Annotated in this window: 55 protein-coding genes (2 of these 55 cut by a window edge); 33 read left to right on the top strand and 22 right to left on the bottom strand. The window is 63.6% G+C overall.

The window, feature by feature from the left end:
* Positions 1-776 carry the 5' portion of a low temperature requirement protein A gene (locus AB0H22_RS07490; RefSeq protein ID WP_358145764.1) on the bottom strand. It extends 370 nt beyond the left edge of the window, so only the first 776 of its 1,146 coding nucleotides appear in the window; it begins with the start codon at positions 774-776; the stop codon falls past the left edge of the window.
* Positions 777-928: 152 nt separating this feature from the next.
* Here AB0H22_RS07490 and AB0H22_RS07485 point away from each other — a divergent pair, with 152 nt between their 5' ends.
* From AB0H22_RS07485 to AB0H22_RS07475, 3 genes are read left to right on the top strand one after another with little or no spacing between them, the layout of a single operon-like run.
* Positions 929-1,624 (top strand): TetR/AcrR family transcriptional regulator, encoded by a 696-nt coding sequence (locus AB0H22_RS07485; protein WP_358145762.1) that lies wholly within the window; start codon positions 929-931, stop codon positions 1,622-1,624.
* Positions 1,625-1,631: 7 nt separating this feature from the next.
* Positions 1,632-2,534 (top strand): alpha/beta hydrolase, encoded by a 903-nt coding sequence (locus tag AB0H22_RS07480; RefSeq protein ID WP_358145760.1) that lies wholly within the window; start codon positions 1,632-1,634, stop codon positions 2,532-2,534.
* A gap of 4 nt (positions 2,535-2,538) precedes the next feature.
* Complete coding sequence (locus AB0H22_RS07475) at positions 2,539-3,060, top strand: SRPBCC family protein (RefSeq protein ID WP_358145758.1); 522 nt, start codon at positions 2,539-2,541, stop codon at positions 3,058-3,060.
* On the opposite strand, the gene AB0H22_RS07470 is transcribed toward AB0H22_RS07475, so the two are convergent.
* On the bottom strand, positions 3,040-3,705 hold the full coding sequence (locus tag AB0H22_RS07470; protein ID WP_180749336.1) for a GntR family transcriptional regulator: 666 nt from the start codon (positions 3,703-3,705) through the stop codon (positions 3,040-3,042). The two genes, AB0H22_RS07475 and AB0H22_RS07470, sit on opposite strands and share 21 nt — an antisense overlap.
* A 104-nt stretch (positions 3,706-3,809) precedes the next feature.
* Between AB0H22_RS07470 and AB0H22_RS07465 the strand changes: the two genes are divergently transcribed.
* The 8 genes from AB0H22_RS07465 (at position 3,810) to AB0H22_RS07430 (ending at position 13,650) form a co-directional block, all read left to right on the top strand.
* Complete coding sequence (locus AB0H22_RS07465; RefSeq protein ID WP_358146146.1) at positions 3,810-4,616, top strand: enoyl-CoA hydratase; 807 nt, start codon at positions 3,810-3,812, stop codon at positions 4,614-4,616.
* Between the two features lie 11 nt (positions 4,617-4,627).
* On the top strand, positions 4,628-6,220 hold the full coding sequence (gene fadD5 / locus AB0H22_RS07460; RefSeq protein ID WP_358145756.1) for a fatty-acid--CoA ligase FadD5: 1,593 nt from the start codon (positions 4,628-4,630) through the stop codon (positions 6,218-6,220).
* A gap of 239 nt (positions 6,221-6,459) precedes the next feature.
* Positions 6,460-7,986, top strand: coding sequence for an MlaD family protein (locus tag AB0H22_RS07455; RefSeq protein ID WP_180749333.1), 1,527 nt, complete (start codon positions 6,460-6,462; stop codon positions 7,984-7,986).
* The gene (locus AB0H22_RS07450; protein ID WP_180749332.1) at positions 7,983-9,038 is read left to right on the top strand and encodes an MCE family protein; all 1,056 of its coding nucleotides are present in this window, start codon (positions 7,983-7,985) and stop codon (positions 9,036-9,038) included. Before AB0H22_RS07455 ends, AB0H22_RS07450 begins: the two co-directional genes overlap by 4 nt.
* A complete protein-coding gene (locus AB0H22_RS07445) occupies positions 9,031-10,077 on the top strand; it encodes an MlaD family protein (protein WP_358145754.1) in 1,047 nt (348 codons plus the stop codon). The genes AB0H22_RS07450 and AB0H22_RS07445 overlap by 8 nt, the downstream gene beginning before the upstream one ends.
* Positions 10,078-10,079: 2 nt before the next feature.
* Entirely contained in the window at positions 10,080-11,195 is a 1,116-nt protein-coding gene (locus tag AB0H22_RS07440) for an MCE family protein (RefSeq protein WP_358145752.1), read from the top strand.
* Positions 11,192-12,400: an MlaD family protein gene (locus tag AB0H22_RS07435; RefSeq protein WP_180749329.1), complete on the top strand. Its 1,209-nt coding sequence runs from the start codon at positions 11,192-11,194 to the stop codon at positions 12,398-12,400. The genes AB0H22_RS07440 and AB0H22_RS07435 overlap by 4 nt, the downstream gene beginning before the upstream one ends.
* Positions 12,397-13,650, top strand: a complete 1,254-nt coding sequence (locus AB0H22_RS07430; RefSeq protein ID WP_358145750.1) for an MlaD family protein — start codon at positions 12,397-12,399, stop codon at positions 13,648-13,650. Before AB0H22_RS07435 ends, AB0H22_RS07430 begins: the two co-directional genes overlap by 4 nt.
* Before the next feature lie 5 nt (positions 13,651-13,655).
* Here AB0H22_RS07430 and AB0H22_RS07425 read toward each other — a convergent pair whose 3' ends face one another.
* The 4 genes from AB0H22_RS07425 to AB0H22_RS07410 all read right to left on the bottom strand — a co-directional run bounded on the left by AB0H22_RS07425 (position 13,656) and on the right by AB0H22_RS07410 (position 18,598).
* Positions 13,656-14,768, bottom strand: coding sequence for a phosphodiester glycosidase family protein (locus AB0H22_RS07425; RefSeq protein ID WP_180749327.1), 1,113 nt, complete (start codon positions 14,766-14,768; stop codon positions 13,656-13,658).
* 113 nt (positions 14,769-14,881) lie between these two features.
* On the bottom strand, positions 14,882-15,628 hold the full coding sequence (locus tag AB0H22_RS07420; RefSeq protein WP_180749326.1) for a pirin-like bicupin family protein: 747 nt from the start codon (positions 15,626-15,628) through the stop codon (positions 14,882-14,884).
* 78 nt (positions 15,629-15,706) lie between these two features.
* Positions 15,707-16,831, bottom strand: coding sequence for an NDMA-dependent alcohol dehydrogenase (locus AB0H22_RS07415; RefSeq protein ID WP_180749325.1), 1,125 nt, complete (start codon positions 16,829-16,831; stop codon positions 15,707-15,709).
* Between the two features lie 198 nt (positions 16,832-17,029).
* Positions 17,030-18,598, bottom strand: a complete 1,569-nt coding sequence (locus AB0H22_RS07410) for a long-chain fatty acid--CoA ligase (RefSeq protein WP_358145747.1) — start codon at positions 18,596-18,598, stop codon at positions 17,030-17,032.
* Positions 18,599-18,712: 114 nt separating this feature from the next.
* Here AB0H22_RS07410 and AB0H22_RS07405 point away from each other — a divergent pair, with 114 nt between their 5' ends.
* From AB0H22_RS07405 to AB0H22_RS07380, 6 genes are all read left to right on the top strand, one after another.
* Positions 18,713-19,396, top strand: a complete 684-nt coding sequence (locus tag AB0H22_RS07405; RefSeq protein ID WP_180749323.1) for a DUF3137 domain-containing protein — start codon at positions 18,713-18,715, stop codon at positions 19,394-19,396.
* A 121-nt stretch (positions 19,397-19,517) separates the two neighbouring features.
* On the top strand, positions 19,518-20,189 hold the full coding sequence (locus AB0H22_RS07400; protein ID WP_180749322.1) for a hypothetical protein: 672 nt from the start codon (positions 19,518-19,520) through the stop codon (positions 20,187-20,189).
* Positions 20,186-20,800 (top strand): LemA family protein, encoded by a 615-nt coding sequence (locus AB0H22_RS07395; RefSeq protein ID WP_180749321.1) that lies wholly within the window; start codon positions 20,186-20,188, stop codon positions 20,798-20,800. The genes AB0H22_RS07400 and AB0H22_RS07395 overlap by 4 nt, the downstream gene beginning before the upstream one ends.
* A complete protein-coding gene (locus tag AB0H22_RS07390; protein ID WP_358145744.1) occupies positions 20,801-21,496 on the top strand; it encodes a DUF3137 domain-containing protein in 696 nt (231 codons plus the stop codon).
* Between the two features lie 70 nt (positions 21,497-21,566).
* Positions 21,567-21,968: a glyoxalase gene (locus tag AB0H22_RS07385; RefSeq protein ID WP_358145742.1), complete on the top strand. Its 402-nt coding sequence runs from the start codon at positions 21,567-21,569 to the stop codon at positions 21,966-21,968.
* Between the two features lie 72 nt (positions 21,969-22,040).
* A complete protein-coding gene (locus tag AB0H22_RS07380; RefSeq protein WP_358145740.1) occupies positions 22,041-23,525 on the top strand; it encodes a M1 family metallopeptidase in 1,485 nt (494 codons plus the stop codon).
* Here AB0H22_RS07380 and AB0H22_RS07375 read toward each other — a convergent pair whose 3' ends face one another.
* Together AB0H22_RS07375 and AB0H22_RS07370 are read right to left on the bottom strand one after the other, a co-directional pair.
* A complete protein-coding gene (locus AB0H22_RS07375) occupies positions 23,526-24,491 on the bottom strand; it encodes a sigma-70 family RNA polymerase sigma factor (protein WP_180749317.1) in 966 nt (321 codons plus the stop codon).
* A gap of 33 nt (positions 24,492-24,524) precedes the next feature.
* Complete coding sequence (locus AB0H22_RS07370) at positions 24,525-26,204, bottom strand: DUF3556 domain-containing protein (protein WP_358145738.1); 1,680 nt, start codon at positions 26,202-26,204, stop codon at positions 24,525-24,527.
* Positions 26,205-26,331: 127 nt separating this feature from the next.
* Here AB0H22_RS07370 and AB0H22_RS07365 point away from each other — a divergent pair, with 127 nt between their 5' ends.
* From AB0H22_RS07365 to AB0H22_RS07355, 3 genes are all read left to right on the top strand, one after another.
* The gene (locus AB0H22_RS07365; protein WP_358146144.1) at positions 26,332-27,150 is read left to right on the top strand and encodes a lysophospholipase; all 819 of its coding nucleotides are present in this window, start codon (positions 26,332-26,334) and stop codon (positions 27,148-27,150) included.
* 192 nt (positions 27,151-27,342) lie between these two features.
* Positions 27,343-28,095, top strand: a complete 753-nt coding sequence (locus tag AB0H22_RS07360) for a DUF2786 domain-containing protein (protein ID WP_180749315.1) — start codon at positions 27,343-27,345, stop codon at positions 28,093-28,095.
* The gene (locus tag AB0H22_RS07355; RefSeq protein ID WP_358146142.1) at positions 28,092-28,592 is read left to right on the top strand and encodes a TIGR04338 family metallohydrolase; all 501 of its coding nucleotides are present in this window, start codon (positions 28,092-28,094) and stop codon (positions 28,590-28,592) included. Before AB0H22_RS07360 ends, AB0H22_RS07355 begins: the two co-directional genes overlap by 4 nt.
* On the opposite strand, the gene AB0H22_RS07350 is transcribed toward AB0H22_RS07355, so the two are convergent.
* Entirely contained in the window at positions 28,589-29,233 is a 645-nt protein-coding gene (locus AB0H22_RS07350) for an O-methyltransferase (protein WP_180749314.1), read from the bottom strand. The genes AB0H22_RS07355 and AB0H22_RS07350 overlap by 4 nt on opposite strands.
* Positions 29,234-29,335: 102 nt before the next feature.
* Between AB0H22_RS07350 and AB0H22_RS07345 the strand changes: the two genes are divergently transcribed.
* Positions 29,336-29,779: a hypothetical protein gene (locus AB0H22_RS07345; RefSeq protein ID WP_180749313.1), complete on the top strand. Its 444-nt coding sequence runs from the start codon at positions 29,336-29,338 to the stop codon at positions 29,777-29,779.
* Between the two features lie 4 nt (positions 29,780-29,783).
* Here AB0H22_RS07345 and AB0H22_RS07340 read toward each other — a convergent pair whose 3' ends face one another.
* A complete protein-coding gene (locus AB0H22_RS07340) occupies positions 29,784-31,490 on the bottom strand; it encodes an aldehyde dehydrogenase family protein (RefSeq protein WP_358145735.1) in 1,707 nt (568 codons plus the stop codon).
* A 205-nt stretch (positions 31,491-31,695) separates the two neighbouring features.
* Between AB0H22_RS07340 and AB0H22_RS07335 the strand changes: the two genes are divergently transcribed.
* Entirely contained in the window at positions 31,696-32,391 is a 696-nt protein-coding gene (locus AB0H22_RS07335; RefSeq protein ID WP_358145733.1) for a TetR/AcrR family transcriptional regulator, read from the top strand.
* Here AB0H22_RS07335 and ilvD read toward each other — a convergent pair.
* Positions 32,388-34,091 carry a dihydroxy-acid dehydratase gene (ilvD, locus tag AB0H22_RS07330; RefSeq protein WP_358145731.1) on the bottom strand — a complete coding sequence of 568 codons (1,704 nt, stop codon included), beginning with the start codon at positions 34,089-34,091 and terminating at the stop codon, positions 32,388-32,390. The two genes, AB0H22_RS07335 and ilvD, sit on opposite strands and share 4 nt — an antisense overlap.
* Before the next feature lie 110 nt (positions 34,092-34,201).
* On the opposite strand from ilvD, the gene AB0H22_RS07325 reads away from it, so the two are divergent.
* From AB0H22_RS07325 to AB0H22_RS07315, 3 genes are all read left to right on the top strand, one after another.
* Positions 34,202-35,587, top strand: a complete 1,386-nt coding sequence (locus AB0H22_RS07325; RefSeq protein WP_180749789.1) for a wax ester/triacylglycerol synthase family O-acyltransferase — start codon at positions 34,202-34,204, stop codon at positions 35,585-35,587.
* Positions 35,588-35,661: 74 nt separating this feature from the next.
* Positions 35,662-36,285 carry a DUF305 domain-containing protein gene (locus tag AB0H22_RS07320; protein ID WP_180749309.1) on the top strand — a complete coding sequence of 208 codons (624 nt, stop codon included), beginning with the start codon at positions 35,662-35,664 and terminating at the stop codon, positions 36,283-36,285.
* A gap of 5 nt (positions 36,286-36,290) precedes the next feature.
* Positions 36,291-36,593 (top strand): metal-sensitive transcriptional regulator, encoded by a 303-nt coding sequence (locus AB0H22_RS07315; RefSeq protein WP_180749308.1) that lies wholly within the window; start codon positions 36,291-36,293, stop codon positions 36,591-36,593.
* Between the two features lie 37 nt (positions 36,594-36,630).
* Here the strand turns inward: AB0H22_RS07315 and AB0H22_RS07310 are convergent, their stop codons facing one another.
* Positions 36,631-37,233, bottom strand: coding sequence for a TetR family transcriptional regulator (locus AB0H22_RS07310; RefSeq protein WP_180749307.1), 603 nt, complete (start codon positions 37,231-37,233; stop codon positions 36,631-36,633).
* Between the two features lie 100 nt (positions 37,234-37,333).
* On the opposite strand from AB0H22_RS07310, the gene AB0H22_RS07305 reads away from it, so the two are divergent.
* From AB0H22_RS07305 to AB0H22_RS07290, 4 genes are all read left to right on the top strand, one after another.
* Positions 37,334-38,911: a carboxyl transferase domain-containing protein gene (locus tag AB0H22_RS07305; RefSeq protein ID WP_180749306.1), complete on the top strand. Its 1,578-nt coding sequence runs from the start codon at positions 37,334-37,336 to the stop codon at positions 38,909-38,911.
* Positions 38,912-38,915: 4 nt separating this feature from the next.
* On the top strand, positions 38,916-40,877 hold the full coding sequence (locus AB0H22_RS07300) for a biotin carboxylase N-terminal domain-containing protein (protein ID WP_358145728.1): 1,962 nt from the start codon (positions 38,916-38,918) through the stop codon (positions 40,875-40,877).
* Entirely contained in the window at positions 40,874-42,034 is a 1,161-nt protein-coding gene (locus tag AB0H22_RS07295; protein WP_180749304.1) for an acyl-CoA dehydrogenase family protein, read from the top strand. The genes AB0H22_RS07300 and AB0H22_RS07295 overlap by 4 nt, the downstream gene beginning before the upstream one ends.
* 224 nt (positions 42,035-42,258) lie before the next feature.
* Positions 42,259-43,263 carry a L,D-transpeptidase family protein gene (locus tag AB0H22_RS07290; RefSeq protein ID WP_358145726.1) on the top strand — a complete coding sequence of 335 codons (1,005 nt, stop codon included), beginning with the start codon at positions 42,259-42,261 and terminating at the stop codon, positions 43,261-43,263.
* A gap of 58 nt (positions 43,264-43,321) precedes the next feature.
* Here AB0H22_RS07290 and AB0H22_RS07285 read toward each other — a convergent pair whose 3' ends face one another.
* On the bottom strand, positions 43,322-45,337 hold the full coding sequence (locus AB0H22_RS07285) for a M13 family metallopeptidase (RefSeq protein WP_358145724.1): 2,016 nt from the start codon (positions 45,335-45,337) through the stop codon (positions 43,322-43,324).
* A gap of 111 nt (positions 45,338-45,448) precedes the next feature.
* On the opposite strand from AB0H22_RS07285, the gene AB0H22_RS07280 reads away from it, so the two are divergent.
* Together AB0H22_RS07280 and AB0H22_RS07275 are read left to right on the top strand one after the other, a co-directional pair.
* Positions 45,449-45,928, top strand: a complete 480-nt coding sequence (locus tag AB0H22_RS07280; RefSeq protein WP_358146139.1) for a hypothetical protein — start codon at positions 45,449-45,451, stop codon at positions 45,926-45,928.
* A gap of 47 nt (positions 45,929-45,975) precedes the next feature.
* Positions 45,976-46,650: a hypothetical protein gene (locus AB0H22_RS07275; protein WP_358146137.1), complete on the top strand. Its 675-nt coding sequence runs from the start codon at positions 45,976-45,978 to the stop codon at positions 46,648-46,650.
* On the opposite strand, the gene AB0H22_RS07270 is transcribed toward AB0H22_RS07275, so the two are convergent.
* A complete protein-coding gene (locus tag AB0H22_RS07270) occupies positions 46,647-47,066 on the bottom strand; it encodes a CoA-binding protein (protein ID WP_180749301.1) in 420 nt (139 codons plus the stop codon). The two genes, AB0H22_RS07275 and AB0H22_RS07270, sit on opposite strands and share 4 nt — an antisense overlap.
* Before the next feature lie 79 nt (positions 47,067-47,145).
* Here AB0H22_RS07270 and AB0H22_RS07265 point away from each other — a divergent pair, with 79 nt between their 5' ends.
* Entirely contained in the window at positions 47,146-48,381 is a 1,236-nt protein-coding gene (locus AB0H22_RS07265; protein ID WP_358145722.1) for a GNAT family N-acetyltransferase, read from the top strand.
* Here AB0H22_RS07265 and AB0H22_RS07260 read toward each other — a convergent pair whose 3' ends face one another.
* From AB0H22_RS07260 to AB0H22_RS07250, 3 genes are all read right to left on the bottom strand, one after another.
* Positions 48,382-48,819, bottom strand: coding sequence for a CD225/dispanin family protein (locus AB0H22_RS07260; protein WP_180749299.1), 438 nt, complete (start codon positions 48,817-48,819; stop codon positions 48,382-48,384).
* Positions 48,820-48,931: 112 nt separating this feature from the next.
* On the bottom strand, positions 48,932-49,453 hold the full coding sequence (locus tag AB0H22_RS07255; protein ID WP_358145720.1) for a helix-turn-helix transcriptional regulator: 522 nt from the start codon (positions 49,451-49,453) through the stop codon (positions 48,932-48,934).
* Positions 49,450-52,230 carry an MMPL family transporter gene (locus AB0H22_RS07250; RefSeq protein WP_358146135.1) on the bottom strand — a complete coding sequence of 927 codons (2,781 nt, stop codon included), beginning with the start codon at positions 52,228-52,230 and terminating at the stop codon, positions 49,450-49,452. Before AB0H22_RS07250 ends, AB0H22_RS07255 begins: the two co-directional genes overlap by 4 nt.
* A 354-nt stretch (positions 52,231-52,584) precedes the next feature.
* Here AB0H22_RS07250 and AB0H22_RS07245 point away from each other — a divergent pair, with 354 nt between their 5' ends.
* The gene (locus AB0H22_RS07245; protein WP_180749297.1) at positions 52,585-53,325 is read left to right on the top strand and encodes a hemophore-related protein; all 741 of its coding nucleotides are present in this window, start codon (positions 52,585-52,587) and stop codon (positions 53,323-53,325) included.
* A 73-nt stretch (positions 53,326-53,398) separates the two neighbouring features.
* Here AB0H22_RS07245 and AB0H22_RS07240 read toward each other — a convergent pair whose 3' ends face one another.
* The 5 genes from AB0H22_RS07240 to AB0H22_RS07220 all read right to left on the bottom strand — a co-directional run.
* Positions 53,399-53,524 (bottom strand): hypothetical protein, encoded by a 126-nt coding sequence (locus AB0H22_RS07240; protein ID WP_255485624.1) that lies wholly within the window; start codon positions 53,522-53,524, stop codon positions 53,399-53,401.
* A 66-nt stretch (positions 53,525-53,590) separates the two neighbouring features.
* Positions 53,591-54,004, bottom strand: coding sequence for a DUF3054 domain-containing protein (locus AB0H22_RS07235; protein WP_180749296.1), 414 nt, complete (start codon positions 54,002-54,004; stop codon positions 53,591-53,593).
* Between the two features lie 30 nt (positions 54,005-54,034).
* On the bottom strand, positions 54,035-54,574 hold the full coding sequence (locus AB0H22_RS07230; RefSeq protein ID WP_180749295.1) for a YceI family protein: 540 nt from the start codon (positions 54,572-54,574) through the stop codon (positions 54,035-54,037).
* A gap of 55 nt (positions 54,575-54,629) precedes the next feature.
* On the bottom strand, positions 54,630-55,841 hold the full coding sequence (locus AB0H22_RS07225) for a YbhN family protein (protein ID WP_358145717.1): 1,212 nt from the start codon (positions 55,839-55,841) through the stop codon (positions 54,630-54,632).
* Positions 55,842-55,868: 27 nt separating this feature from the next.
* A protein-coding gene (locus tag AB0H22_RS07220; RefSeq protein WP_180749293.1) for an adenylate/guanylate cyclase domain-containing protein crosses the window boundary here: on the bottom strand, positions 55,869-57,390 show its 3' portion. It continues 2 nt past the right edge of the window; only the last 1,522 of its 1,524 coding nucleotides appear in the window; the start codon is cut by the window's right edge — 1 of its three bases falls inside, at position 57,390; it ends in the stop codon at positions 55,869-55,871.

Genomic DNA, 57,390 nt, shown 5'->3' with positions numbered 1-57,390 from the left:
TGGTCGAAGTAGATCCACCACACCGCGGCGACGATGACCAAGGCCGATGCCGCGATACCGATCATGGTGCCGGTGTGGTCCGCTTCCTCGGCGCCGCCGATGATCGAGTTCGCGGAGGCCAGGATGGATTCGCCGAGCACGATGAGGGTGAACAGGCCATAGCGTTCGGCGATGTGCTGGGGATGCCATGAGGTGGTGCTGGCGCGCTCGGCGAACACGGGCACCGACAGGTCGGCCAGCGCGATCACCACGAACAGCGGCACGCGCAGATGTTCCGGTGCGAACAGTCCCCAGCACACCCATGCGGCTTGTACGGCGGTGATGCCCGCCACGTAGCGCAGGCAGGTGGCGCGCATAGTGGGATCGCTGATGGCCGCGCGCACCCATTGACTGCCCGCGGCGATACGCATGAGCACGTACCCGCCGATGGCGATACCGAAGTCGGACCCGGTCATCGCCCGCTCGACACCGGCCGCGACGGTGAGCGCCCCGGCCATCTGGACGAATACGGTGACCCGATACAGCCAGTCGTCCGTATCGAAGGCACTGGCGAACCAGGTGAAGTTCATCCACGCCCACCAGATCGCGAAGAAGCCGATCGCGTACCCGGCGAGCCCCTCGGCGAAATGACCCTCGGCCCAGAAGTGGTGCAGGGTTCCGGAGGCGCGCGACACCGCGACCACGAAGACAAGGTCGAAAAGCAGTTCTAGCGGGGTGGACGCGCGATGCGGTTGTGCTGGATCGCGTGCCACCATGGCCCGCAGGCCACTGGTCATGTGGTTACCTACTTGGGGTCGGTAGAGCGGCGGACGTGGGCAGCTTAACGTGCAGATGGCGGCGGAGCCGGCGAACATGACGCCCCACTAATCCAACCAGTTGATCGGGATTTCGTCCGCGCACGGAAACCCTGCGCATATAGTGAGGCACCATGCAACCGGTGCCCGAGGCTACAAAGGCAGGCAGCTCATCGCAGCGCCGTGCCGGCCGTCGCGAGGAATTGGTGGCTGTGGCGTCCAAGTTGTTCGCCGCCCGCGGCTATCACGGCACCCGGATGGACGATATCGCGGACGTTGCGGGCCTGAACAAGGCCACGGTGTACCACTACTTCGCGTCCAAGGCATTGATCCTGTACGAGATCTACTTCAAGGCGGCCGAGGAGACTCTCGCCTGCCTGCAGGACGACTCGAGGTGGACGGCACGTGAGTCGCTGTACCAATGCACCAGCCGGATGCTCGCGCTCATCTTCTCGAATCGTGAACAGGGCGCGGTGTACTTCCAGGAGAACCCGTTCCTTTCGGAGTGGCTGTCGCCCGAACAGGTCGCCGAGATCCGTAAGCGCGAAGACATGGTGCAGGAACGGGTTCAGAACATCATCGAGCGAGGCATCTCCAGTCGTGAGTTCGTCGAGTGCGACTCGCATGTCATGGCACTCGGTTACATCGGAATGGTCCTGGGCTCCTACCGCTGGCTCAATCCGAGCGGCCGCCGCAGCGCCCAGGAGATTGCCGTGGAGTTCAGCACCACGCTGTTGCGGGGGCTGATTCGGGACGAGGCAACGCGGATCAACGATCCGCTTGGTGTGGCGACGGCGGCGTCGGCGCCCTCGTCAGACGGCATCCGGTAGACGGCGAGTGGTCGCCGATCCCACACTGGCCCTGGACCTGCCCAACGTCAGATTGCGGGCATTGACCTGGGGTCCGCAGGACGGTCCGCTGGCGATCTGCGGACACGGATTTCCGGACTCGGCTCACACCTGGCGTCTCCTCGGCCCCAAGCTGGCCGCCGACGGATGGCGTGTGGTGGCGCCCTTCACCCGTGGTTACGCGCCCAGTGAAATACCGGCGGACGCCGAGTATGGGCTGGGCGCACTGATGCAGGATGTTCTCGACATCCACACGGTGCTGGGTGGCGACGAGCGCGCGGTGTACATCGGTCACGACTGGGGCGCACTGGTCGGCAACGCCCTCGCCCGCAGCGGTTCGTCGCCGTTCGCTCGTATCGTCACGATGGCCGTGCCGCCATTCGAAGTTCTCGGGTCCGGAGTGTTGTCGAAACCGGCCGTTGTGCTCAAACAACTGGCATTCAGTTGGTACACCATCTTCCACCAGCTGCCGGTGCTGCCGGAGTTGCTGTTGCCGTGGCTCATTCGGTTGTACTGGCGCCGCTGGTCGCCGGGATACGACGCACGCGCCGACCTGCTGCACACGGGTGAATCGATGTTGCAGCCAGGCAGTCGGCGAGCTGTTCTTGGCTATTACCGCGCCAATATTCGACGAGCGCCGCTCCCGTCGCGCAAGTACTGGAAGACGCAACGGTCGCTGCTCGACGGTGCGCGGACCTCCGTGCTCTATCTGCACGGCCGTACCGACGGCTGCATGAGCGTGGGATTGGTCGAGTCGGCGCGCCGGGATCTGCCCGATCGCAGCGTTGAAATCATTGATGGCGGCGGACATTTCGTGCATCTCGAACGCCCCGACGAGGTGTATGCGCTCGTATCCGAATTCTTGGGTGCCGCATCACCGAAGGTAGAGTGAGCCAATGCCAGTCGTTAGTCAGACCGTCGAGGTGGTCGCGCCGTCTCAGGTGATCGTTTCCATCGTCACCAACTACGAGGCCTACCCGGAGTGGAACAAGGAGATCACCAGCGTCGATATCCTGGAGCGCCTTCCGGACGGCCGCCCCCGCATCGTGCGCCTCAAGGTGGAGACCAGCGGTATGTCGTCGACCAATGTGGCCGAGATCGCCTACCTCAACGCCGCCCAGGTGGCGACGCGGCTGCTGGAGAGCGACATCTTCGAGAAGCAGGAGCAGACGTTCTCGATCGTCCCAATGGGGCCCACCTGCCTGCTAACGGTCGATATGGATGTCGAAACCAAGCTGCCGATCCCCAAGCCGATGGTGAAGAAGCTCGCCAACCAGGTCCTCGAACATCTGGCCGAGGGGCTGAAAACCCGAGCCGAGCAAATCGCGTCGGGAGCCATCGCGCCGCCGGTGCCGGCACCGGCAGCGCCCGTCAGCCCCGGTTACGCACCGCCGCCCCTACCTCCCGGCACGGTCTAGGTATTCGATCAATCGGCGTGCGCCGTCGATGAACTGAACCTCGGTTTGCGCAGTCACCTCGGCGGTGTCTCCCGCGCGTAGTGCCGCGATGAGCTTGTCGTGTGTCTCCACCGCGTACCGCGCCCACGCGGGATCGGAAGCGAACAGCGGGTGCGGGGTGTATCGCGTCGCCTGCAGCAAGAACCACGCCAGTTTGGGACGGTCCGCCACATGATTGAGAAATCGGTGGAACTCGAACTCCGAGAATGAAATTGATTCGGGCGAATCGGCATTCCGGAGTGCGTCGTTGAGATCGGCCAGGGTGTCGATCTGCTCCGGGGTGATGCACTCGGCGGCCGTCTTTGCAAGCTCCACCGCAAGATGCGCCTGCAACGCGAAGATGTCCTTGATATCGGCCCGACTCATCGAGGCAACCGCATAGCCGCGATGCGGGACGGCGCTCACCAGTCCTTCACCGCGCAATGTCAGCAACGCCTCGCGTACGGGTGTGACGCTGACACCCAACTGGGCGGCCGTCTCGTCCATCCGGATGTACTCACCGGCACGCAGTTCGCCGGTCATGATCGATGCACGGAGCCGGCTGGCAACTTCCTCGGATAACTGCGGCCTACGGATCTCACGGGTCTGCGTCCGGGGAGAGTTCATCCGATCTGCCTCCTTTTCCGTTGTTGGTGACGCGCTTGCATCTAAAGTCATATCAAATATATTTGACCGGACGCGACGAAGCGACAACCCCAGGAGGCATTGAGTTGAGTCCCCATGAATCTGTCGGCGCACCCGATGTAACCGTCGACGGCGGCATCATGCGGATCACGTTCACCAGGCCTGATCGGATGAATGCACTCAACGCCGCGGCCACCGCCGGCCTCGTGGAAGCCTTGGAGTCCGTCCCCGGACGTGAGGACGTCCGTGTCGTCGTCATCAGCGGCGGCGCCCCCGGGAGTGCCTTCACGGCGGGGGCCGATGTCACCGAGTTGGCGGCGGGATCCGGAGACCTCACGCCGCTACAAGCCGCCGAACTGACCATGGACAACGCCGAGCGATTGGTGCGTGCGGTCCTGAACTGCCCGGTACCCACCGTCGCAGAGGTCACGGGCGCGGCTGCTGGTATCGGCGCCTCGGTGGGCCTGGCGTGCGACCTGGTCTACGCCGCCGACACAGCCTTCTTCCTGCTGGCCTTCGCCAACATCGGGCTCATGCCCGATGGCGGATCGAGCGTGTTGGTCTCGGCCTCCGTTGGCCGCGTGAAGGCCAATGCGATGGCGCTGCTGGCCCAGCCCCTCAACGCCACGGAAGCTTTCACGGCGGGGCTGGTCAACGAAGTGCTGCCCGGAGACCAGTTGCGTGATCGCGTCGACAAGTCGGCGCGAAGGCTTGCCCATGGTTCCCGTCGGGCGATGCAGCTGACCAAGGAAGCCATGAACTCGGTGTCGCTCAAGCTGTTCGACGAGGCCATCGCCCGTGAACGCGAGGGGCAGATCGAGCTGTTGACCTCACCCGACGCGCAAGAAGGCTTCGCCGCCTTTCTCGAGGGCCGTCGCCCCAACTTCAGTTAGTAGGAGAGTCAGTGACCGACACGATCGACGTGACCGCCCAGTCCACCAGTCTCGACCAGCCTTACCGCGCACGGCGCCAGAACTGGTGTAACCAGCTGGCCCGGCATGCGCTCATGCAACCCAATGCCACTGCTATCCGGTATCTCGGGCGCAATATCTCGTGGGCTGAGCTCAATCAGCGTGTGCAATCGCTCGCCGACGCGCTGGCCCGGCGCGGCGTCGGGTTCGGGGACCGTGTCCTGATCCTCATGCTCAACCGTCCCGAGTATGTCGAATCATGGCTGGCCATCAACGAACTCGGCGCCATCGCGATCCCGGTGAACTTCCGTATGACTCCGTCAGAGGTCGCGTTCCTGGTCGAGAACAGCGGGGCCAAGGTGGCCATCACCGAGACGGTGCTGGCGCCGGTGGCGGCCGCGGTCCGCCAGCAGGTGCCCGCCTTGGAGACGGTGATCGTTGCCGGCTCGGAGACCGAGGACGGTGCTCTTGGATACGAAGAGGTCATCGCCGAAGAAGGCGAGGCACATGCTGAGGTGGATCTGCCCGGTGATACCCCCGCGCTCATCATGTACACCTCCGGGACGACGGGTCGTCCCAAGGGGGCCGTACTGACGCACCTCAATCTGTCGGGCCAGGCGATGACCTACCTGTTGAGCACCGCCGTCGACCTGAACTCGGATGTGGGCTTCATCGGCGTCCCCATGTTCCATATCGCGGGTGTGGGGAACATGATCACCGGGTTGCTGCTTGGGTTGCCCACGGTCATTCACCCGCTCGGTGCGTTTGATCCCGGAGCTTTGTTGGACGTCTTGGAGTCCGAGGGTGTCACGGGGATCTTCCTGGTTCCGGCACAGTGGCAGGCGGTGTGTGCGGCACAGCGAGCAAACCCACGCAAGGTCAAGCTCAAGACGCTCTCCTGGGGTGCGGCCCCGGCCAGTGATGTGTTGCTGCGGACGATGTCCGAGGCATTCCCCGACGCGAGGATCCTGGCCGCGTTCGGGCAGACCGAGATGTCGCCGGTCACCTGCATGCTCATGGGGGAGGACGCAATCAGGAAGATGGGTTCCGTCGGCCGGGTGATCCCCACGGTATCCGCGCGGGTCGTCGACGAGAACATGAACGATGTGCCGGTCGGTGAGGTCGGGGAGATCGTCTACCGGGCGCCCACCCTGATGCAGGGCTACTGGAATAACGCCGAGGCCACCGCCGACGCCTTCACGGGTGGTTGGTTCCACTCGGGCGACCTGGTCCGCCAGGACTCGGACGGTTTCGTGTGGGTCGTGGACCGCAAGAAGGACATGATCATCTCCGGCGGAGAGAACATCTACTGCGCGGAGGTAGAGAACGCGCTCGCCGAGCATGAGCAGATCACTGAGGTGGCGGTGATCGGCAGGCCACATGAGAAGTGGGGCGAGGTGCCGGTCGCCGTGGCGGCCATCCGCGGGGAGGCGCTCACGATCGGTGATCTCGATGGTTTTCTCACCGAACGGCTGGCCCGGTACAAGCACCCCAAGGACCTCGTGGTCGTGGATGCGTTACCGCGTAATCCGTCGGGCAAGGTCCTGAAGACCGAGCTGCGACAGCAGTTCGGATCCGGGACGTAGCGGGAACCAGTCGGCCACAGCAAATATGAATCCAGATTCAGATAATTTTGGCGAAGCTTCGTACGTAGAACTGTACGGAGTGTACATTCCTGTAATCGCCGTCACATCGGGGGGACTGGCGTGACCGGACTCATTGATACTGCGTGTCGCGTTAGCTGACGAAAGGGACCAGGTGGTGCTTCGGATCTTGCTGTGGCGCTGCGCCGATGCGCGTCCAGGTGATATCGAAGGAGGTCGGTGTGCCGAACTCCTTTGAATCCGATGGTCGGGGTCCGTCGGATCGACAGCTCCTCATGTGTGGCGTGGTGATGGCCGTCGTTGCAACCCTGGTAGCCGGGGCGCTGGTGATCAAGTCGACCGGACGGTTCAACGACTATGTCCGCGTGATCGCCGAGCTGACAAACGTGGGTGACGGCCTGCCGGCGAAGTCGGATGTCAAATTCCAAGGAGTGCTCGTCGGCTCGGTGACCGATGTGACCCCGTCACAGCGCGGCAAGCCCAATGTTGTTCATATCGATCTGAAACCTGATCTGGCACCCACGGTCCCGCGAACGGTCACCGCACGAGTGGTCCCCAGCAATGTGTTCGCGGTGTCCTCGGTGGAGCTGGTCGATCATGGCCCCGGTGCCGCGATCACCAACGGGTCGACCATCGGTGAAGAGACCGAGATGCCGACGGTGCTCTTCCAGACGACCATCAGCAAGCTGCGTGACATCCTTTTGGCCAACGGGCGAGGCCGCGATGACGATTCGGTGGGTATCTTCGCCGTGATCGCGGCGGCGACGGAAGGGCGTCGCGCCACCCTGCTGGGCGCGGCCGGGCAGCTGTCCCGGCTCGTCGATCAGCTCAATGACATCGTCGCCACCGACACCGGCCCGTCGACTCTTTCGGCGCTTCTTAACGCGACGAAAGGCTTGCAGTCCACGGCCCCGGAGCTCGTGGACGCGCTGCATCAGGCAGTCAAGCCAATGCAAACCCTGGCCGAAAGGCGCGAGCAGTTACAGACCCTGCTCAATGCGGGATTGCATACAACGGGCATCGTCCGGCAATCACTGGATAATCAGACCGACCGGATGATCGACATCACGACAAAGCTGACTCCGGTCATCGGCGTGCTCGCTCAGAACTCCGTGCACTTCTTGCCGATCGCAGCTCGGCTGAAGGTGTTCTCCGACAAGTTCTTCAGTGAGGTCTGGGATCCGGAAAAGGACGTAGTCAACATCCGGGGAAATCTGTCATTTACGCCGTCGACGATGTACACCCGCGCCGATTGCCCACGATACGGGGAGCTGAAGGGTCCGAGCTGCTTCACCGCACCCGAGCTGGTGGTGCGCCCCGATCTCCCCGAAGTACTGCTTCCGCAGAACTACAAGCCACCGCCCGATCTTGCTCCGCCGCCGGGAACCGAGGTCGGGCCGGACGGGAATTTGATCGTCACCGGGCCACCGCTGCACAATCCGTCCCCGAACTTGCAGGACCCCAATCCCCCACTGCCGTGGTGGCAGCCCAATCCGTCGCCGCGTATCCCCGGCACCGCTGACCCTGATGACGCTCTGCCGCCACCGCCCGGAGGTGCTCCGGCCGCCACCGCGCCGGCCTCCTTCGGTGGGACCGTCGGACCCGTTGGTAGCGCGATGGAACGCCAACAGCTAGGCCTGATCACCGGGGGTGAGGCTTCCGCGTCCACCCAACTGCTGCTGGGTCCGGTCGCGCGCGGAACCAAACCTATTGTCGCCCAGCAGACCTCCGCAGGGGGGACGCGATGAAGTTCCGTGGACCACTCATTGGGTTATCGATGTTCATGGTGATCGCGGTGGCGATGACCTGGCTGGTGTACGCGACCCTGCGGCGTGATGTCGCGGGGGCGACCAACAACTACGCCGCGATGTTCACGGACGCCACCGGGTTGCGCGACGGGGACGATGTGCGCATCGCGGGCGTGCGCATCGGCCGCATCGAATCGGTCGCGATCGACGGCGATCTGGCCAAGGTAGAGTTCCGGGTACAGACCGAGCAACCGTTGTACGGCAACACGATTGCATCGATCACGTACCAAAACATCGTCGGACAGCGCTACCTGGGTCTATCGCTGGGTAAGACCGGTAGTACCGATCGGCTCAAGCCGGGGAGCGTGATTCCCGTGGAGCAGACAGAGCCGTCCTTCGATATCGGCATGCTGCTGCACGGGTTTGAGCCCCTCTTCAGCGTGCTCGACCCGACTCAGGTCGACAACCTCACCGATGGTGTCGTCAAGTCCCTGCAGGGGGATACCGGTTCGATCGTCGGACTGGTCGACCAGACATCGCAACTCACCGAGACCTTCGCGGGCCGCGACAAGGTTCTCGATGATGTGATCACAAATCTCAACGGTCTGACGAAAACCCTGGCTGGACAGAATAAAAACCTGGATAGCGTGTTGACGCATACGCGTGAGATGGTGACGATCCTGGATAACCGCCGCGCCGGGTTGGTGGATTCGATCGGCTCGACGGGTTTCGCAGTGCGCCGGTTGTCGAAAATCTCGGACACGGTGTATCCGCAGCTCAACGAAATGCTGTACCGGGAACCGGGATTCGTCAGTCACCTGAACGCCATCGAACCGCAGCTTGCCTTCACCGGGGCTAATCTTCCGTTGCTCCTCAAGGGTGTGGCAAGGACCACCCAAGAGGGTGCCTTCATCAACGGATATGTGTGCGATCTCAACATCACCGGATTCTTCCCCGGACTCAACGACGTCGTTCCGATCATCGTGAACGCCGCCACACCGGGAAACAAGGCTCAATACACTCCGAAATGCAGGAACCTGGCAGATGGATAAACGCACAGTGTGGCAACGCATTTCGCGACGCCCTGTTGAGACGTATAACAAGATCTGGTTGGGCGCAATAGCGCTCGCGGTGATCGGCTCCCTGGTGGGGGCGATGCTGCTGGTGAAGGCGGTTGGTATCGGTTACAGCCACTACACCGCGGAGTTCTTGCAGGCGGCGTCGCTGCAACCAGGGGCCAATGTGTCGTATGCGGGGGTTCCGGTGGGGAACGTCACGAGTGTCGAGCTGGCAGGCGACCATATCGAAGTCGGCATGCGGGTCCGTGATGATGTCACACTGCGCAAGGACGCCAGGGCCTCGATCAAGATCACCACGATACTTGGCAATCAATACGTCGAACTACGCAACGGCGGCGATGGGAAGCTGTCCAACCGTCGAATCGATCTCGCGCACACCGAGGTTCCCTATGACCTGCAGGCCACTCTCGAAGACGCCACCTCCACCTTCGAGCAGGTCGACGCCGACAAGATCGCAGAGTCGGTCGGGATTCTGGGCAAACAGCTCGAGGGACTGCCTGCGGTCCTGCCTAAGGCGATGGAGAACATTCAGACGCTGTCCTCGGTGATATCGCATCGCCGCGATCAGATCGGCACGCTGCTGGCCAGTACCGAGTTGGTGTCGGGCACTCTGTACCGGCAACAGGGCGATATCGGCAAACTGATCATTCAGGGCCGAGATCTGCTCGGCGAGTTCGTTTCCCGGCAGGCGAGTTTCCACTCCATGATGCGCGCGCTGACCGAGCTGACGAACTTCCTGAGCAAGATTGTGGTCAAGGACAGGCGCGCGGTCGATGCGCTCATCGCCGATGTGAAGACCTTCAGCAATTTGATCGGTGGCCATGATGACTTGTTCCGAAGCATCCTGCAGGTGACGGCGGTCGCGGCCCGAAACTTCACCAATCTCACGGGTTACGGAAACTCGCTCGAGCTGAGCGCGCCCGGTGGTCTCGCGGTGGATTCGTGGATGTGCGCGATCAGTGGAAGGGCCAAGCAGTTCAACATGATCCCGTACTTCAAGGATTGCCAATGAACATGACGAAACACCGGATCTTCTGGATCGCGGGAGCGTTGGCGGCGGTGGTGGCCGTCACGATTGGCGTGGTTGGCTGGACCTATCTGCGCGAGCGTCACGAGAGGCTCACCATCACTGCGCAATTCGAATCGGTCTCCGGCCTCTACCCTGACAACAAGGTATCCGTGCTGGGCATGCCGATTGGCAAGGTCACGAAGATCACCTCGCGTGGCACCTATATGGAGGTTGAGTTCACGGTCGATTCGAAGGTCAAGGTGCCTGCCGACGCCAAAGCCGTCACGGTGTCCACCTCGATTCTCACCGACCGTCACATCGAACTGACACCGGTGTATCGCGGTGGACCGACGCTCAAGAACGGGGACGTTATCGGATTGGACCGCACGAAGACGCCCGTGGAGTTCGACAGAGTGCTGGCCATGATCGACAGGCTCTCGAAGGCGATGAAGGGCGACGGCAAGGGCGGCGGGCCGCTGGCCGATGTCGTGAACAACAGCGCCAATGCGCTGTCCGGAAACGGTGAGTTGATGAGGGCATCTCTGGACGAGTTGTCCAAGGCGCTTCGTCTGAGTGCTGACGGCGGTGCGATGACTCGTGATCAGCTGACTAAGATCATCACCCGCCTCAGTTCGCTCTTCGATGCCTCGGCACGTAACGACCAGAACATCCGGGACTTCTCCTCCCAGGTGCGGCAGCTGTCCCAGGTGCTCGACGACGAGCAGCTGGGTTCCGGAACTACCGGAAAGCAGCTGAATAGCATTCTGCTGCAGGCAGGTTCGCTCCTGGAACAGAACCGCGATGCCATCAAGGATTCGGTGGGCAATTCCAACCAGATTGCCCAGGCGGTATACGACAACCGGCGAGAGTTATCGGAAGGGTTCGATCTGCTTCCGCTGATGGCGGATAACGTCTACAACATCATCGACCCGATCAACAACGTGGTGCGTGCCCATGTGCCGGTGGACAGGTTGTTGTTCGACACTCAGGCCGCCAAGGAGATCTGCAATCTCATGGGTCTGCGCCAACTGGGATGCAGCACAGGCACCTTGCAGGACTACGGGCCCGATTTCGGATTGACGTATGTGCTCGACGGTCTCGCGGCGATGGGGCAGAAATGATCGAGATACGGAGATTCGTAGGGTCCGCGGTGGCCGTCGCCGTGCTGCTGACGAGCGGCTGCAGCACCAACGGCCTTGCCAGCCTTCCGCTTCCGGCGCCGGGGATGTCAGGTGGTTCCTATGGCCTGACGGCACTGTTCACCAACATCTTGAACCTGCCGTCCCGCGCCAAGGTGAAATTGGGTGGCGCCGATATCGGCGAAGTCGACTCCATGAGCACCACCAACTACACCGCCGTGGTGACGATGCGGATCCGTTCGGATGTGGAGATTCCGAAGGGGACCACGGTGGAGCTGCGCACCGCGACCCCGCTGGGTGACGTCTTCGTCGCGCTGAAGCCGCCGCGGCCGGCCAATCCCGACGCACCGCTCTTGCGTGATGGAGACACCTTTGGTCTCGAATCGACCACCGCCGCCGCGACGGTAGAGGCGGTGCTGAGTTCGGCGGCGATCATTGTCAACGGCGGTGCGGTACGTAACCTCACCGGCACGGTCAATGGTCTCGGCCGAGCGACTGGGCCCAACGGTGAGGCGTTCGGAGATCTGATCGGAAAGTCGAATCGGCTGCTGGGCACGCTCAATGCGCGTTCCGGTCAGCTGGATTCCGCGCTGCGGGACACCGCACAGCTTGCCGCTGAGATGAATACGCGGCACGAGGCGCTCTCGGAGCTGTTGGTCGCTGCAGCGCCAGCCACGGACACCCTGTCTGCCAATGCAACTCATATCGCCGATCTGGCCGATCAGGTGGGTGCGGTGACCAAGCAGCTCTCCAAGTTCCCCTCGATCGCGGGTACCGACACCAGCGGCCGTAGCGTCATCGCCGATATGAACACGCTGTCGCGCTCGTTCAACGACATTTCGGTGAGTCCCGACACGAGTCTTGCCGCGCTCAATCAGCTGATGCCCCCGATCGTCAAGATCATGGCCGGTTCGGCGTTCGCCGCTCGGGTTTCGATCGACAAGCTTGTACTTGGCTCTATCCCTGATATCGGCTTCAAGGGCGACCCGGGCCTGCACGGGCCCAAGCGATATGACTGGGCCAAACTCGTCGGCTCCTTCAAGTACACCCTGTGGCGCCTGCAGGAACGTGTCGTAGGGCAGGGGCCGGATGTTTCCACAATTCCGGTGCGCCCCAGCCCAACCGAGCCGGGTGTGATTGAGCCGATACCGGGTGCGGCTCCCGTCCAACCGGGGCCGCCGCGATGATCAATTCACTGGCGAACGCGGTTGTGGGTACGGTGCGAGCAGCGCACCGGAAACGCATGTGGTTGTCCTTTTTCGCGCTCGCCGCGACCTTGCTGGTGGCGTGCGGGTACCTCATGGTGGGTGCGCTGCGAGCCAGGACATTCACGTCGACCTACGAGGTGTCGCTTGAGCTACCCGAATCCGGTGGGTTGATTCCCAACCAGGATGTGGCACTGCGTGGTTTACGGATTGGCCGGGTGGACACGGTGACTCCATCGCCCCGCGGGCCGGTTGCAGTGATGCACATCGAATCCGCGGTGAAGATTCCGGTGGGATCTCCGGTGCGGGTGTCCGGGCTCTCAGCTGGAGGGGAGCAGTATGTCGACTTCGCGCCGGTGACGACCACCGGCCCTTACCTGGGTAATGGCAGTGTGATTGCCCGGGGTCAGGCGACGGTTCCCGTGTCACTTTCCAAAATGCTCGCCAACGCCGATGGCACGCTCGCTCAGGTGGATACAGCGAAATTGGAAACCATCAAACGGGAACTCCATCTCTCGCGCGAGGCGCCGCGCAAGATGACGGACATCATCGACGGCGGCGTGTTCCTCTTGTCCACACTCGATTCCGTATTGCCGGAGACGGTCAGCACCCTGAAGCACAGCCGGGTGACGTTGTCCTCTATCGCAGAGATGAACAAGGGTCTCGCCACCACCACCCCGGGTCTGAACAGGTCCCTGAACGGCGTGGCCCGCATGGACGGCGGATTCCGCACGCTGATCGATAGGGTTCCCGGGCCGTTGGCCACTACCGACGCTGTGTTCGCCGACAACTCCGACACCATGGCGCAGCTGCTGGGGAACCTCACCACGGTGGCACAGTTGTCCTATGTGCGCGTGCCGGCGCTCAATGCGCTCTTCCCCGCGTATCGCGGATCGGTGATCGAGGCGGTGGGCAACACCTTTTACGATCACGGCGTGTGGGCCACCGCCGATATATATCCCCGCTACACCTGTGACTACGGATATCCGCGTACCGCGGTGTCGGCCGCCGATTACCCGGAGCCGTTCTTGTATGCGGGCTACTGCCGAGATGACGACCCAGCGGTGCTGGTGCGCGGTGCGAAGAATGCCCCGCGGCCGGCTGATGACGATACCGCCGGCCCACCGAAGGGTGCCGACCTCGGCAAGTTGGCCGATCCGACTCCTAAGGGCCGCTTCACCATTCCCACACCATATGGCGGCCCGACCCTTCCGATTGCGCCTCCGAAATAGCGGGTCTAGCTGAATCCCAGCCAGCTGGGCAGTGCCCGACCGACGCCTCCCGCGGCATCGCACAGGGTGTAGGTGCTATCGCAATTACCCTTGGGGGAGCCGTATCCCGCCCACATGCCGCCGGCGTCCCGGCGCAGCACGATGGCTGAGGAGCCGCCACCGTCGAGTGCGATGGCCTTGTCGACACCCAGCCCGCGGTAAAGGTCCTGGAGGTTATCGGGTGTGTAACTTCCGCCCTGGAAGACCATGAGCTCATCGGTCGCGGACTTGTATCCGACCGCGGTGCGGGCGGCGGCGGGGCCGGGATCGTTCAGCTGTTCGGTGAATCCTGGAAGCAACAACTTGAGCCCGCTGACCGCGACGAACTGAACTCCCTTGTCCATCAGGCCTTCTAGCGGTCCGGTGGCGTACCCGTAGTCCTTCGGCCCGGCCGAGGCGATGACCTCAGGGGGTGAGCCGGGAGAAAAGACCATGGTGGCCAATGCGGTCCAGATTTCGTCACCGCCCGAGAGTGCCTGCTTTCCGGCGTAGACCCGGGTCCCGGTGATTTGCTTGTTGAAGTCGGCGCTGCCGTTGGCGGTATCGACGTAGGCACCGAGTGGTGAACTACACCCGGTGCTCTTCCAGTTGCCGCCCTTTTGACCACGGACGTCGAAGAAGTTGGCGTTGATGATGAAGGTGGGCTTACCCATGGTCATCCAGGCCGCCATCGGCTTGTACGTCTCGGACGCCTGCCACAGACCCTCAGCAGTACGTGCGCGTGCGTCGCGTTCACACCGGGACTGGTATCCGGAGTGGTTATCCACCAAGAGGTTTGCGCGCAGCCGCGATGATGCGCTCTTGATGACCATGAGGTGGCCGCCGTTATCTAGCGTGTATTCGTTACCGGCGGCGCTGCGGAACGGCGCTGGGTTGCCGCCCCCGAAGTTGTAGACCAGGAAGGTGCCCTTGGTGTTGGCGATGGCAGCCAACACCGCATCGTGGGCGGCCTCGGCTCGCGCGGTGTTGTGCGTGGTCGGAATGGGCAGTGCCGCTACCAGGAGCATGCCGAACGTGATGCTTATCAGGCGACGTCCGCGAGAGTGTCGCCGAAGACGCGAAAAACGTGAAATGCCCACGGCGGTCCCTCCTGTGGTGATCTTGAATAGTTAACGATAATCACAGCAGCAACACAGTCAACTTTGGTAACAAGTGGGGATCGATCGGACATCGGCAGAGTTGCGACGGCTCGCTAGCCGCCTAAGCGGGCGTGCATCTCCCACACGAGGATCTCCGCGTCGATCGTCGCGGTGACACGCACAGCGCCGGTGTCGGTGAGCCGCACGGCATCTCCCTCGGCGAGCTCTCCGGCTGTCTCGAGGGTCACGGCGCCGCGCGCGACAAAGAGATGTACGAACAGCGCCGTCGGAAGCTCCACGCTGGCACCGGCAGGAATGCGCGCAGCGTGCAGTGCCGCGTTCCTCTGGGCAATGGTGATCGCCGTCTGATCCCGGTGCCGCGGCATTCCGGACGCCACGGTCACCAGCCCGCCGCGCAGCAGCTGGTCATCGATCTCCAGCTGCTGGTATCCGGGATCGACTCCCGATTCGTCGGGTGTGACCCACATCTGGATGAACCGCACCGGATCCGAGTGACGCTCGCCTGACAGCCGCCAGGAGTCGTTCTTTTCCGAGTGCAGGATTCCTGTACCGGACGACATCCGTTGGGCCAGACCGGGATAGATCACGCCCGAGTTGCCCTCGGAGTCCTGATGCACCAGCGAGCCCTGCAGCACCCAGGTGACGATCTCCATATCGCGATGCGGATGCGTTTCGAAGCCGGCGCCGGGCAGGACGATGTCGTCGTTGTTGACCAACAACAGCCCGTGGTGGGTGTTGTGCGGGTCGTAATGCTCGCCGAACGAGAAGGAATGCTTGGAGTCCAGCCAGGAGATCTTGGTAGCGAGCCGATCACTCGCGCGTCGGACGTCGATACCCATGCCCCCAGTATGCCGAGCATGCGCAAACGCGCCGAAATCCGGCGAAATTGCGCATGCTCGCGAAGGAAGTGGAGGGGCTTACCAGTCGGCTTCGGTGTACTTGATGACGCCGCGGATGTTCTTGCCGTCCAGCATGTCCTGGTAGCCGTCGTTGATCTGCTCCAGGCTGTAGGTGCTGGTGACCATCTCGTCGATCTTCAGCAGGCCCTGCTTGTACAGGCCGACCAGCCGCGGGGTCTCGGTGTGCGTGGTGCCGCCACCAAAGATGTTGCCCTTCAAGGTCTTCTGCAACATGGTGAAGAGGAACAGGTTGAACTTCACGTCGACGTCAACCATGGCGCCCATGCCGGTAACCACACAGGTACCGGTCTTGGCGGTGAGGATCATGGCCTCTTCGATGTATTCGCCCTTCATCTCGCCGACCGTGATGATGGTCTTCTGCGCCATGATTCCCCAGGTCACGTCCATGACCGGCATGATGGCCTCGGCCATCGAGGCGTAGGCGTGGGTGGCGCCGAACTTGAGGGCCTGTTCACGCTTCCACGGCACCGGGTCGATGGCGATGACGTAGCGGGCTCCGGAGACCACTGCGCCCTGCAGCGCGCTCATACCGATACCGCCGACACCCACGATGATGACGTCCTCGCCGGGCTTGACCTCGGCGATGTTGGTGGCAGAGCCGAAGCCCGTGGGCACGGCGCAACCGAGCAGGGCGGCCGCCTCGAACGGTACTGCCGAGTCGATCTTCACCACGGAGTCCTCGTGCACCACGGCGTAGGGGGAGAAGGTACCGAGCAGGTTCATCGCGGAGACGGGTGTGTTGCCCGCGTGGATGCGATTGGTGCCATCGGCTATCGCCTTGCCGCCCAACAGGATCGCGCCGCGGTCGCAGAGCGAGCGGTAGCCGCGCATACATGGCGGACACTTACCGCAGGCGGGGATGAACGCGAAGATGACGTGGTCGCCCTCTTCCACGCTGGTAACGCCCTTGCCGACCTTGGTGACGATGCCGGCACCCTCGTGACCGGGCAGTACCGGCAGCTCCATCGGGGTGGCACCGGTCAGCACGTGGTAATCGGAGTGGCACATGCCCGCGGCATGCAGCTGGACCTGGACCTCGCCCTCGGCCGGGTCGCCGAGCGTGATCTCCTCGACAACGATCGGCTTGTTGAGCTCGCGGATCAGCGCGCCTTTTGTCTTCATTGACTGTGTCTTCCTTGTCTTGCCGTGCCGTCTTGCCTATGTGGTGCCCGAGTGAAGCAGGTCACTCCCCCGGACGAGGATAGCGGCTTTGCGTGAAAAGTGAAACGCGTTCTAAAAGGACGTGGTCAGCGACCCAACAGTGGCCCTGACGACTACCTATGCACGGTTATGAGGTCTTGTGCAAGAAGAGCTCAGGGGTTAGGAGACACCTGCGTCGTGGGTGTCCCAGTACTTCTGGCGGAGCATGCGCTTGAGGATCTTCCCGGCTCCGGACAGTGGGAGCTCGTCGACGAATTCGAAGCTGCGCGGCACCTTGTAGTTGGCGATGTGCTCGCGGCAGTGTTCCGTCAAGTCCTCTGATAGATCTTTGCCGCCGCACTCGGATTCCGCCTGTCTGACGACGACTGCGTGTACGCGTTCACCCCACCGCTCGTCGGGGATGCCGATCACCGCGCAGGCCGCGACCGCCGGATGTTTGGCCAGGGCGTTCTCCACCTCGGCCGAGTAGACGTTCTCGCCGCCGGTCACCACCATGTCCTTGATGCGATCGACGATGTAGACATAGCCGCGGTTATCCATCCGCCCGGCGTCGCCGGTGTGCATCCACCCGTTCCGGATGGCGGCCGCCGATTCTTCGGGGAGCTCCCAATAGCCCAGCATGACGTTGTCTCCCCTGACAATCACCTCGCCGATCTCGCCGCGAGGCAGTTCCTTGTCGGTGTCGCTGCTGGAGTCGACGATCATCACCTCGCAGTGCGGGGCAGCGCGTCCCGCCGAACGCAGCAGCGCTGGGTCGTCGTGGTCTTCGGGAAGCAGCAGCGTCGCAACGGGAGACACCTCGGTCATGCCGTAGGCCTGGGTGAATCGCGCGTTGGGGAAGACGCGTTGGGCGCGTTGCAATACGGCCTCGGAGATGACGGAGGCGCCGTAGGTGATGTTGTGGATGCCGGAGAGGTCGAGCCGAGCGGCTCCCGGATGATCGACCAGCATCTGAATCATGGTGGGCACCAACAGCATGTCCTCCACATCGTGTTCGACGATCGCGTCCAGCACCCCCTGCGGGGTGAACGACGGGAGGATCACGTGCGTGACATTCGATAGGTTCCCCGCAAGCACCGACGTGAAGTCGGCCATGTGGAACATCGGTGCCGAGTGCAGCAGCCGGCCGCCGCGGGTCACGAAGTTTCCGGTGGAAAGCGACCCCATCGCCGAAGCGAGCACATTGTTGTGAGAGAGCATGACGCCCTTGGGGTTTCCGGTGGTGCCCCCGGTGTAGAAGACGCCCAGCAGGCTGTCGCCTCCGGTGCGCGTGTCCTCGACGGGATCGTGTGCGTCGAGGAGGTCTTCGTATCCGATCATGTCCTCGGGTGTCGGTCCGTCACCGCAGTAAATGACGGTGACCAGGCATGGACATGCGGCACGCAACGGTGCGGCGGCGGCCTTGAACGCATCGTCTACGAGCAGCACGCGGGTGTCGGACTCCCGTAGTGAGTAGCCGATCTCGGCGAGGCTCCAGCGGATGTTGACGGCATTCAGTGCGGCACCCAACCACGGCACGGCGGTGAGGTATTCGACGTAGCGGTCGGAGTTAAGTGACAGCATGCCCACTCGGTCACCCGGCTGAACACCCATATCTCGAAGCGTCGAGGCCAACCGGCCGACACGATCGGCGAACTGTTCCACAGTGCGTTCCCGGCCCCGGTGAATCGTGATGGGACGGTGTGGGTCCTGCTGCAGTGCGCGATGCAGCCACTGGGTTATGTGCATACCCCGATCCTGCCGTCGTGCCACCCTTCCGGGGCGGGATTCGTCGAGCTAACGGGCAATATGCGTTGTCCCGGTACGATATGTGCACGGGCAACTGAGGGTGAGGGGGAGTCGATGTCTCAGGGTCTGCCGGTAGTGGTGGGGATCGTCGTCATCGCGTTGGTGTTCGCGGCGATCTACTTCATCTCCGACCGAATGCGCAAGAAGCGGATCGCGAGGCTTGAGTCGTACGCTGAGGCTCACGGCTGGATGTACGCAGCCGATGACTCGAGTCTGTTGGGACTATCCGATGGCGCGCCGTTTGGTCGGGGTGATCGCCGCACTGCTCAGGACGCATTCAATGGCACCATCGATGGGCACGAGTTCGCGTCTTTCCAATACTCGTACCAGGAGACGAGCGGCTCCGGCGACGATCGGACGACCACGACGTATGAGTTCATGGTGACGTGCATTGTTACACCGCCATCGTCCTACCGCCTGGAGATCGGTCCCGAAGGCATGCTCTCCGGATTCTTTGGTGCCCTGGGGTTTTCCGATCTGGAGCTCGAGTCCGACGAGTTCAACAAGAAATTCAAGATCAAGGCCAGCCCAGAGCGGTTTGCGTACGACGTGCTCAATCCGCGCACCATGGAACGGATGCTTGCCGACCAAAGGTATTCGCAGCCATTGCGATTCGAGAACGGTCGGCTGTTGACGTGGCGGACGGGGAGGCTAGATGAGTTGAAGATCTCCGGCGACGTGAAGTATCTGATCGACACCCTCGAACCGGTCCCCACGTACGCCTGGGAACAGCGGTAGGAACGCCACAAACGGGCCGGCAGCCGACTGGTATTGTTTTGCTAAACCGGCGGTTGGGTGCGTCGGGTGGCAAGTCGGGGGTCATATGTTCAATAGCAGCGCCATAGCCACTGTGCTCGTAGTGGCCGGTGTCGCCGTGGTGGCGGTCGTGGGATTGTCGGTTTACAGGTACCGGCGGCGTATTGCCGATAAGAAACTCGCTGAGGAACTTGCACAGTTCGCAGCAGCTCAAGGCTGGAACTACGGCAACACATCCGATCCGCTTTTGGCAAAACTCTCCTCCAGCCCCCCCTTCGGCCTGGGAGATAACCGCAGGGTCAAGGGCGTGTACCGCGGCAAGATCGGCGCTTGCGATTTCGTGTCGTTCGGGTACGCCTACGAAATAAGCCGGGACACCGGCACATTCGACATGACGACAACGTACGACTACATGGTTACGTACATCGCGACGCCGGCATCTGACTATCGGCTGGAGATTACGTCTGGCAAAACACTTTTGGATGCACTGGGTGCCAATGACTTTCATCTTGAATCCGTCGAATTCAACCAGCGCTTCCGTATCGAATGCGAGCCGGAACGATTCGCTTACGATGTGCTGAATCCGCTGACCATGCAGCGGATGCTGGCCGACCCGCGATCCGCGTGGCCGCTGCGGTTTGAGCACTCCAAGCTGATGACCTGGCAGTACGGCGAACTTGATGCGCGGCGCATCCCAGGTGCTGTTCAGTATCTGATCGACACCCTCGAACCGGTCCCCACGTACGCCTGGCAACAACATGAGGAGAAAGAATGAGCGCAGTGCTGATAGTGATCATCATCGTCGTGGCGGTTGTGGCCCTGATAATCGGACTATGGCTCTTGACGACGTACAACGGCTTCGTCAGGATCCGCAATCTGGTGCAGGAGGCGTGGAAGCAGATTGACGTCGAGCTACAACGGCGGCATGACCTCATCCCTAATCTCGTCGAAACAGCCAGCGCTGCAGCACAGTTCGAACGTGACACACTGCAACAGGTGACGGCGGCGCGCAACCTCGCTCGCGAAGTCTCCGCGACGCATCAGGGCGTCGCTGCCCAGGCGCAGGCCGAGCAGCAGCTTTCCGGGGCATTGGGGAAGTTCTTCGCTATCGCAGAGAGCTACCCACAACTGCAGTCGGTTCAGAACTTCGTCGGGCTGCAGACCGAGCTGGCCAACACAGAAGACCGTATCGCCGCAGGACGGCGTTTCTATAACGGCAATGTGCGCGCACTGAATACCAAGGTGCAAACGGTGCCGTCTAACTTTGTCGCGGGATGGTTCGGTTTCACCGCAGCCGAGTACTTCGAGCTCGAGGACCCAGAGGCACGGAAGGTGCCCAATATCCGGGGAGCCTTCGACCGGCTGAATCCGCCTCCGCAGCAGTAGATGAGCGTGCTGCTGGGCCTGCTGAGCATCGGCGCGGTCGGCGTCTGTTTCGGCGGACTGGCGATGCTGGGCGTGTGGATGTTCAAGACAGCTCAGCGGAACCGCCAACGGCGCTCGGCCTGGCTGTGGTCCTTCGCATCCGGTCGCGGCTGGAGTTTCGTTGAGTCGGAACCCGGTCTGGTGCGGCTCTCCGTGTGCGCACCATTTGGTGTGGGACACAGTCGATCTGCGACCGACGTGATCCGGGGAGTGCTCGACGAGGTGCCGTTCGTGTCGTTCACCTACATCTATCGCACGGGCAACTCATCGGACAACACCGAGGCGACCCACTCCACCATGGTGACCTGCGTACGGACCCCGCCGTCGGCGAACATGCTGCTGGTCACACCGGAAGGCGTGCTGTCGGGTCTGAGGGACACGATGGGGCTCGGAGACCTCAAGCTGGAATCGGAGGACTTCAATCGGCGTTTTCACGTCCGCACCAACAACGCCCGCTTCGCCTATGACGTACTGAGCCCCAGCGCGATGCACCGCATGCTTACCGATCGACGGTTCCAGCTGCCGATGCGGTTCGAGAACTCCAACCTGTTCACCTGGCGGTGGGAGGCGCTCAAGCCGGAATGGGTGGAGCCACATGCTCGGTATCTGATCGACATTCTCCGTGAGGTGCCGGGGTACACCTGGGACCGGCGATGAGTTTCGGCGGCGCGGATTGTCGGTACTGGTGAACGGTGGAAATACCGCCGCCCAGTCGCTAGGAGACTCGATGTCCCGCATGCTGTTCGTCAACATCCCCGTCGCCAATGCCGCCGCAACCCGCAAGTTCTTCGATCACTTGGGCTTCTCCTTCAACGATCAGTTCTGTGACGAGAACACCCTCTGCATGGTGATCAACGATCAGACCTGGGTGATGATGCTGGAGGAGGGCAGGTTCCGCGGATTCATTGCCGACGATATCGCCGATACGTCGAAGAATCGTGAAGTGCTGCTGTGTGTTTCGGCTGACAGTCGGGAGGGTGTCGACGAACTGGCAGACGCGGCGTTGGCCGCCGGCGGGGTGGATTGGATGCCGGCGGAGGAGCTCGGGTTTATGTACGGACGGTCGTTCCGCGATCTCGACGGCCATGTGTGGGGTGTCAACTGGATGGATCCGGCGCACCTGCAGTAGTGCGCAGGATCTGTGACGCCTTACGTAGAGTCGCTCTCTAGGGTGACAACACCCGCTCTACGTAAGGCGCACATGACACACAGGATTATCGGGATTCCCGCCGCCTTGGCGGCGCTCGTGGTCGGCGGTGGTATCGCCGCGGCACCCGCGTATGCGACCGATACCTTCACCCCCGGATCGCCCAACGGGATAGACAGCTACTTCCCGCAGGACGGCAACGGCGGATATCGGGTCACCCAGTACGACCTGACTCTCCGCGTCGACCCGGAAACCACCGATCTGAACGGCACCATGGTGATCCGCGCCGCTGCTACCCAGAATCTGTCGAGCTTCAATCTCGACTTCTCGGATCTGGGCACCGTCACGGCGACCGTGGACGGACGCGCGGCCACCATCGAGTTCGGCGGTGAGCATGAAATGACCGTCACCCCGGACAAGGGCATCCGCGCCGGAAGTTCCTTCACCACCACGATCACCTACGCATTCAACGAGCAGCAGGAGGCGCAGGAGCGTGGGTTGGGCGCGCTGCCCGGTTGGGTGCGCAGCACCAGTGGCGGGTATGCCAAGGGCGGTGAGCCCGATGGTGCCGAGAGCTGGTACCCGTCGAACAACACCCCGGTGAACAAGGCCCCGTTCAAACTCACGGCGACGGTTCCGTCCTCCTGGGTTGCGGTGGGCGGCGGCCGGGAAGGCAAGGCCAGCGAGTCGAACGGCTGGACGACCACCACCTGGAACGAGCCGAACCCGGTTGCCATGTATCTGGTTCCTTTCGCCGTGGATCATTTCTCGGTGTTCCGCTCTACCCTGCCCAGCGGAACTCCCGTGGTGAGCGCGTTTGCGCCCGACGCGGGTTCCGGGAGCGCCGAGGCGCGGCTGCCCGAGGTGCTGAGCTTCCTGGAATCCAAACTCGGCAAGTACCCCCACGTGGCCGCCGGCGGTATCTTCGCCGACCCGATCCGCGAGGACATCGCGTTCAGCGCCTTGGAAACTCAGACCCGTCCGTATTACACGTTCAGCCGGGATGTCGAGGAGGACAAGCGGCTTTCGGTGGTGGTGCACGAGAACACCCACGAGTGGTACGGCGATGTGGTGTCGGTCGAACAGTGGCGCGATATCTGCCTCAACGAGTGCTTCGCTTCTTATCTGCCGTGGATGTGGTCGGAGGAGAAGGACGGCAAGTCCATCGACAAGCACTACCGCGACACCGTCGAGAAGATCTGGGACGAAGACAAAGTGTGGGGAAACCTGCTCTACGACATGTGCCCGGGTGGCGCCGAATGCAGCGCCGAAGAGGTCTTCAATCCGCTGGGTGTGTACGGGAAGGGGCCGTTAGCGCTCCATGCGCTGCGACGCACCATCGGGGACAAGGCGTTCCTGGAGATCTTGCGGTCCTGGCCGACTGCGCATAAGTGGGGCAACGCGACCTGGCCGCAATTCGAGGCGTACGTGCAGAAGGTCACCGGCAAGGATCTGTCCGGTTTCTTCACCGCCTGGTTCCACAGTACGACCCGCCCGGCTGACCAGTACCTGTTCCCGGGGAGCCTCGCACAGCGGTAGTCAGTCGGTGAGTTCTGAGGGCAGACCGAACTTCTCGAACAGCGAGATATCGAAGAAGCACACCACGTGGGCCACGCCGTCCTGCGTGACGTCCAGGACGTGCATCTGGAAGGGGCGGTGCACCCCGTCGCCCTCACGCATGTAGAGGCCGATCGCAGGCTGACCGTTGGCGGACGTCTCGACGAGACGCATATCGCCGGCGTGCTCGGCGGGGCACTGCTCCTTGATGAGCGTGGCGATGCTCTGCCCGCCCTGGTACCAACCGGTGAACGGTGGCATTTCCCAAATGGCTTCGGTGGTAAACATTTTCGCTATGGCGTCGACGTCGTATCGCTCGAACGCGTTGATGTACTGCCGTAGCTGCTCCCGCAGCATCGGATCCTCGGGCTCCAGCAGGGTTTCCTCCTGCGGTGACACCTCCTGCAGCTGTGCGCGGGCGCGTTGCAGCAGACTGTTCACCGCGGCGGTGGTGGAGCCGATGGCCTCGGCGACCTCCTGAGCCTTCCACTGCAGCACCTCACGCAGCACCAGCACCGCGCGCTGTTTGGCGGGCAGATGCTGCAACGCTGCGACAAACGCCAAACGCACCGATTCCCGTGAACCCACGATGCTGGCGGGGTCGGTGGCATCGTCGGGCAGCGGCTCCAGCCAGGGGATCTCGGTGCGCTCGTCCAAATCGTCGAGCGGGTCGGCACTGGGGGCTCCCAATCCGGTCGGCAGCGGCCGACGCTGCTTGCCCTCCAGCGCCGTCAGACAGGTATTGGTGGCGATCCGGTACAGCCAGGTGCGTACCGACGACTTGCCCTCGAAGCGGTCGTAAGCCTTCCAGCCGCGCAGGTAGGTCTCCTGCACCAGGTCTTCGGCATCGTGGATGGACCCCGTCATCCGATAGCAGTGGGCCAGTATCTCGCGCCGATATTGTTCGGTGTGCGAAAGAAATTCATCCTCGATGGCTTGTGCCGTCACGGGCGCGAGGATAGTCGCCCCCACCGACACATGTCAGGTTGTTACTGGGTGTATGTGCACGGGCAGCTCGTCATCCCAAGGTTGGCGGTTCACCATGTCGGAGACCCGTACGTAGCCGCTTTCGAACTCACCGGTGGCAGCGTCCACTAGCCGGTATTGCTGAGTCTGTCGATGGATGGGTTGGGCGTCGAGTAGCACGATGCGCACCTCGCCCGGTTCGAACTGGCAGCGTTCCTGCATCGCGGCGATCAGCTGCTCGTTGTGCATGTGTCCGTCGCCGAAGTTCCAGCCGATAGCGGTGCTGCAGATGCGTTCGCCATCGGTGATGACGTATTCATCTTCGTTCTGCCCGGCCATGGCCCGGTGCGCGAGGGTGAACATGGCGCGCCCATGTGTGTTCATCGCGCGGAATGCGTAGCCGATGTACATGAGCAGCGGCGCTTGTTCGGTGCCGTAGTACCGCTCCATCTGTGCCTGCGGCATGCTCGCGATCGCGACGATGTTCTTGTCGATCTTCTCGCTGGCGGACGGCTTGATGCACCACAGTGTGGTGTCCCAGTTCCCCGCGTAGTACCTCATGCCGGGCAGGAAGGAGATCTTGCGAGGCAACAGGTTTCCGGCAACGACAACTCCGGCGCTCACGGCGAACAAGAGCAGCACGGGCACCGGGTGCTCCATGTTGTGCAGGCCGACGTTCGTATGCGCGACGAAAAGCGACAGCACACCGAAGATCATGAACACATTCCATTCCAACGGCACACCCATCGGGATGGCGGTGAGGATGCCCAGGTGGAAGCACACCATGGCGATAGCCGCGATAGTGGTGACCCACCCGCCATGGCTGAAGAACAGCGCGATGGGCACCAGCATCTCGATGGCGGTGCTCAGATGTGCGACGAGCCGAGACAGTGTTCCTGGGCGTAGGTCGTCCGGGAAGTCCTCGAAGAACGCCCGCTTGAGCCGCTTGGCGCGGATGAGCGGGTTATTGGACATCATCGTTGAGATGACAAAAGGAAAGTGGTGGTTGAGCTTTGACGTCGCCGCCCCCATCCAGATGACGACGAAGATGAGTTTGGCGGCGACGATCATGTCGGCCCCGGCGAAGAGGAACGTCACGGTAAGGGCCCCGTACACCTCGCCGCGGGCGGCCAGGAAGATCACCTTGTCGCGCAGGCCGGCGACGGCCAGCAGCCCGAGGATGGTGGCGATCTGCCAGGTGGGTAGCAGCCCCGTCTCCGTGGGGCCGGACAGCAGTGCGTAGAGCGTCGTCACCAGAAGGGTCGCATAGAGCGCGATATCGACAGGGGTCCTGGCGGTGCCCTTGGTGAGCGGGACGCGGGGCCAAGGTGGCAGCCGAATAGTGTTGGGGCGCAACCAGTACAAGATCGAACCCAGGGGTGGGAAGAACCTGTTGTTGAGCGGCCCGAAGCCGCAGCCGAGGCCGACGACCTCGAACAGCATGGTGTAGAGCACAACCTTCTGGAAGACGATGGGTTCGGACCAGTCGGAGGTGCCTGTGGCCACCATGGCGAACAACCAGCCGCCCAGGATGTACAGGCCGATTTTCAGCACATAGAACAGGTGCAGGGCGACCGGTGTCCCGAAGCCCACCTCGGCCCAGTGTCGGGCCATCGGACGGATCTTCTCGGCGCGGGTGCCCTTGCTCCATTCGACGATATCGACGACGGGCAGCGTGGGCTTGAGGAATCCCATGCGCTCACACTAGAACGTGTTCTAGGTCCGGCGGGCAGGAGCGGAGCGATTAGGGGATTGGCAGATTGATGGTCGGTACTCGCCTGCTCCGAGGTTCCGTAGAGTTTCCGGGGTGAGCGGATCTCGGGTGCAGCGCGTCTTCGACGGCGCCGATAACGTGCGAATCGTCTACGACACCTGGACGCCGACGGTGTCACCGCGAGCGGTGGTCGTGCTCTCCCACGGATTCGGCGAACACGCGCGCCGGTACGACCACGTCGCGCAGCGGTTCAATGAGGCCGGATACCTGGTGTACGCCTTGGATCACCGAGGCCACGGCCGTTCCGGTGGCAAGCGCGTATACCTGAGGGATATCTCGGAGTACACCGACGACTTCGGCACCCTGGTGGACATCGCGGCACGTGAGTACCCGGATCTGAAGCGAATCGTGCTGGGACACAGCATGGGCGGTGGGATCGTCTTCGCATACGGCGTGGACCACCAGGACCGCTACGACCTGATGGTGCTCTCCGGGCCGGCGATCGCCGCGCAGGTGGGGTTGCCGTATGTGCTGACGTTGGTGGCCCCGGTGGTGGGGCGCCTGATGCCCGGGCTGCCGGTCCAGCAGCTCGACGCCAACGGGATCTCCCATGACCCGGCGGTCATCGCCGCGTACAACGCCGACCCGTTGGTGCATCACGGCCGGGTGCCCGCGGGTATCGGCCGAGCGCTGCTGGGCGTGGGGAAGACGATGCGGCAGCGCGCCGCGGGACTGAAGCGTCCGGTGCTGACGATGCACGGCGGGGACGACCGCCTGACGGCGCCCGAAGGCAGCTTGTGGCTCGCCGAATCGGCACCCGATGCGACGTTGAAGATCTGGAAGGGCCTGTACCACGAGATTTTCAACGAGTTCGAAAAGGAACTGGTGCTCGACGAAGTGGTGGGCTGGATCGACGCCCGTCTCTGACCCCGCCCTCTGACGCCGACACGCCGCGTCGTGGCGGTTTCGTATTGCATATGTTCGCCATAAGACGGCGTGTCGGTGGCCGGTTGTGGCCATCGAAACACAACCGGAACGACTTGACAACCAAGGTTGTCAGAAATGTGGGGGATGCGGGGGTGCCGCGGCATGTCCCTGCGCTCGCCTAACCTGGCCTTCGTGACAGAGGACAAGCAGCTCTCGCGGATCGCCGCTCTGCTCCGTCAGGCCGAGGGCACCGACAACGCCCACGAGGCCGAGGCCTTCATGGCGGCGGCGCAGCGACTAGCCACCGCGACCTCGATCGACTTGGCGGTCGCTCGTGCGCACTCGGCGAAACGAGACGCCCAGGCGCGGCCCATTCAGCGCACCATCACCATTGGCGAGGCGGGCACCCGTGGCCTGCGGACCTACGTCAACCTGTTCGCATTGATCGCCGGCGCCAACGACGTCACGTGCGATGTAGCGTCCAACTCGACCTACGTGTACGCCTACGGCTTCGCCGAGGACATCGATGCCGTCCACGCCCTCTACGCCAGCCTGGTCGTTCAGATGGTCAGGGCCTCCGACGCCTACATCAGCTCCGGGGCGCACCGCCCGACCCCGACCATCACGGCCCGCCTCAACTTCCAGCTGGCCTTCGGGACGCGGGTGGGACAGCGGCTGACCGATGCGCGGCAGGAGGCGCGCGCCGAGGCTGTCAAAACCGAGAGGCGTGGTACGGGAACCGAACTGGTGTTGCGTGACAAGGACATCGAGTTGCGCGACTTCTACAAGGACACCTCCGTGGCGCGCGGGCGGTGGCGCGCGGTGAATGCTTCTGCAGGGTATTCCTCGCATGCTCGACGGGCGGGTGACCGTGCGGGCCGGCGGGCACGGCTCGGTGCCAGCTCCGAATTGGCTGGTGCCCGTGGCGCATTGGAGCAGACCTGAGCGACCGTCCGCGCGACACCCAGCGCGCCAAGGTGTACGCCGCCGAGGAGTTTGTCCGCGCCATCTTCGAGCGGGCCGCGAGCCACAGTCGGCGCGATATCGACTTCTTCGGGGCCAACCTGACGCTTCCGCCCGAGGCCCGGTTCGCGTCGGTCGAGTCGGTCCAGCGGTATGTCGACGATGTGCTGGCTCTCGTTGGGAGCAGATGGTCCGCTGGACCGATCACGGTGCGTGCCCGCCGCGGGGCCGCCGCTGCCCACTACGAACGCGACGGAGACCGGGCGGCCATCGCCGTTCCCGACGATCGCAACGGAAGTGTCTGGGCCATGCGTGAACTGGTGATCCTGCACGAGTTGGCGCATCACCTGTGCCCGCAGGACGTTCCGGCGCACGGGCACGAGTTCGTCGCCCTCTATCCCGAGCTGGCGGGGCTGGCGATGGGGCCGGAGGTGGAGTTCATCCTGCGCACCGTCTACGCCCGCGAGGGAGTGCGCTAGCGCACGACAGCGATGGCCAGCCCGTCCCAGCCCTTAACGCCGACTGTCTGCAGCGCGGTGGCATCCAGACGTGGATCAGAACCCAGCCGCTCCAGTGCCTGGCGAGTGCCCTCGGCGTTCGGACCCTCCTCGGATATCCAGCGAATCACGTTGTCCACCACAATCACTGCCCCGGGCTCTGTTAGTCGCAGCGCCCAATCGAGGTAGCTGGGATTGTTGGACTTGTCGGCGTCGATGAACACCAGATCGAAGGGTCCCTCGACCGAGGGAAGTGAATCGAGCGCCGGGCCCACCAAGATCTCCACACGTTCGGCGAGCGCGGCGCGCTCCAGGCTGGACTGAGCGACGGCGGCATGCTTGGGATCGAACTCGAGGGTCACCACTGCACCCTCGGACCCGACCGCCTTGGCGAGCCATGCGGTGCTGTAGCCGCCGAGCGTCCCGATCTCCAGCACGCGGCGGGCCTTGGCGATCGTCGCCAGCAGGTACAGGAATTTGCCCTGCGCGGCCGATACCGCGATATCCGGCAGGCCGCCCTCCTCCTGTGCCTGCCGAATGTGATTCAGCTCGGCGGCGTCGGTAGCGACGGTGCGCTCCAGGTAGTCGTCGGTATCGGTCCACACTGATTGGGAGAGAGTCACTTCCGCGAGGGTACGCCCGATTCCTGAATTTTGAGTTATGCACGCGAACGTCGTGGTATTAACACGTAGCCCGTTCTCGTTGCGGCCAAAAAGGAGCCGGTAATGGCACTTGTCGACTATCGCGACATCTTGGGAAAAGTCATCGTGGGGGTCAGTGTCCCCGCAGTACTCGGCCTAGGCGCGTTAATGGCCAGCCGCTGGGGAAACGCGGTGGCCTACTCTGCCGGCTCCCAGCACATGGCCTTTCTCAACACTTGCCTGTCGATCTTCTTCGTTATCTGTGGAGCGACGGCACTTGTGCTCTTCACGCGAATCGCGTACCGGTACCTCGCCGATTCCACTGGCTCCGCCACATTTGATCCGTGGGATCTGATCCTGCTGGCCATCGGATTGTCACTGCTCGTCGGCGGAATCATGTACTTCATCGACATCTTCACCTACCTGCCGCCACGCCCGCGCACACCAACCCCCACACCCTTCAATTTCCCGCGAATTAGTCCCACGCGGATATTCACCCCGACGACCACCATCAGGTGGCCGTCGTAAATCCTCAGCCCCGCAGCGCGGAGATGAAGATCCGCGGGACTTTCAGCAGGCTGGGCTTACCGGCGAAGTCGACCAGCAGTTGGCCGGTGCTCGCCGCGGTGGCATTGCTCACGAACCACGGCGGCTTCGGGGACAGTGCCCATTCACCGTGCAGCACCGACCGCGGGAACGGCCGGAACGGTCCGCGAACCACGGTGCGTTCCGGCTTCTCGACCAGGAAGCCGTTGTGCACCACGCCGATTCCGCTCTGCACATCGTTCAGGGCATGGCCGGGGAATGCGCCCCAGGTGGCGGAGGGGGTCAGGTAACCCACGCCAGTCCAGGCGTTGATGGCGACGGTGCCGTACCGCAGGTCCTCGACCAGGGTGTCGAAATTCGATCCGAGCTGCTCAATGGTGTCGGGGTGCGCGAGGATGTTCACCCCGAGGGTTCCGACGAATTCCTCGTTGGCAACACGTGCGGCCTCCAGCAGGTACTCCGACCCGTCGGAGCTCAGTTCGATGACACCGAGCACCGGCCCGAAATACTCGGTGCGCAGCAGTGCAGTCCGATCCTCGGGATCGACGACCAAGACCCGCGCACCGTTCTGCCCGAGCCGTTCGGCACTGGGATAGGACTGTTGTGCACCTGCCACTCGGTCATCCGAACCGGGGTAGTAGGCGGGACGGGGCGGTGCCTCGTCGACGGCCTTGCGCAGCGCGGCAAGGAATTCCTCGCGCTGCGGCCACGCCCTGGAGAGCACCACGACCTGCGAGGCGATGCAGTTGTACCCGTTGTTGTGCAACCGCTGGGTGGCGACGTGGCGGGCCTGGAACTCGATATCGGAGGAGCTCCATTCGCCGGGCACCACGATTGTTGGCGAAACGCCGCCGAGCTCGCTGGTGATCGCCTTGTCCAGGACCGGTTGATTGGCGGCCTTGCGCTGCGCGCCCTCATCGCCGGTGCCGAACACAATGGCGTCGTGGGTGACCGAGCTGCCGGTCATGTGGACGTGATCCACCAGCTGGTGATGCACCAGGTACGTGCCGACGTCGGCGCCGCCGGTGAGGATCCGCACCGCGCCGATCTCGATGAAGGGCTGAAGTACGGCGGTGAACACCGGTAGCAGCGGGTCGGTGATGGGATTCAGCTTCAGCGCCACCACGCGATTGTTGGCGAACAGCTCGTAAAGGGTGTCCAGCGGTGCGATCGAGGTGATGTTGCCCGCGCCGAGCACCGCGCCCACCCCGTGGGTTTGGCTGGGATCGTGTTGTGCCAGGCCCGCGGTACGCAGCGCCTCGGCCTGGTCCACGCCGGGCTGCAACCACAGCTCGGCGCTGAATCCGGACAGCAGCAGGCTGTCGAAGATATTGAGCGGCAATACCGAAACCGTGGTGCGTCCACCGGGGGTGACCCCGAACTTGGCGTCACGCAACGGGCTCTGACCGGCCTGCAGATTCTCGAGGCTTGCGATGAGGGCGGCGATGGCCCCCGCGACGGCGTACGGGCCCGAGATCCATTCCTCGCCGACTAGTGGGGAGTCCGGGTCGAGCTTCTTGATCTGGAACGCCGCGGCCTGCACCCACTGCTCGGCGTTGTCGATCACGCGCTGGCGGGCATCTGCCAGTAGTCGCAACCGTTTTTCCAGAGAGGTTTCGGCCCAAGCCTTTTCGCCATCGACCAAGTCTTGCAATGCCTGGTCTACCGGGGATTCGATCTGCACGTCGGTCATATTTGTCTGCTCACGCTCTTGTCGAATTCGAGGAGTGCGTCATGGTCGTTTGACGGTACGGGGTGGGGCCTGGGCTTCCTCCCGGTTCGTCAGGATCGAGCGTACTGCGCACAGGTACGTGGCGTACCAGTGCGCAAATGGTACGCGATGTACCACTTGATTGGCTAGGGTGAGATCCGTGCAGCCAGAGGTGCGGGACGGGGTAGTGAGCAGATGGAGCGGCCAGCGTGAGCGCCGCCGCGTCGAGTTCGTCGACGCCGCTCTCGCCGCCATCGCGGAACACGGCCCGCAGACGTCTACCGAGCAGATCGCGGTGTATGTCGGAGTCACCCGGACCAAGCTGTACCGGCATTTCACCTGTGCCGCGGACCTCCAACGCGCGATCGCGCAGCGCGCCAGCGAGATGATGATTGCCGAGCTCGCACCGGTCTGGCAGCCGCACGGCTCGATGGGGCAGATCATTGAGGCCGGTGTCGGCGCGCACGTGCGCTTCCTCGTTGGGCACCGCAACCTGTACCGCTATCTGGCTCGCTGCTCGCTGGCCGAAGATTCCGACGCCCACGACGCCATCACCGATATCAAGTTCTCGATCGGCACGCAGCTGGGTCAGGTCTTCGGGGTATACGTGGGCGCATTCGGGGTCGAGGCCGATACGGAACTTTCGGCGATGAGCATCGTCGGGATGGTCGAGACCGCCGCGGGGCATTGGCTGGACAACCCGGGCGGCACCTCACAGGAACGCTTGATCGACGATCTGGTCCGCTGGATCTGGCTGCTGATCGATGACACCCTGCGGTCCGGTGGCGTGTACCTCGCCAGAGAGGAACCCCTGTCGGAGCCCGAGGAAATCGCTCGGACCGTGGAGCAATACCGCGATCCGGGGCGAATCGCTCCGGCCTAGCCGCAGACCGCGCCGACGGCGGCCGACTGCACCAGCTTGACGTACTTGGCCAGCACCCCGGTCTTGTACCGCGGCGGGAGCGGCTCGAATCCCTCACGGCGCTTGGCAAGTTCGGCCTCGTTGACGAGTAGGTCGAGATTTCCGTTGGCAACGTCGAGCCGGATCCGGTCGCCGTCCTTGACGAATGCGATGGGTCCGCCGTCCACGGCCTCTGGTGCGATATGTCCGACGCACAGACCGGTGGTGCCGCCGGAGAAGCGTCCGTCGGTCATCAGCAGCACGTCCTTGCCTAGCCCGGCGCCCTTGATGGCGCCGGTGATGGCCAGCATCTCGCGCATACCGGGGCCGCCCTTGGGGCCCTCATAGCGGATGACGACGACGTCGCCATGGGTAATGGTGCCGTCCTCCAGCGCATCGAGCGCTGCCCGTTCCCGCTCGAAAACCCGTGCGGTGCCCTCGAACACATCGGAATCGAAGCCCGCCGACTTGACCACGGCGCCCTCCGGTGCCAGCGAGCCGTGCAGGATGGTGATGCCGCCCGTCGGGTGGATCGGGTTGTTCATCGCGCGCAGCACCTTGCCATCCGGGTCCGGTGGCGCGATGTGCGCGAGATTCTCGGCCATGGTCTGACCCGTGACCGTGAGGCAATCACCGTGCAGCAGGCCGGCATCCAGCAGTGCCTTCATGACCACCGGGACGCCACCGATCTCGTCGACATCCTTCATCACGTGGCGGCCAAAGGGTTTCACATCGGCCAGGTGCGGCACCTTCTTGCCGACGCGGGTGAAATCGTCGAGGGTCAGCTCGACCTCTGCTTCCTTGGCGATGGCCAACAAATGCAACACCGCGTTGGTGGAACCGCCGAACGCCATCACCACGGCGATGGCGTTCTCGAAGGCCTCCTTGGTGAGGATGTCGCGCGCAGTGATGCCTCGCCGCAGCATCTCCACGACAGCGTGGCCGCTGCGGCGAGCGTACTCTTCACGGCGCTTGTCGATTGCGACCGGAGATGCGCTGCCCGGCAATGACATTCCCAGAGCCTCGGCCGCACTGGCCATGGTGTTGGCGGTGTACATACCGCCGCAGGCGCCCTCACCCGGACAGATGGCGCGTTCGATGATGTCGACGTCCGCGCGCGACATCAGACCGCGGGCGCAGGCGCCGACAGCCTCGAAGGCGTCGATGATGGTGACTTCCTTTTCGGTGCCGTCGGTGAGCTTGGCCTTACCCGGCATGATCGAACCGTTGTAGAAGAACACCGAGGCCAGGTCCAAACGTGCTGCGGCCATGAGCATTCCGGGGATCGACTTATCGCATCCGGCCAGCAGCACGGACCCGTCCAGTCGCTCTGCCTGCATCACGGTCTCGACGCTGTCGGCGATCACCTCACGGGACACCAGTGAAAAGTGCATACCCTCATGGCCCATCGAGATGCCGTCGGACACCGAGATTGTGCCGAACTCCAGCGGATAGCCCCCGGCCTCGTGTACACCCTCTTTGACCGACTTCGCGAGCCGCTGCAGCGACATGTTGCAGGGGGTGATCTCGTTCCACGACGAGCCGACGCCGATCTGCGGCTTGGCCCAGTCGTCGTCTCCCATGCCTACCGCGCGCAGCATCCCACGGGCGGCGGTCTTCTCCAGGCCGTCGGTGACGTCACGGCTTCTGGGCTTGATATCGGGCTGCTGCGGGGCTGACATGGGGTTAAGTATCCCTCGCCGGTGCAAGCGCGATTTCTCGGCCGCCGACACGCCGCCTCCTGGCGGAAACGTGCGTTACGAAACCGCCGCAAAACGGCGTGTCGACAGCAATGATGGCGGGTATGCCATTAATGCCGGTCAGTGACTCGATGTTCCTCATCGGGGAAACGCGGGAGCACCCATTCCACGTCGGCAGTCTGCAGCTGTTCAAACCGCCCCCCGATGTCGGCCCCGATTACGCCGAGGTGTTCTACGAACAGCTGATGTCCACCACCGAGGTGTCATCGGATTTCCGCAAACGGCCCGGCCAACCGCTGGCGATCATGGGCAACCTCACCTGGATCATCGACGATGAGATCGACTGGGAGTACCACGTGCGCCGCGAGGCGCTGCCAAGCCCGGCCCGCGTGCGCGAACTGCTGACGGTCACCTCCCGCTGGCACAGCTCCCCGCTCGACAGGCACCGGCCCTTGTGGGAAATGCATGTGGTGGAAGGGCTTTCGGACGGACGCTTGGCCGTCTACACCAAGATGCACCATGCGGTGATCGATGGCGTCGGTGCCTTGCGGATGATGATGCGCTCGCTGACCGATGATCCCGACGCGCGCGACTGCCAGGCCGTGTGGGCCCCGGCGAAACGGCGCGCCAAGAGCAGCATCGTTAGCACCACCAATACCTCGGCGCTGGATCTCGTCAGAGGAGCGGCCGGTGCGATGAAACAGGTCGTCTCGATTCCACCCGGCCTGCTCAAGTACGGACGGCACGCGCTGTCCGACCCCCAGCTGGTCAGGCCGCTGTCGGCACCGCACACGATGCTGAACGTCTCGATCGGGGGAGCGCGACGATTCGCGGCGCAAACCTGGTCGATGACGCGGATCAAGGAGGTCGGTAAGGCGCTGGGCGGCACGGTCAACGATGTGGTGCTGGCCATGTGTGCGGGTGCGCTGCGTACCTACTTGGAGGAGCAGAACGCGCTACCCGATAAGCCGCTGATCGCCATGTGCCCGGTGTCGATCCGGGCGGAGGGTGACCAGAACTCGGGGAACTCGATCACCGCGCTGCTGGCCAATCTGGCGACCGACAAGCCCGATCCGCTGGAGCGGTTCAGTGCGATCCGGGACTCGGTGCAGGCCGCCAAGTCGGTGCTCTCGGAAATGACGCCCATGCAGCGGATGCTGGTCGGCGCCCTCAACGGCGCCCCCGCACTGAGCAGTGCCGTCCCGGGTTTGGTGGACCGGACCACACCTGCGTTCAACGTGATCATTTCCAATGTCCCCGGCCCGCGCACCGATATGTTCTGGAACGGGTTCGAGATGGACGGGTGTTACCCGGCATCCATCCCGATCGACGGAGTGGCGTTGAATATCACCTGCACCAGCAGCGGCTCTTCGATGCATTTCGGGTTGACCGGATGCCGCACGAGTGTGCCGCATCTGCAGCGCATCCTCACTCATCTCGAGGAAGCGCTGACGCAGCTGGAAGAGTCCGTCATCTGAGGGCTAGTACCCTCAAGGGGTATGCAAGATCTGAACCTTGTACCCTACGGGGGTATCTGGGTTACGATGGTCGCATGCGAAACCGAACTCGGACGGCCATCATCGCCGGCGTCGCCGCTGCGGCGCTGGTTCTGTCAGCGTGTAGCTCGGATAAAAAGGGCGACGAAACGAAATCCGAGCACTCGGGCCATTCCGGGATGTCCACAACCCTGGACACCAACACCGCATCGGCTCCGGCCTCGGACCACAACGATGCCGACGTGACCTTCGCCCAGCAGATGATCATGCATCACCAGCAGGCCGTCGAGTTGGCCGCGTTCACGGAGGGGCGGACCGCCAACCCCGCGATCCTGGAGCTCGCGAAGAACATCGAGACGGCGCAACAGCCCGAGATCGACACCTTCACCGAATGGCTCAAGAACTGGGGCAAGCCCGTAATGCCCGAGGGGCACGACCCGGCGGGGCATATGCCTGGCATGGTGGACACGCCAGTTTTGGACCGGATGAAGACCCTCAACGGTGAGGCCTTCGACCAGCTGTGGCTGCAGTCGATGATCGCCCATCACCAGGGCGCGGTCGCCATGTCGAATGCGGAACTCTCCGGGGGCCAGTACCCTGCAGCAAAGCAGCTGGCGCAACAGATCATCGATAATCAGCAGCCCGAGATCGATACGATGCAAGGCCTCCTCAAGGGATAATGGACATGACCACCAAGACTTCGACCGGACACGGTTACTCGCTGAAAAAGGATGACTACGCCAAGCGTCTCTTGCGTATCGAGGGACAGGTGCGCGGTATCGCAAAGATGATCGACGATGACAAGTACTGCATCGACGTGCTGACCCAGATCAGCGCCGCACAGAGTGCGCTGCGGTCGGTTGCGCTGGGGCTGCTCGACGAGCATCTCGGTCATTGTGTCTCCAACGCCGTTGCCTCCGGCGGCGCCGATGCCGAGGAGAAGCTGGCCGAGGCCTCCGCGGCGATCGCCCGGTTGGTGCGCAGCTAGATCAGGGTGGGGCGCGAGCCCATCCCTCCGCTCGCGCTTAGGAGTTGAGCGCGGCAACCACCATCTGCCGTAACACTGCTCGCGTCTGCGCAGGTGCCGATCGACCGGCGCTGTAGGGCGTTGAGTTCATCAGACCGAAGGCGGCATGTGCCTTGATCCGCGCATCCGATTCATCGAGGTCGTGATCGGTCCGGCAGAGCACCTGGACCCAGACCTCCACGTAGCGGCGCTGGTATTGACGTACCTGACGACGTGCGTTCTCCGGTAGCGAGTCGAGGTCGCGGTCCTGTACCCGGATCAGATCGCTCTCGTTGAGTGCGAAGTCGAGATGGAAGTCAATGAGCCGGGACAGGCTCTCGTGTGCGGTCTCGGCGGTCTCAGCTTCGTTGGTTCCCCCCTCGAGGAGCCGGCGGCTGACATCGGCCAGCAGATCCACCAGCAGAGCCTCTTTGTTGGGGAAGTGTCGGTAGATCGCCGGACCGCTGATCCCGACTGCGGAGCCGAGATCCTCCAGGCGCACCCGCGCATATCCCCGCATGGCCACCAAGCGGGCCGCGGCTGCCAGCAGTTGATCTCGCCGATCAGCCTTGGCGCGTTCGCGTTTGTTCGGGGTTTCCGACTCGGGTACCAGGTTGGTCATCAAACCTTCTCAGTGGCTCGATCTAGACAAATCAGTTAACGGAGATTACCTTAGACCAAGTTAATCCTGATTAACTGAAATTTAAACTTCGGAGCTGAGTATGACTCTCGTAGGTGAGCAGAACAGGGCCGAGCATGCCCGTTTGGTCACGGAGTTGCGTGAGCGGCTCGCACGCGCGGCGCTCGGCGGTAACGAACAGTCCCGGCAGCGGCATGTGGACCGGGGCAAGCTCCTGCCACGCGATCGCGTTGGCGCCCTGCTCGATCCGGGCAGCCCGTTTCTGGAGTTATCGGCGCTTGCGGCCAATGGCATGTACGAGGACGAGGCTCCCGGCGCCAGCATCATTGCCGGTATCGGTCGGGTCTCGGGACGCGAGTGTGTAATCGCCGCCAATGACGCGACCGTCAAGGGCGGCACCTACTACCCGATGACGGTGAAGAAGCATCTACGCGCCCAGGAAGTCGCGCTGCAGAACCGGCTGCCCTGTATCTACCTGGTGGACTCAGGTGGTGCGTTCCTGCCGATGCAGGACGAGGTGTTCCCGGACCGCGAGCACTTCGGCCGGATCTTCTACAACCAGGCCACCATGAGCGCCAAGGGAATTCCTCAGATCGCCGCGGTGCTGGGTAGTTGCACCGCGGGCGGTGCGTACGTGCCGGCGATGAGCGACGAGGCCGTCATTGTGCGCAAGCAAGGCACGATCTTCCTCGGTGGTCCGCCGTTGGTGAAGGCTGCGACGGGTGAGGTGGTGACGGCCGAGGAGCTCGGCGGTGGCGACCTGCATTCCCGTACCTCGGGTGTGACCGATCACCTGGCCACCGACGATAACGACGCTCTACAGACTGTGCGCCGGATTATCTCCACCTTGGCGCCCAAGGCAGAGTCGCCGTGGCCGGTTGTCGAAACGATTGCCCCGGAACGTGATCCGCGCACGCTGTATGACGTGGTGCCCACCGATCCGCGTATCCCGTACGACGTTCACGAGGTGATCGTCCGATTGGTGGACGGCGGCACGTTCACCGAGTTCAAGGCGGAGTACGGAAAATCCGTGGTGACCGGTATTGCGAGGTTGCACGGGCACCCTGTCGGCATCATCGCGAACAATGGTGTGCTTTTCGCCGAAAGTGCCATGAAGGCAGCACATTTCATCGAGATCTGTGATCAGCGACGGATACCGCTGGTGTTCCTGCAGAATATCTCCGGCTTCATGGTGGGCCGTGATTACGAGGCCGCCGGTATCGCCAAACACGGGGCAAAGATGGTCACCGCCGTTGCGTGCGCGCGGGTGCCGAAGCTGACTGTGGTGATTGGCGGCTCCTACGGAGCCGGCAACTACTCGATGTGCGGTCGGGCCTATGCGCCACGGTTCCTGTGGATGTGGCCGAACGCACGTATCTCGGTGATGGGTGGGGAGCAGGCCGCCTCGGTCCTCGCCACTGTGCGCGCCGATCAGCGTGCGGGCTCAGGACAAGAGCTCACCGAGGCCGAACAGGAAGCCTTCAAGGCGCCCATCCGCGAACAGTATGAACGCCAAGGTAATCCGTACTACTCCACCGCGCGCCTCTGGGATGACGGGATTATCGATCCCGCCGACACCCGCACGGTGCTGGGGCTGGCGCTAGGAGTCTGCGCCAATGCACCCCTTGAACCGGTTTCCTACGGCATCTTCAGGATGTGACGTGATGACAGTGCGCAGTGTCCTAATCGCGAACCGCGGCGAGATCGCGGTCCGCATCGCGTCAACCCTGCATGCCATGGGAATTCGCTCCATCGCGGTCTATACGGACGGGGACACCGATCACCTCGCTGCCTGCGATACCGCGGTGCGCCTCGGCGCCGATTCCTCGAGCTATCTCGATATCGATTCGATCATCAGTGCCGCCAAGCAGGCGGGGGCCGAGGCCATCCATCCGGGATACGGGTTTGTCTCGGAGAACGCAGATTTCGTGCGGGCATGCCAGTCGGCGGGGATCATCTTCGTCGGGCCGCCCGCAGAGGCGATGGATGCGATGGGTGACAAGATCCGAGCCAAGGACACAGTGGCCGCCGCCGGTGTCCCGGTGGTGCCCGGCAGTGTCGGCGCGCAATCGGATGCCGAACTGATCGCCACGGCGGAGACGATCGGCACCCCGCTGATCATCAAGCCGTCCGCAGGTGGCGGCGGCAAGGGCATGCGGGTGGTGCACGCCCTGGGCGAGCTGCCCGACGCATTGGTCGCCTCCCGGCGCGAGGCTACCGCGATATTCGGTGACGACACCTTGCTTGTCGAGCGCTATCTCGCTCGACCCAGGCATATCGAGGTTCAGGTGTTCGGTGACACCCACGGCAATATGGTGCACCTGGGCGAACGCGAATGCAGTCTGCAGCGCCGACACCAGAAGGTGATCGAGGAAGCGCCGTCGCCGCTGCTGACGCCCGCAATGCGGGCCGCGATGGGCGAGGCGGCCTGTCAGATTGCCCGTAGCGTCGGCTATTTCGGTGCCGGTACCGTTGAATTCATTGTTGACTCGGATGATCCAGAGTCCTTCTACTTCATGGAGATGAACACCCGGCTCCAGGTCGAACATCCCGTCACCGAGATGGTGACGGGAATCGACTTGGTGCAGTGGCAGATTGGTGTGGCGGCCGGTGAGTGCCTGCCGCTCGCGCAAAATCAGATCAGCTTGACCGGCCACGCGGTCGAGGCGCGGGTGTACGCCGAGGACCCCGCTCGTGAGTTCCTGCCGACCGGTGGGAGCGTTGCGCTTGGCCGTTTTTCGAGCAGTGCTCGTACCGATACGGCATTGGCTACCGGATCTGTTGTGGGCTCTCGATTCGATCCGATGCTGGCCAAGGTCATTGTGCACGCTGCCGACCGCGCGTCTGCGCTGGCCGATGCCAACCAGGCGCTGGCCGACACCCGGATACTTGGCGTGGGCACCAATATTGCCTTCCTGCGCGCCTTGTTGACGAATCCTGTTGTGATAGACGGAGATATCGACACCGCCCTGCTTGACAAGATCGCGGCCGAGTACCACCCGCCCGTCGCGCCACCGTGGGTGTGGGTGGCCGCCGCGGCGCTGTTGGACGGTGCGTCCGCTTCAGACGGTCTTTGGAATGCCAAATCTGGGTGGCGGATTGGCGAACATGCAGCACGTTCGTATCGGCTGCGCATCGGAGAGTCGATCGAGCTGATCCGGCTCTGGGGCGATCCGGTGGCCGGGGTCAGCGTCGGCGACGGCGAGCGGGTTCAGAGCAAGGTGCACAGCACGGCAGGACAGGTGAGCATCGAGTTCGCCGGCCAGCTGTATCGCGCGGATGCCACACGCACAGAGACAGCGGCGTGGATCGCGACCGATGAGGGCACCTGGCACGCGGATATCGCACCTGAACCCCGTCTACGGCATCACGACGGTGAGGACGAGGACGGTGAAATCCGTAGCTCCATGCCGGGAGTCGTGCGTGTCGTGTCGGTGAGCACGGGAACCGTCATAGAGCGCGACGCTCCGGTGGTGGTGGTCGAGGCCATGAAGATGGAACACACCTTGCGCGCACCGCTCGCCGGAACCGTGACCGTTTCGGTGGCCGTCGGCGACCAAGTGGCCGTCGACCAACTCCTCGCCACCATCCACCCGGCTATCGACCCCCAGGAGGGGAGACCATGACGTTCAGCACCGCAGAGCTACCTGACGAGTACGACTCGCTGCGTAAAACCGTTGAGGAATTTGCCAATTCGGTGGTGGCGCCGGTCGCAGCACATCACGATGCGACCAAGACGTTCCCGTATGCGGTGGTGGCACAAATGGGCGAAATGGGGCTGTTCGGTCTGCCGTTCCCCGAGGAGTACGGCGGTATGGGCGGCGACTACTTCGCCCTCTGTCTGACGCTGGAGGAACTGGCCCGGGTGGATCAGAGTGTGGCCATCACCCTTGAGGCCGCGGTCTCGCTTGGCGCCATGCCGATCTATCGATTTGGGAGTGAACAGCAGAAAGAACACTGGCTGCCCGAGCTGGCCTCCGGAAACTCTTTGGCCGCCTTCGGTTTGACCGAGCCCGGTGGTGGTACCGACATCCCGGGATCGATTCGCACGAGGGCCGTCGAAGACGACGGCAGCTGGATTATCAACGGCTCCAAGGCATTCATCACCAACTCAGGGACGGATATCACCGCGGTGGTTGGCGTCGCGGCAGTGACCGGACGCTCCCCGGACGGATCGCCGGAGATCTCCGTAATTCACGTACCCTCCGGCACAACGGGATTCACAGTCGAGCCGAGCTACGACAAGGTCGGATGGCATGCCTCGGACACGCATCCGCTGAGCTTCGACGACGTACGCGTGCCCCACGAAAACCTATTGGGGGAGCGCGGCCGCGGATACGCGGGATTTCTGCGCATCCTCGATGAGGGCCGGATCGCCATCGCGGCGTTGGCAACCGGCGCCGCACAGGGGTGTGTCGACGAAAGCCTGCGGTACGCGCGCAGCCGGCCCGCCTTCGGCAGCGCGATCATCGACTACCAGTCTGTCTCGTTCAAGATCGCCAGGATGCAGGCCCGCGCGCACACCTCGCGACTGGCCTACTACCACGCTGCCGCGCTGCTGCTGGCCGGAAAGCCGTTCAAGACCGAAGCGTCGATCGCCAAACTGATCGCCAGTGAGGCAGCCATGGACAACGCGCGCGATGCCACCCAGATCTTCGGGGGAGCGGGATTCATGAACGAGTCTCCGGTCGCGCGCCAATACCGCGACAGCAAAATCCTGGAGATCGGCGAGGGCACGAGCGAGGTCCAGCTGATGATCATCGCCCGGGCGCTGAGCCGGTAGCCTTGAGTAATACTTAGCTGTATGGGTGACCTGGGGATCCGGTGCGACTCCCCAGGTCGTCGGCTACGAACAGATACCCCTGTGGGGTTATCGATGTGACGTTTTCTAATCAACGGCGATAGTGCCTGGTCAAGGACCATTTTCTTGAGCGGGTGAAACACAGTGTCGCCTGGTTGCGACGAACGCTATGACACACTGGATGTGTCGTGTCTACAGGAGTGAGCATGCTTGTCTTAACTCGTTGGTTCCGGCGCACCCTCGTCAGCGGTATCTGTGTCGCAGGACTGTTGGGCGCCGGAGTGGTTCCTGCCCTCGCGGACCCCGATGAACCCGGTGGTCCAGGCATCGAAGAGCCGGGGCCTCCGCCACCGCCCTTCGAGCTACCGCCGCCACCGCCTCCGCCGTGGGAAGTGCCGCCGCCACCGCCGGAGGGTCCGCCTCCCGGCGAGGTTCCGCCGCCTCCGGCGCCGACCACACCGCCGCCTGGGGCGCCTCCCACGGGGGATGTCCCCCCGCTGCCCGTGGGGTTGCTCAAGAACTCGCCCAATAACGGTGATGTCGTCGGTGTGGCCCAGCCGGTGACGATTGTCTTCTCGGCTCCGGTGACGGATAAGAAGGCCGCCGAGGCGGCCGTGAAGATCACCACGTCGAAGCCGGTGCCGGGATACTTCTATTGGTACACCGACCAGCAGCTGCGCTGGAAGCCCACGCAATTCTGGCCCGCGAGCACCGATGTGAACGTGAATGCGGGTGGCACGAAGTGGAGCTTTAAGGTCGGTGACGCCTTCGTGTCCACGGTTGACGACGCCACCTACACGATGACCGTGACCCGCAACGGGGTCGTGGAGCGCACCATGCCCATGTCGATGGGTAAGCACGACAAGAAGCACGAGACCAAGAACGGCACGTACTACGTCAGCGAGAAGTTCCAGAAGATGGTGATGGACTCCTCCACCTACGGGGTGCCGGTCAATTCGGCCGAGGGCTACAAGCTCGACGTGTTCTGGGCGACGCGGCTCTCCAACTCGGGCATCTTCGTCCACGGTGCGCCGTGGTCGGTGGGTGCACAAGGTAAGAGCGATACCAGCCACGGCTGCATCAATCTGAGCACCGACAATGCCACCTGGTACTTCAACCAGTCCCACCCCGGTGACCCGGTGATCGTGAAGAACTCACCCGGTGGTCCGTACAAGGACTACGACGGTTACGACGACTGGCAGCGTTTCTGAGATCTGAAGACAACAAGAAAGCCCCCGGCCACGGACCGGGGGCTTTCTTGTTGCGGTGTCAGCTCCAGATGCGTACGCGCTGATCGTCTTCCAGGAACAACTCGTCCTCTGTGGTGAGCGCGAAGGCCTCGTAGAAGGCATCGATATTGCGCACCACGCCATTGCACCGGAATTCCGGCGGCGAGTGCGGATCTACCGAAAGACGCCGGATAGCCTCGGCCTCACGGGCCTTTGTCCGCCACACCTGCGCCCAGCCGTAGAAGACTCGTTGCACACCCGTCAGATTGTCGATCACGGGAGCAGGCTTGCCGCCCAACGAGATCTCGTAGGCGAGCAGAGCGATCGAGAGACCGCCCAAATCGCCGATGTTCTCACCAACGGTGAACGCGCCGTTGACATGCTGATCGGACAGCGCGCGCGGCACGAACTCGTCGTATTGTTTGATCAGCGCCGTCGTACGCACCCCGAATTCGTCGCGGTCGGTGTCGGTCCACCAGTTGACCAGGTTGCCGTCACCGTCGTATTTGGAGCCCTGATCATCGAACCCATGGCCGATCTCGTGACCGATGACGGCGCCGATTCCTCCGTAGTTAGCGGCATCGTCGGCGTCGGCGTCGAAGAAGGGCGGCTGCAAAATGGCTGCGGGGAAAACGATTTCGTTCATGCCCGGGTTGTAGTACGCGTTCACCGTCTGCGGGGTCATGAACCACTCGTCGCGATCGACCGGGCCGGCCAGCTTGGCAAGGCCGCGGTCGCATTCGGCGGCCGTGGCGCGCCGGACATTCCCCAGTAGATCATCGCGGCGGATGGCGATCGTCGAGTAGTCACGCCAGGTGGCCGGGTAGCCGATCTTCGGAGTGAACTTGTCGAGTTTCTGCAGGGCCTTTGTGCGGGTCTCCGGAGTCATCCATTCCAGTTCGGTGATGCTGGCGCGATACGCCTCACGCAAATTATCGACGAGTACCTCCATGCGCACCTTCGCATTCGGCGGGAAGTGGCGCTCGACGTAAAGCTGTCCGACGGCTTCGCCTAGTAGTGACTCGACCACCGCGACACCGCGCTTCCAGCGGTCGCGGATCTGCTCGGTACCCGACAGTGCGCGCCCATAGAAATCGAAATTCTCGGCCACCAGAGGCTCGGTGAGATACGGCGCGCGGGCACAAACCAGCCGCCAGCCGGCCCACTGCTTCCAGTCATTCAACGGCTCCGAAGCCCAGAGCTCCGCGAAGATGGTGAGATAGTCGGGCTGCCGTACCACCAACTCGTTGACCTGGCCCGTGGTGGCGCCCAGTCCGGAAATCCAGCCACCCCAATCAAACCCAGGTGCGGTGTGCTCCAGATCGGTGAAGCGCAGCAGGTTGTAGCTCAGCTCGGCGTCCCGCCGCTTGACCACATCCCAATGTGCTGCCGCGATCTTGGTTTCCAGTTCGAGAATCGTTGCGGCGGCGGCATCGTGGTCACCATCGCCGTTGACCAGCGCGAGCATGGCGGCGATATGGGCGCGGTAGGTATCGCGTGTCGCCGCGTGCTGGTCCTCGCGGTAGTACGACTCGTCGGGCAGTCCGAGGCCGGACTGGCTGATGTGCAGTAGGTAGCGCGCGGAATTCTTGGCGTCGGTGTCCACGTAGCAGCCCACGCCGCTGCCGACCCCGGCCCGCTGCAGCGCACCCATGACGGCGGCCAGCGCGGTGGCATTCGGGGCCGAGACGATCCGGTCCAGCTCCTCGTGGAGCGGTGCCAGGCCGATTTCCCCCACGGCTTCGGTGTCCATGAAGCTGGCGAACAGATCGCCGATCTTCTGAGGCTCGGTGCCTTCCGGTGCACCGGAGTTGGCCGCCTCGGTGATGATCCCGCGAACCTGCTCCTCGGCACGGTCGAACAGAGTCCGGAACGCGCCATCGACGGCACGGTCGGCAGGAATGGCGTATTCGGCGAGCCAGTGCCCGTTGACGTGGCCGAACAGGTCATCCTGCGGGCGGATCGATTCGTCGCGATGGCTCAGGTCGATACCGGACTTCGCCGATGAGCCGCTTGCGCGAAGAGCGTCGGGGGAGCTGGTGGTTTCGGTGGTCACCCGTCCATGGTGACATGGGTCGCTAGGGTGAGGCCCGTGAGCAAAGACGACCCGGCGCAGGAAGACGGAGCAGTCTTGTCCCGGTACGGCATCCTGTCCGCTGTTCTCGGAGTGATCGCGGTTGTCGCGCTGGTGTTTTCGATACTCGTCAGCACCGGGCACCGCGGCCAGGTGACCAGTGACCGCTACGATTCGCGTGTTCTCGGCACCGCTGTGAGCTGGGTAAACACGTTGATCAACATGAACAAGGGCAATGTCGGGCCTAGCGTGCAGGCATTACAGGACGGTGCCGCCGGGAGGCTCAGCGATGAGCTGGGGGCGACCATCGCCGGATTCGTGCAGCTGGCCCGGACCCTCGACACCGATGCCGTGGGCGAGATCGACTCCGTGGCCATTGAAAGAGCGGGACCTCATGACGATGCGGATGTCGGCCTGCCGTCGGCGGAGCGGACTGACCGCGTGATGGTGGTGGCGACCTCGGTGACACGAGCCGCCAACGCGCCCGCGAAGGTCAATCCGTGGTACCTGCGACTTGCGGTGTCCAAGGTGGGCGATCAGCTACTGGTGACGGATCTGAGGGTTATCCAGTGAGCCGGAATGTTTTGCGCGTCATTCTCTTTGATGTGCTGGCACCGTTGATGGCGTTGCTCGCGATCGTGATGCTCGGTGTAATTCTGGGCTGGCCCACCTGGTGGGTGGCGATAGGCACCGCTGCAGGGCTGCTCATCGCCCAGGGGGTTGCGCTGAACGCCTATCTGGCCAGGCGTGATTCGGTCACCTTCGGCACGGACGACGACGGTCCTGGGTTACGCACCGGGATCGCGGCCCTGGCCGCCGCCGCGGTGGTGGCCGTTGCGGTGGTGGGATACCGAGACTGGACGGTGCCCGATCGTGCGGGAAACGCGGACCGCGCAGCCGTCACCGATGTCGTTGCCACGGTGGCCGAGGCGGTGGTGAACTACAACCCCAGCAGCCCGGACACCTACGTGCACAAGGCCACCGAGCACATGACCCAGGAGCAGGCTCAATCCTTCACGCGTGATTTCGACCGGGCCACCGCCGAGCTGAAGGCCAAGGGGATCTCGCAGAAGGGTGAGGTCATCTCAGTGGGTCTGGAAGCAATCGGTCCGGAGTCCGGAGTGGCAGCCACGCTGGTGCGGCGGACAAGCACCGCGGCGAAGACGCAGTCGGTGGAAGCGGTGCTGGCGCTGCGGATGACGCTTGCCAAACGCGATGGCCGCTGGCTCGTGGACAACATCGCGCCGATCGACCGGGTCGGCGGTCAGTCGCTGAAGGCTAGCGCCGGAAACTAGCGTGAACTGATACGCGCGAATTCGATTTCGGTGCACCGGTCCATAACGACCTGAAGTCCGGCGTCGGTCGCCTTGTTCGCGGCATCGACGTCAACGAGATCGAGCTGAAACCACAGTGTGCGTGCACCGATGTCGATGGCCTCTTGGGTGATGCCCGCCAGCTCCTCGCGGCGGCGGAACACATCGACCAGATCGGGTGTCTCGGGCAGTGCCTCAAGACTGGGGTAGACGGTCTCGCCGTCGAGCTCGGCGATGGTCGGATTCACCAGGAAGATCCGATAGGAGCTGTGCGAGGCCAGATAGCGATAGACGCCGTGGCTCGGCCGGTCCGGATTGGCTGAAACTCCCACAATCGCAATGCTCTTGGTATCACGCAGAATCTGGGCGATGGTCGCGTTATCGGGGGCAGTCCACACCGAGGTTCCTTTCTGGTAACGCGCAGCACACCGAAAACTCAGGTGACAGGTCTTGGCGTGGCACGGTAGACATGGGTATGTGTCTGAGCTGACCCTACGCACCATCCAAGATGAGGACGACTACGAGTCGTACATGACCTCGTCGTATTCCGTGTTCCTGCAGGAGCTACGGAAGGACGAGATCGAGGTCAACCGCAAGTTCACCGAGCTGGACCGGATGATCGGTTTCCACAACGGAAAACGGTGGGTGTCGACGGCGGGTGCCTTCAGCCGTCAGGTGGTGCTACCGGGCGGTGCCGTCGTCCCGGTCGCCGCTGTCACCGCGGTCACGGTATTGCCGACGCATCGCCGCCGCGGCCTGTTGACGGCCATGATGCGCCATCAGCTCGAGGACATCCGGTCGCGCGGCGAGGCGCTCGCCATGCTGTTCGCCTCGGAAGCGTTGATTTACGGCCGATTTGGCTACGGAGTCGCGACGGAGGCCGCGGACTTGTCCGGGCAGGTGCGCGAGCTGGCATTCCGGCCGGACGTAGACCTTGGCGACGGCACCCTGGAAGAGGTGGATGCGGAGACCTTCCTGGCCTCGGCCCCGGCTGTTTACGATGCCGCTATTGCGGACCTGCCCGGGCAAATGTCCAGAACTCCGGAGTGGTGGGCCTCCTGGACCTTTGACAATGAGGAGCGGCAGAAGGACTCGGGCAAGGTCCGCTTCGTCCTGCACTACGAATCCGATGGAACGGTCAGCGGATTCGCCATCTACCGGCCCAAGTCCGAGTGGAGCGACTCGGGACCCAATAGCGAGCTGCACGTGCAAGAGGTACTCGGCACCAACTCCCGCGCCTACGCCAGAACCTGGCGCTACCTGCTGGATATGGACCTGGTACGCAAGATCAAGTATCACGGTGCATCGGTGCACGAGGAGCTGCGCTACCTGGTGGCCAACCATTCGGCACTGGAATGTGCCGTGGGCGACGCGATTCATGTGCGGCTGCTCGATATTCCACGGGCGCTGTCACAGCGGCGATACGCCGCCGAGGTGGATGTGGTGTTTGAGGTGACCGACCAGTTCCTCCCGGAGAACTCCGGACGCTACCGCCTGCGCGGCGGTCTGACCGATGCCCGTTGTGAAACCACCACGGAGGAAGCCGATATCGCGCTGACCGTGCGTGATCTCGGGTCCGTCTACATGGGTGGGGTGGGTCTGCAGGCGCTGGCCAGTGCCGGCTTGGTCACCGAACTGCGGGCAGGCGCAGTGCGACGGGCCGCCATCGCATTCGGCTGGCCCGTCGCACCCAGTGCGCCCGACGACTTCTAGCTAGTTGTCACGGCCGGGGCGGCCCATTTGTCCGGGGCCGTCCCATCCGTCGTCACTACGTTCCCAGCCGCCGTGTCCGCCATGGTGGCCCCAGCCACCGCCACCGCCGTGGGTGTGCCACCAGATGGCGCACGCGATACGGAACGCGATGAACAGGAACAGCAGTACCAGGCCGGTCAGCAGGGCGATCTTGCCGAGTAGTTTGGCGCGGTCCGAGGACTCCTGGGCGCGGTCGTACTGGCCGGTGATCCAGAACTGGGTGACGTTCAGCGCGTTCGTGAAGGCGCTGAAGGCCAACGGCCAGAAGAAGACAACGGCGGCCACGGCCCAGCCGACATTCGAGGGCGGGAGCTTTGGTGGTCCCGGGGCGACCGTCGGTGCAGGTGGCGGCGCGGGAGTGGGAGTGGTGGGTTCGTCGGTTTTCGTCTCGTCGGTCATGGCACGAGGTTAGGCCGATTTCAGGAGGGCTGCCATAACGATCCACGGTCTTTCAGGGAACTGGCATTGGTTACGCAGGTACCCGTAAACAATGTCAGCGGAATAGGGATGGCTATCCGCGAGGTCGGGTGCGCCCGAACCGGCGGGCGACTCGGCGCATACGGATCAGCATCGCCACCGAGGGCATGCTCGTACCCGCCAGATATGCGGAGAGCTCACCACTTGAAACACCTATGCGGGAGGCAAACTCGGCCTCGCGTAGACCGGAGGCCTCGAACAACAGGTTGATCTCGTTGGTCGCCTCGCGCCGTTCGGCCTCGGCAAGATCGTCGCGGGCTCGGGTGAGAACTTCCTGCAGTGCGGTTGAAATGCCGTAGAGCTCATCGGAGCCGAGCGCTTCCTCGACCTGGCGTGCGGTTCGTCCGAACGGGTCACGTTTGAGCGCGTGGACGATTTCTTGCCAATCAGACAGGTCGCCGCTTTGCAGGGCACCCAGCATCTCAGCGGTGGTCCAATGAGTGACCGGCTTGCCACCGTGTTGCGGCTGGTCGGAACCAGTGTCCGTGGCGCCGGAACCCGAAGGCTCATCGGGCACTTCGGGGGAGACGGCCGGCGCGTCGCTCGTGACCGTCACCTCGCATCCTCCAACATCGCCACCGCCACGGACAGACACTGTCTGCGCACCGCTGGGCTTTCGATCGTGCCATCGCCGGGCTTCGGGTCAGCGAGCCGGCGCACCAGCTGGCTGGAAACCCACCGCTGATTGGACTGTACACAGTAATGCTGATCGATCCCGGCGAGGACCTTCGCCGCCATCCGCGGTTCCATCAGCGAAGCGAGCCGGGCGAACTCGGTGTAATCGCGTTCGGCATTGCGGCGCATCAATAAAAGTCCCTGCATGCGGAGCGCTTCGGCGTCGGTGGGCACCGCGCATTTCTGTCCGGTCGGCAGCTTGACCTGGGCGATTTCCATCGGTGTGATCCGGGACAGAGGTCCAGGCATTTCGATTGTGTCGGTATGTGTTCCGTTTTTGCCGGCCTGCAGGGACTCCAGGGCCACAGTCAAGTTGTCACGCCAGCGGTCCGCGAGCATCGGCTGTGTCTCGGGTACCGCAACAGTGTCATCGGATAGGCGCTTGAGCCTGGCCGCCGAGACGGCAATGGCGTGGTAGTCGATGCGCGGTTCCTCAAATCCAGAACCCTGCAGCCGCAGCGCACTTTCGGTGTGCGGGCCCGGAAGCTCGTCGACACAGGGGGTTTCAAAGTCCACCGTGGGTAGCACCCGATCGAGCCAGCCGGGCAGCCACCAGTTGCGCTTGTTGAACATCGACATCAGCGCTGGTACCAGGACCAGGCGCACCACCGTCGCGTCAACGGCTATCGCCACCGCGCACGCCACGCCCAGCTGCGCCACCAATGGCATTCCGGCGAAGGCGAATCCGATGAACACCGCGATCATGATGAGTGCCGCGCTGGTGATGGTGCGCGCGCTGGTGCGCACCCCGTATGAGACAGCGTCACCGCAGTCGCCGGTACGCAGGTATCGCTCACGCACGCGGGCTAGCAAGAAGATCTCGTAGTCCATGGTGAGACCGAAGGTCAGCGCCAAGGCCAGCGGCGGGATACTGCTGTCGATATTGGCCTGGTGGAAGCCCAAGAATTCCAACCATCCCCACTGGAAGACGATCACCAGGCTGCCGTAGGCGGCGGCGACCGAGAGCACGGTCATCACCACGCCCTTGAGTGCCAGCACCGGCGAGCGCAGGGTAACCAGCAGCATCACGAATGCGAGCACGCAGACGAATGCGAAGACGGCCCAGAGGGAGTGTTCGACCCGATTGTCGTAGTCGAACAGCAGCGCCGTCGGACCGCCGACATTGATCTCGGCTCCCGAATTGTCGAGCGCGTCGGGCACATTCGTGCGCAGCCAGCTGACGGTGTCGCGCGCCGCGGTTGCCTCGGGGTCCACCGACAGTACGGCCGAGATAAGTGCGTCGTGACCGTTGGTTGAGAACGCCGGGTCGGAAACCCGCGCGATATTCGGGGCCTGCGCGATTTTCTCCTTCGCAGTCTCGAGGACCTGTGCGTGCTGAGGATCCTGCGCGTTGCCCTTATCGCCGGTGAAGGTAAGCAGTACCTGCACCGGCCCCAGCGCACCCGGCCCCATGGCTACGGCCGCCGCGTCGATACCTCGGCGGATTTCGTGGGAGGAATCGAATTGGCGCAGCATGCTATTGGAGACGTGCATGTGCAGGCTCGGTGCCGCGAGCGCGAGCAGGAACACCGAAGCGCCCAGCGCGGAAAGCCATGGTCGGCGCATTACCTGCTGGGTCCACTTGCGCCAGAACGGGATCGAATGCTTGCGCAGCGGTGAGACGCGCAACAGCCGGGACTGGTTGGCCGCGGCCTTGCCGAAGATGGCGAGCAGGGCGGGCATCAGCGTGGTGGAGGTGAGAACGGCGATCGCGACGACGATGATGGCGCCGGAGGCCATCGATGCCAGCGCGGGGGTTCCGATCAGGTAGATACCGGCTAGGGCGGCGATCACCGTCAGGCCGGAGAAGGTGACCGTGAGCCCCGAGGTGGCCATGGCCGCGGCTATCGCCTCTTGCCGATTCTTCCCCGAGTTCAGCTCTTCGCGGTATCGCATGAGGATGAAGAGGGAGTAGTCCACCGCGACGGCGAGACCGATCATCGTCACCGTCGGCAGAGCGAACACCGACATCGTGGTGATGTTCGACAGCGCGAGGACGAGCGCGACGCTCAACGCCACCGTGCACAGACCCAATAGCAGGGGCAGTGAGGCCGCAGCGAGAGAGCCGAACGCCGCGATCAGCACGATCAGGATGACCGGGATGTTCCATTTCTCGGCCTGCTTGATGTCACCGGCGATCTGTTCGGTCATCGCGGCACCCAGCGCGCCCTGCCCAATCACATACAGGGACACTCGGCCGCCTGCGATCTGCCCCGGCTCGCCGCCGTGCACACCTATCTTCTTGCGGAGCTCCTTGGCGATATCGGTCGCACCGGTGTTGTCGAAGCCGATCCGCAGGGTGACGACGAACGGACGGTCCGGTTGTGGGGTCAGTTGCGGGGGAATCGGCTCGATCGACACCTGAGGAATCTGAGCCGCCACCTGCTTCAGATAGTCGACGGCGGCGGTCATATCGGTGACGCTGGCGTCGGGGCGGGGTGCGGCGACCAGGGCAAGCGGAGAGGCTCCCCGCTCGCGGAAGCCGGTCTCCATTGCGTCGTGCACCTTGAGGGACTGCGATCCGGCGACCTCGAAGCCGCCGCCGGTGAGCTTTTCGCCGCGGTCGACTACCAGCCCTACCGCGGCGACAATGAGAATCAGCCAGACAGCGACGGTCAACCAGCGATACCTACGGAGGTAGTCGCTGGTGCGCATCATGACTGACTGCACAGATAGTCCCTGTCGTTCGGTGTGACGCACGCAGTCTCCTGTGGCGTGCTCGTGATGCTACAGCAACGCGACCAACCACGCGTGTTGTCTGTATATATCCCGGCAACCTGCAATGACACGGTTACTAACAGCCTGCCTTGGCGAAAAACGAGTGGTGGCTGGACGTGCTCTTCGCGCTCCCTGGCAACGTTGCGTTGGATCGTGAGCGGGATGCGGAATTTCAGAATCTGGCCGACTATAAAGACTCGGTAACTCTCTGGTGACTTGGCGAGTCCGTGTTTCGAAATGCCGCCGAATTTCGATACCTTGGCTGTAATCCCACAAACAAGTAGGAGGAATGTCATGTCAGCCACAACCTCGCGGCGCACGGCCTACGGCTTGCTGAGCGCAGGTGTTCTCGCTGGCGGGCTCGCAATGAGCGCCCTGGCACCCATTGCCGCGGCCGAACCAGTCCCCCCGACTCCCGCTCCGGCTCCCGCGGCCCCCGCCGCACCGGCACCCACCCCGAATGCCGCAGCACCCGCTGCGGCGACGGTGACTCCTGCCACACCCACGCCGGACGGGTGCCAGGCCAGCAAGATGACCAAGACCGTCGGCACCGTGGTGCAGAACGCGGCGGGCTATCTGGAGCAGCATCCAGACGTCGACCAGGCGTTCACCGAGATCAAGGCGGCCCCGCAGGACGAGATCGCCACCAAGACGCAGAGTTACCTGGTGTCGCGGCCCGATGTCGCCGGCTCACTCGGTGGCATCGCTGCACCGCTTAACGACCTGCGCACCAAGTGCGGTCTGCCGCTGGATCTGGCACAGGTTGTCAACGGCGGTGGATTGAACCCCGCCGCTATGGGTGTGAACCCGGCACTGCTGACCGCGCTGTCGCAGAACCCGGCCGCACAGTCGGTGGCGCAGAACCCGGCGGCACAGGCACTCGTGCAGAACCCGGCCGTGCAGTCCGCCATCCAGAACCAGGTGCCGGCTGCCAACTTCCCGCAGGGGCCCGGACCAGTGCCGGGACCCGCTCCAGCCGCTCCCGCTCCGGCCGGCCCGGTCGGAACAGGCCCCGCACCCGGGCCGCGCGTCTAGCCGTAGTCGTTACCAAAAGGCCGTTTGTGCACGACCCTTCTCGGGGTTCGTGCACAAACGGCCTTTTTGGCGTTTAACGCGTCAGGGCTTCGGAGCCTGCTGCCGGGGCGACATCGTCGTGACGATTGAGGTACCGCACAGAGAGCAGTACCGCGGCATAACCGGCGAGGGGAACCAGCACGGCGGCGAGACCTTCCATGCAGCCAGCTTGCGCGGGCCGTGGGCGCGGATCCAAGCGCGTTGACGAGATCCTGACGGTGGCTCTCTACTTTTTTGACGATCCGTGGGACGTGCGGATCAGTCGTTTCGCGATGACGCGCCACCCGAGCAGGAACAGCGCAGTGACCAGCGATGCGACTATGACAAAGCTGAACGCCACACCCTGATTGCTTAGTCGTCGCAGGATCATCCCGAACAGGACCGTGCAGACCCAGACCGCGATCCCGGTGTGGGCCACCGAGGCCGGGCGGGTCCAGCCCCGGCTGAGGAGCCAGCCGATGCCGGCGCCGGTCAGGAATGGCCACGCCGTCTGCCACACGCCGAGCAGCGTGATGCCCTCGTCGTGACTGCGACGGCCGATGGTGCAGAAGACGAAGATGCCGACGGCATCCAGTACCAGTGAGAACAGTACGGATGCCGCCGGCTTCTGCGTGAGTGAATTCCGTTGCGCGCTGGGCATTCCCCGACCGTAGCGGGTGCCGTGCGGGGATCAGTTGGAGGGTGCCTCCGGGTGACCGGCCTCGATGTTGAAGGTCAGCGTGACCTTCTCGCCGACGAGCCCGGCGCCGCCGGTGACGCCGAAGTCACCGCGGTTGATCTCGGTGCTGGCTTCGAAGCCGGCGACGGTGCCGCCTTGCGCGCCCGGGCCGACACCCTCCAGGGAGAGGTTCAGCGAGACCGGCTGGGTGATGCCGTGCAGGGTCAGCTCGCCGTCGACGACATAGTCGTCACCGTCGGTGCGTACGGAAGTGGATCGGTAGGTGGCGGTGGCGTGGTTGTCGGTGTCGAAGAAGTCGGCTGAGCGCAGGTGAGTATCGCGCTGGTCGTTGCGAGTGCTAACCGAGGCCACGTCGATGGTGGCCGATACCGAGGGGGTGCCGTCCTCGGCGACCACGAGCTCTCCGCTGAAGTCGGTAAATGAGCCACGGACCTTCGAGACGCCCAGATGGCGTACGGAGAAGGTGATATCCGAGTGAACCGAGTCGATAGCCCAGGTTCCGGCGGTGAGTGTGGGGGTGGTCGTGGTCATGAGTGCTCCTCAAAGTCGGGGTGAGACACTCATACCAACCGGACTATGGTCCGGTTTATTTCGGAGGATCCGAAGAATCTTTCGGGGGTTCATCCGGGGGAGGGGCGGCGACGGGTTCGGGCTCCTTGGTTGTGCTGGGGGTGGCGTCGGGGTCGACCTGGCTCTCGTCGCGGAACATGAAGAAGAAGATGACCCAGCCGATCGCGGAGATGAAGATCCAGCTGACTGCCCGATAGATGAGCATCGCGGAGATCGCGTCGGGAAGGGTCATTCCCGAGGACACCAGGCCGGGCACCAGGAACGCCTCGACCACCAGCAGGCCGCCGGGCATGAGCGGAACCGAGCCGGCGGCACGGGCCGCGGCATAGGCCACCATGACGCCGACGAGCGACGGGCGACTGCCAACGGCATAGGCGGCGAAGGCCAAGCACGCCACATCGGCGATCCAGTTGAACAACGACCAGCCGAAGGCCTCCCCGAGAGCCCGCCGGGTCAGGGTCACCGCTTCCATCTGCTTGAGGATCTCGCGCCAGCGGGCCACCCCCATCATCGGGGGCTTGCCACGAACATCGTTGACCCAGCGCAAGACCCGGACACCGATCCCGTCGAGCATCTCCGGCCGAGACGCGACCGCCTGGGCGAGGACCAGGATGGCCAACAGGCCACCGATGCTGAAGATCAACGAGAACGGGTTGGTCTTGGCACCCAGCAGGAACGCGCCGCCCAGGCCGAGGATCGCCAGCCCGACCGCCTGCAGCACCCCGGACATCACCAACTGCCAGGACGCGACCACCGGAGTGGCTCCCCATAGCCGCTGCTGCCGATAGATAAAGGTGGCCGAGAGCACGGGACCGCCGGGCAGGGTGGTGCTCAGCGCATTCCCGGCATAGAAGGCCGCCTCGGAGCGCCATTGGCGGATCTTGACGCCCGCCGAACGCAGCAGCGTCCGCTGGATCTGGGCGAAGCTGTGCATCGAGGACATGGCCGCCAGGGCCGCAGCCAGGACCCACCAGGGGTTGGCGGTCGTCAGGCTGCGCCAGGCCGAGGCCAGCTGATCGGACACGAACCCGATCTCCACCGCGAGTACGACCGCGACCACCACGAAGATCGCCCACCGCACCCACCAGTACTTTCCCCGCCGCTTGATGACGGGTTGAGGCGCGGTGGGCGCGTCATCGTCCGGACACGGGCCCGGGGTGGAGCCGTCTCGCTCGGGCGGCGTGTTGCCGCCGACAAGAGGCTCACGGTCATCGGGCACGGGCACCACAGTAACGGCGCGAGCCGGTCACATCTTTCAGGTTCCCGCAGGCCACGCCAGGTGTGTCGCCCTGGTGCGGCCCCGGAGCAGCACAGAGTCGCCGTGATCCCAGTGTTTCTGTTCGTCGGGGTCGGCGAAATACAGCGCGTTGGTGGATGCGAGCAGCCGACTGGGCCGGTGTTTGGCGAGTTCGGTAAGCCGCGATGCCTCATTTACCGGATCGCCGATCACCGAATACTCGTAGCGTTCGGGGGCGCCCACGTTCCCGGCCACGGCCAGCCCGGCCGAGACCCCGATCGCGAACTCGAACGGATGCGGGAAATCCGCGGTAAGCCGTTCGCGTAGTTCGCGCGCGGCGGCCAGGCACGCCGTGGTGGCATCCGGGCGGTGCAGCGGTGCGCCGAAGACCGACAGCGCCTCATCGCCGACGAACTTGTTGACGAAGCCTCCCCGGCTGTCGACAACTTCCACCACAATGCGGAAGAAGTCGTTGAGGATCGTCAGCACCTCCTCGGGATCGCGGTCGGCTGCCATCGAGGTTGACCCGATCATGTCGACGAAAAATACTGCGACATAACGGCTTTCGCCACCTAGGTTGGTGCCTAGCTGCAGTGCCTGGCTAGCCACATCGGCACCCACATGTCTACCGAACAGCTCGCGCAGCTGACGGCGCTCCTCGCCCACCTGCATCATCCGGTTGAACCCGGCCTGCAGGACACCGAGCTCGCTGCCGTCGTAGACATCGACGCGCGTACCGAAATCGCCCTCTGCCACATTGCTGATGGCGGCGCGCAGCTGGCGCACCGGGTCGGCCAACTGCCCGGCGGTCAGCAGGGCCAACCCATAACTTGCGACCAGGGTGGTCGAGACGATGAGTAGGACAGTGAGGGCGAGTCCTCGTGTGGAGGTCAGGTCGTCCGGCTTCCACAGGGCCATACCGCATAGCGCGATGATTCCAATGGCGGGCGCCAACGTGCCGATCCACCAGCTCAGCCGGACCCGTACGAAGACCGAGGGTGCGAAACGTCCGTGGAACTCGCTGGCACTCAAGGCCTTTGCGGCGATAGGGCGCAGGATCCGTTCTCCGAGCAGGTAGGTCAGACCGAAGCTGCCCGTCGCGGATTGCAGACAGCCGATGATGGTGGCCAGGGTCCATTTGGAGTCGTGGGCCGCACCTATGGCAATGAATACGGCGGCACCGAGTGCCCACCCGCCGAGATGGACCAACGACTGCTGCAGAGGTGCGGTCAACGCGGTGCGCAGCTCCAGGGCTGTCGGTGGCCCGCCCCGGCAGTACCAGCGCGCCAGGCGATGCTCCATGTGCAGTGCCCAGCCGACGCTCGTGACGACCATGAGGCCGAAGAGCGCCCAGAACAAGGGCGGCCCGTTCTCGAAGACCCAGTCATGGGGTGGCTGCTTGAACGGCATCCAGTGGCGCAGGAAGTAGAACAGCAACAGGAGAGTCGCGGAGTTGATGCCGACCATGGACGCCACGAACACCGTCCAGCGTGGGCCCAGCACATGCATGGCCCGAAACCATTCGCGCAGCCGTTCCATC

The sequence above is a fragment of the Mycobacterium sp. NPDC050853 genome (genome assembly GCF_040653875.1).
In the GTDB taxonomy this organism is placed as follows: Bacteria; Actinomycetota; Actinomycetes; order Mycobacteriales; family Mycobacteriaceae; genus Mycobacterium.
This window is presented reverse-complemented; position numbering and strand designations above follow the sequence as displayed.

Excerpts from the sequence above, each read along its gene's own strand:
- AB0H22_RS07485 (WP_358145762.1), top strand. The coding sequence starts at position 929 with ATGCAACCGGTGCCCGAGGCTACAAAGGCAGGCAGCTCATCGCAGCGC.
- AB0H22_RS07475 (WP_358145758.1), top strand. The coding sequence starts at position 2,539 with ATGCCAGTCGTTAGTCAGACCGTCGAGGTGGTCGCGCCGTCTCAGGTG.
- AB0H22_RS07470 (WP_180749336.1), bottom strand. The coding sequence starts at position 3,705 with ATGAACTCTCCCCGGACGCAGACCCGTGAGATCCGTAGGCCGCAGTTA.
- AB0H22_RS07450 (WP_180749332.1), top strand. The coding sequence starts at position 7,983 with ATGAAGTTCCGTGGACCACTCATTGGGTTATCGATGTTCATGGTGATC.
- AB0H22_RS07445 (WP_358145754.1), top strand. The coding sequence starts at position 9,031 with ATGGATAAACGCACAGTGTGGCAACGCATTTCGCGACGCCCTGTTGAG.
- AB0H22_RS07440 (WP_358145752.1), top strand. The coding sequence starts at position 10,080 with ATGACGAAACACCGGATCTTCTGGATCGCGGGAGCGTTGGCGGCGGTG.
- AB0H22_RS07435 (WP_180749329.1), top strand. The coding sequence starts at position 11,192 with ATGATCGAGATACGGAGATTCGTAGGGTCCGCGGTGGCCGTCGCCGTG.
- AB0H22_RS07430 (WP_358145750.1), top strand. The coding sequence starts at position 12,397 with ATGATCAATTCACTGGCGAACGCGGTTGTGGGTACGGTGCGAGCAGCG.
- AB0H22_RS07420 (WP_180749326.1), bottom strand. The coding sequence starts at position 15,628 with ATGGGTATCGACGTCCGACGCGCGAGTGATCGGCTCGCTACCAAGATC.
- AB0H22_RS07415 (WP_180749325.1), bottom strand. The coding sequence starts at position 16,831 with ATGAAGACAAAAGGCGCGCTGATCCGCGAGCTCAACAAGCCGATCGTT.
- AB0H22_RS07410 (WP_358145747.1), bottom strand. The coding sequence starts at position 18,598 with ATGCACATAACCCAGTGGCTGCATCGCGCACTGCAGCAGGACCCACAC.
- AB0H22_RS07405 (WP_180749323.1), top strand. The coding sequence starts at position 18,713 with ATGTCTCAGGGTCTGCCGGTAGTGGTGGGGATCGTCGTCATCGCGTTG.
- AB0H22_RS07395 (WP_180749321.1), top strand. The coding sequence starts at position 20,186 with ATGAGCGCAGTGCTGATAGTGATCATCATCGTCGTGGCGGTTGTGGCC.
- AB0H22_RS07390 (WP_358145744.1), top strand. The coding sequence starts at position 20,801 with ATGAGCGTGCTGCTGGGCCTGCTGAGCATCGGCGCGGTCGGCGTCTGT.
- AB0H22_RS07385 (WP_358145742.1), top strand. The coding sequence starts at position 21,567 with ATGTCCCGCATGCTGTTCGTCAACATCCCCGTCGCCAATGCCGCCGCA.
- AB0H22_RS07380 (WP_358145740.1), top strand. The coding sequence starts at position 22,041 with ATGACACACAGGATTATCGGGATTCCCGCCGCCTTGGCGGCGCTCGTG.
- AB0H22_RS07370 (WP_358145738.1), bottom strand. The coding sequence starts at position 26,204 with ATGGGATTCCTCAAGCCCACGCTGCCCGTCGTCGATATCGTCGAATGG.
- AB0H22_RS07345 (WP_180749313.1), top strand. The coding sequence starts at position 29,336 with ATGGCACTTGTCGACTATCGCGACATCTTGGGAAAAGTCATCGTGGGG.
- AB0H22_RS07340 (WP_358145735.1), bottom strand. The coding sequence starts at position 31,490 with ATGACCGACGTGCAGATCGAATCCCCGGTAGACCAGGCATTGCAAGAC.
- ilvD (WP_358145731.1), bottom strand. The coding sequence starts at position 34,091 with ATGTCAGCCCCGCAGCAGCCCGATATCAAGCCCAGAAGCCGTGACGTC.
- AB0H22_RS07325 (WP_180749789.1), top strand. The coding sequence starts at position 34,202 with ATGATGGCGGGTATGCCATTAATGCCGGTCAGTGACTCGATGTTCCTC.
- AB0H22_RS07320 (WP_180749309.1), top strand. The coding sequence starts at position 35,662 with ATGCGAAACCGAACTCGGACGGCCATCATCGCCGGCGTCGCCGCTGCG.
- AB0H22_RS07315 (WP_180749308.1), top strand. The coding sequence starts at position 36,291 with ATGACCACCAAGACTTCGACCGGACACGGTTACTCGCTGAAAAAGGAT.
- AB0H22_RS07310 (WP_180749307.1), bottom strand. The coding sequence starts at position 37,233 with ATGACCAACCTGGTACCCGAGTCGGAAACCCCGAACAAACGCGAACGC.
- AB0H22_RS07305 (WP_180749306.1), top strand. The coding sequence starts at position 37,334 with ATGACTCTCGTAGGTGAGCAGAACAGGGCCGAGCATGCCCGTTTGGTC.
- AB0H22_RS07300 (WP_358145728.1), top strand. The coding sequence starts at position 38,916 with ATGACAGTGCGCAGTGTCCTAATCGCGAACCGCGGCGAGATCGCGGTC.
- AB0H22_RS07295 (WP_180749304.1), top strand. The coding sequence starts at position 40,874 with ATGACGTTCAGCACCGCAGAGCTACCTGACGAGTACGACTCGCTGCGT.
- AB0H22_RS07290 (WP_358145726.1), top strand. The coding sequence starts at position 42,259 with ATGCTTGTCTTAACTCGTTGGTTCCGGCGCACCCTCGTCAGCGGTATC.
- AB0H22_RS07275 (WP_358146137.1), top strand. The coding sequence starts at position 45,976 with ATGGCGTTGCTCGCGATCGTGATGCTCGGTGTAATTCTGGGCTGGCCC.
- AB0H22_RS07260 (WP_180749299.1), bottom strand. The coding sequence starts at position 48,819 with ATGACCGACGAGACGAAAACCGACGAACCCACCACTCCCACTCCCGCG.
- AB0H22_RS07250 (WP_358146135.1), bottom strand. The coding sequence starts at position 52,230 with ATGATGCGCACCAGCGACTACCTCCGTAGGTATCGCTGGTTGACCGTC.
- AB0H22_RS07245 (WP_180749297.1), top strand. The coding sequence starts at position 52,585 with ATGTCAGCCACAACCTCGCGGCGCACGGCCTACGGCTTGCTGAGCGCA.
- AB0H22_RS07240 (WP_255485624.1), bottom strand. The coding sequence starts at position 53,524 with ATGGAAGGTCTCGCCGCCGTGCTGGTTCCCCTCGCCGGTTATGCCGCG.
- AB0H22_RS07235 (WP_180749296.1), bottom strand. The coding sequence starts at position 54,004 with ATGCCCAGCGCGCAACGGAATTCACTCACGCAGAAGCCGGCGGCATCC.
- AB0H22_RS07230 (WP_180749295.1), bottom strand. The coding sequence starts at position 54,574 with ATGACCACGACCACCCCCACACTCACCGCCGGAACCTGGGCTATCGAC.